The 56,580-nt window shown below is 66.3% G+C and carries 53 protein-coding genes and 1 pseudogene (2 of these 54 only partly in view); 30 read left to right on the forward strand and 24 right to left on the reverse strand.

Annotated features, from left to right (window positions below):
- The 9 genes from alr to AWC27_RS21960 form a co-directional block, all read left to right on the forward strand.
- Positions 1–26, forward strand: the 3' end of a protein-coding gene (alr, locus tag AWC27_RS21920) for an alanine racemase (RefSeq protein WP_085672480.1). 1,153 nt of this gene lie to the left of the window's left edge; the window shows 26 of its 1,179 coding nt (coding positions 1,154–1,179); the start codon falls outside the window, past its left edge; the stop codon is at positions 24–26.
- Complete coding sequence (locus tag AWC27_RS21925) at positions 23–1,126, forward strand: alpha/beta fold hydrolase (protein ID WP_085672416.1); 1,104 nt, start codon at positions 23–25, stop codon at positions 1,124–1,126. The genes alr and AWC27_RS21925 overlap by 4 nt, the downstream gene beginning before the upstream one ends.
- Positions 1,119–1,577: a tRNA (adenosine(37)-N6)-threonylcarbamoyltransferase complex ATPase subunit type 1 TsaE gene (tsaE, locus tag AWC27_RS21930; RefSeq protein WP_085672417.1), complete on the forward strand. Its 459-nt coding sequence runs from the start codon at positions 1,119–1,121 to the stop codon at positions 1,575–1,577. Before AWC27_RS21925 ends, tsaE begins: the two co-directional genes overlap by 8 nt.
- The gene (tsaB, locus tag AWC27_RS21935) at positions 1,574–2,191 is read left to right on the forward strand and encodes a tRNA (adenosine(37)-N6)-threonylcarbamoyltransferase complex dimerization subunit type 1 TsaB (RefSeq protein WP_085672418.1); all 618 of its coding nucleotides are present in this window, start codon (positions 1,574–1,576) and stop codon (positions 2,189–2,191) included. The genes tsaE and tsaB overlap by 4 nt, the downstream gene beginning before the upstream one ends.
- Complete coding sequence (gene rimI, locus AWC27_RS21940) at positions 2,188–2,655, forward strand: ribosomal protein S18-alanine N-acetyltransferase (RefSeq protein ID WP_085672419.1); 468 nt, start codon at positions 2,188–2,190, stop codon at positions 2,653–2,655. The genes tsaB and rimI overlap by 4 nt, the downstream gene beginning before the upstream one ends.
- A gap of 8 nt (positions 2,656–2,663) precedes the next feature.
- Entirely contained in the window at positions 2,664–3,722 is a 1,059-nt protein-coding gene (tsaD, locus tag AWC27_RS21945) for a tRNA (adenosine(37)-N6)-threonylcarbamoyltransferase complex transferase subunit TsaD (protein ID WP_211281692.1), read from the forward strand.
- A gap of 165 nt (positions 3,723–3,887) precedes the next feature.
- Positions 3,888–4,190: a co-chaperone GroES gene (groES, locus tag AWC27_RS21950; RefSeq protein ID WP_011739140.1), complete on the forward strand. Its 303-nt coding sequence runs from the start codon at positions 3,888–3,890 to the stop codon at positions 4,188–4,190.
- A gap of 77 nt (positions 4,191–4,267) precedes the next feature.
- Positions 4,268–5,905 carry a chaperonin GroEL gene (gene groL, locus AWC27_RS21955; protein WP_085672421.1) on the forward strand — a complete coding sequence of 546 codons (1,638 nt, stop codon included), beginning with the start codon at positions 4,268–4,270 and terminating at the stop codon, positions 5,903–5,905.
- Positions 5,906–6,090: 185 nt separating this feature from the next.
- Entirely contained in the window at positions 6,091–6,849 is a 759-nt protein-coding gene (locus AWC27_RS21960) for an alpha/beta hydrolase family protein (protein WP_085672422.1), read from the forward strand.
- 2 nt (positions 6,850–6,851) lie between these two features.
- On the opposite strand, the gene AWC27_RS21965 is transcribed toward AWC27_RS21960, so the two are convergent.
- Entirely contained in the window at positions 6,852–7,601 is a 750-nt protein-coding gene (locus AWC27_RS21965) for an IclR family transcriptional regulator (RefSeq protein WP_085672423.1), read from the reverse strand.
- Between the two features lie 176 nt (positions 7,602–7,777).
- On the opposite strand from AWC27_RS21965, the gene AWC27_RS21970 reads away from it, so the two are divergent.
- From AWC27_RS21970 to AWC27_RS33030, 3 genes are read left to right on the forward strand one after another with little or no spacing between them, the layout of a single operon-like run.
- Positions 7,778–8,956, forward strand: coding sequence for a CaiB/BaiF CoA transferase family protein (locus tag AWC27_RS21970; protein WP_085672424.1), 1,179 nt, complete (start codon positions 7,778–7,780; stop codon positions 8,954–8,956).
- A 15-nt stretch (positions 8,957–8,971) separates the two neighbouring features.
- Positions 8,972–9,763, forward strand: coding sequence for an enoyl-CoA hydratase/isomerase family protein (locus AWC27_RS21975; protein WP_085672425.1), 792 nt, complete (start codon positions 8,972–8,974; stop codon positions 9,761–9,763).
- 4 nt (positions 9,764–9,767) lie between these two features.
- Positions 9,768–11,888 (forward strand): acyl-CoA dehydrogenase family protein, encoded by a 2,121-nt coding sequence (locus tag AWC27_RS33030; RefSeq protein ID WP_139837144.1) that lies wholly within the window; start codon positions 9,768–9,770, stop codon positions 11,886–11,888.
- Positions 11,889–11,904: 16 nt separating this feature from the next.
- On the opposite strand, the gene AWC27_RS21985 is transcribed toward AWC27_RS33030, so the two are convergent.
- From AWC27_RS21985 to AWC27_RS22005, 5 genes are all read right to left on the reverse strand, one after another.
- A complete protein-coding gene (locus AWC27_RS21985; protein WP_169726835.1) occupies positions 11,905–13,449 on the reverse strand; it encodes an MFS transporter in 1,545 nt (514 codons plus the stop codon).
- A 37-nt stretch (positions 13,450–13,486) separates the two neighbouring features.
- Positions 13,487–14,599, reverse strand: a complete 1,113-nt coding sequence (locus tag AWC27_RS21990) for a PPE family protein (RefSeq protein ID WP_085672428.1) — start codon at positions 14,597–14,599, stop codon at positions 13,487–13,489.
- A gap of 14 nt (positions 14,600–14,613) precedes the next feature.
- Positions 14,614–14,913 carry a PE family protein gene (locus AWC27_RS21995; protein WP_085672429.1) on the reverse strand — a complete coding sequence of 100 codons (300 nt, stop codon included), beginning with the start codon at positions 14,911–14,913 and terminating at the stop codon, positions 14,614–14,616.
- Positions 14,914–15,248: 335 nt separating this feature from the next.
- Entirely contained in the window at positions 15,249–16,217 is a 969-nt protein-coding gene (locus AWC27_RS22000) for a glycosyltransferase family 2 protein (protein ID WP_169726836.1), read from the reverse strand.
- A 135-nt stretch (positions 16,218–16,352) separates the two neighbouring features.
- A complete protein-coding gene (locus tag AWC27_RS22005; protein ID WP_085672431.1) occupies positions 16,353–17,561 on the reverse strand; it encodes an aminotransferase class I/II-fold pyridoxal phosphate-dependent enzyme in 1,209 nt (402 codons plus the stop codon).
- Positions 17,562–17,733: 172 nt separating this feature from the next.
- Here AWC27_RS22005 and AWC27_RS22010 point away from each other — a divergent pair, with 172 nt between their 5' ends.
- Positions 17,734–18,945 carry an Rv1453 family transcriptional regulator gene (locus AWC27_RS22010; RefSeq protein ID WP_085672432.1) on the forward strand — a complete coding sequence of 404 codons (1,212 nt, stop codon included), beginning with the start codon at positions 17,734–17,736 and terminating at the stop codon, positions 18,943–18,945.
- Between the two features lie 55 nt (positions 18,946–19,000).
- Here the strand turns inward: AWC27_RS22010 and AWC27_RS22015 are convergent, their stop codons facing one another.
- The gene (locus AWC27_RS22015; RefSeq protein WP_085672433.1) at positions 19,001–20,776 is read right to left on the reverse strand and encodes an N-acyl-D-amino-acid deacylase family protein; all 1,776 of its coding nucleotides are present in this window, start codon (positions 20,774–20,776) and stop codon (positions 19,001–19,003) included.
- 245 nt (positions 20,777–21,021) lie between these two features.
- Between AWC27_RS22015 and AWC27_RS22020 the strand changes: the two genes are divergently transcribed.
- A complete protein-coding gene (locus AWC27_RS22020; RefSeq protein ID WP_085672434.1) occupies positions 21,022–22,677 on the forward strand; it encodes an amidohydrolase in 1,656 nt (551 codons plus the stop codon).
- 64 nt (positions 22,678–22,741) lie between these two features.
- Here the strand turns inward: AWC27_RS22020 and AWC27_RS22025 are convergent, their stop codons facing one another.
- The 4 genes from AWC27_RS22025 to AWC27_RS33305 all read right to left on the reverse strand — a co-directional run bounded on the left by AWC27_RS22025 (position 22,742) and on the right by AWC27_RS33305 (position 26,344).
- Positions 22,742–23,491, reverse strand: a complete 750-nt coding sequence (locus AWC27_RS22025; protein WP_085672435.1) for a superoxide dismutase family protein — start codon at positions 23,489–23,491, stop codon at positions 22,742–22,744.
- A 241-nt stretch (positions 23,492–23,732) separates the two neighbouring features.
- Positions 23,733–24,155 carry a hypothetical protein gene (locus AWC27_RS30410; protein WP_139837145.1) on the reverse strand — a complete coding sequence of 141 codons (423 nt, stop codon included), beginning with the start codon at positions 24,153–24,155 and terminating at the stop codon, positions 23,733–23,735.
- A gap of 159 nt (positions 24,156–24,314) precedes the next feature.
- Positions 24,315–24,623, reverse strand: coding sequence for a WhiB family transcriptional regulator (locus AWC27_RS22030; protein ID WP_083112967.1), 309 nt, complete (start codon positions 24,621–24,623; stop codon positions 24,315–24,317).
- Between the two features lie 482 nt (positions 24,624–25,105).
- Positions 25,106–26,344: a PPE family protein gene (locus tag AWC27_RS33305; protein WP_085672436.1), complete on the reverse strand. Its 1,239-nt coding sequence runs from the start codon at positions 26,342–26,344 to the stop codon at positions 25,106–25,108.
- A gap of 561 nt (positions 26,345–26,905) precedes the next feature.
- On the opposite strand from AWC27_RS33305, the gene AWC27_RS22040 reads away from it, so the two are divergent.
- The 3 genes from AWC27_RS22040 to AWC27_RS22050 all read left to right on the forward strand — a co-directional run bounded on the left by AWC27_RS22040 (position 26,906) and on the right by AWC27_RS22050 (position 29,227).
- Positions 26,906–27,709, forward strand: a complete 804-nt coding sequence (locus AWC27_RS22040; RefSeq protein ID WP_085672437.1) for a hypothetical protein — start codon at positions 26,906–26,908, stop codon at positions 27,707–27,709.
- An 80-nt stretch (positions 27,710–27,789) separates the two neighbouring features.
- A complete protein-coding gene (gene sigD, locus AWC27_RS22045; RefSeq protein ID WP_085672438.1) occupies positions 27,790–28,365 on the forward strand; it encodes an ECF RNA polymerase sigma factor SigD in 576 nt (191 codons plus the stop codon).
- Positions 28,358–29,227, forward strand: coding sequence for an anti-sigma-D factor RsdA (locus AWC27_RS22050; protein ID WP_085672439.1), 870 nt, complete (start codon positions 28,358–28,360; stop codon positions 29,225–29,227). The genes sigD and AWC27_RS22050 overlap by 8 nt, the downstream gene beginning before the upstream one ends.
- A gap of 8 nt (positions 29,228–29,235) precedes the next feature.
- Here the strand turns inward: AWC27_RS22050 and AWC27_RS22055 are convergent, their stop codons facing one another.
- Positions 29,236–29,649 carry a DUF5319 domain-containing protein gene (locus AWC27_RS22055; RefSeq protein WP_065142871.1) on the reverse strand — a complete coding sequence of 138 codons (414 nt, stop codon included), beginning with the start codon at positions 29,647–29,649 and terminating at the stop codon, positions 29,236–29,238.
- 131 nt (positions 29,650–29,780) lie between these two features.
- Here AWC27_RS22055 and guaB point away from each other — a divergent pair, with 131 nt between their 5' ends.
- The 3 genes from guaB to AWC27_RS22070 are packed head-to-tail and all read left to right on the forward strand — an operon-like array spanning position 29,781 to position 34,297.
- Positions 29,781–31,379 carry an IMP dehydrogenase gene (gene guaB, locus AWC27_RS22060; protein WP_085672440.1) on the forward strand — a complete coding sequence of 533 codons (1,599 nt, stop codon included), beginning with the start codon at positions 29,781–29,783 and terminating at the stop codon, positions 31,377–31,379.
- A 14-nt stretch (positions 31,380–31,393) separates the two neighbouring features.
- Entirely contained in the window at positions 31,394–32,521 is a 1,128-nt protein-coding gene (locus tag AWC27_RS22065; RefSeq protein ID WP_085672441.1) for a GuaB3 family IMP dehydrogenase-related protein, read from the forward strand.
- A 30-nt stretch (positions 32,522–32,551) separates the two neighbouring features.
- Positions 32,552–34,297 carry a GMC oxidoreductase gene (locus AWC27_RS22070; protein ID WP_085672442.1) on the forward strand — a complete coding sequence of 582 codons (1,746 nt, stop codon included), beginning with the start codon at positions 32,552–32,554 and terminating at the stop codon, positions 34,295–34,297.
- On the opposite strand, the gene AWC27_RS22075 is transcribed toward AWC27_RS22070, so the two are convergent.
- The gene (locus AWC27_RS22075; RefSeq protein WP_085672443.1) at positions 34,294–35,187 is read right to left on the reverse strand and encodes a TauD/TfdA dioxygenase family protein; all 894 of its coding nucleotides are present in this window, start codon (positions 35,185–35,187) and stop codon (positions 34,294–34,296) included. The two genes, AWC27_RS22070 and AWC27_RS22075, sit on opposite strands and share 4 nt — an antisense overlap.
- Before the next feature lie 62 nt (positions 35,188–35,249).
- Between AWC27_RS22075 and AWC27_RS22080 the strand changes: the two genes are divergently transcribed.
- A complete protein-coding gene (locus AWC27_RS22080) occupies positions 35,250–35,828 on the forward strand; it encodes a TetR/AcrR family transcriptional regulator (RefSeq protein ID WP_085672444.1) in 579 nt (192 codons plus the stop codon).
- Between the two features lie 106 nt (positions 35,829–35,934).
- Here the strand turns inward: AWC27_RS22080 and AWC27_RS22085 are convergent, their stop codons facing one another.
- The 3 genes and pseudogenes from AWC27_RS22085 to AWC27_RS22095 all read right to left on the reverse strand — a co-directional run bounded on the left by AWC27_RS22085 (position 35,935) and on the right by AWC27_RS22095 (position 39,510).
- Positions 35,935–38,304 carry a glycoside hydrolase family 65 protein gene (locus AWC27_RS22085; protein ID WP_085672445.1) on the reverse strand — a complete coding sequence of 790 codons (2,370 nt, stop codon included), beginning with the start codon at positions 38,302–38,304 and terminating at the stop codon, positions 35,935–35,937.
- Positions 38,301–39,097: pseudogene (locus AWC27_RS22090) on the reverse strand (beta-phosphoglucomutase family hydrolase). The gene AWC27_RS22085 and the pseudogene AWC27_RS22090 overlap by 4 nt, the downstream one beginning before the upstream one ends.
- A gap of 29 nt (positions 39,098–39,126) precedes the next feature.
- The gene (locus tag AWC27_RS22095) at positions 39,127–39,510 is read right to left on the reverse strand and encodes a nuclear transport factor 2 family protein (protein WP_085672446.1); all 384 of its coding nucleotides are present in this window, start codon (positions 39,508–39,510) and stop codon (positions 39,127–39,129) included.
- Positions 39,511–39,560: 50 nt separating this feature from the next.
- Between AWC27_RS22095 and AWC27_RS22100 the strand changes: the two genes are divergently transcribed.
- Positions 39,561–40,178 (forward strand): TetR/AcrR family transcriptional regulator, encoded by a 618-nt coding sequence (locus AWC27_RS22100; protein WP_085672447.1) that lies wholly within the window; start codon positions 39,561–39,563, stop codon positions 40,176–40,178.
- Here the strand turns inward: AWC27_RS22100 and AWC27_RS22105 are convergent.
- Positions 40,168–40,980 (reverse strand): class I SAM-dependent methyltransferase, encoded by an 813-nt coding sequence (locus AWC27_RS22105; protein ID WP_085672448.1) that lies wholly within the window; start codon positions 40,978–40,980, stop codon positions 40,168–40,170. The two genes, AWC27_RS22100 and AWC27_RS22105, sit on opposite strands and share 11 nt — an antisense overlap.
- A gap of 4 nt (positions 40,981–40,984) precedes the next feature.
- Positions 40,985–42,553: a DHA2 family efflux MFS transporter permease subunit gene (locus AWC27_RS22110; RefSeq protein ID WP_085672449.1), complete on the reverse strand. Its 1,569-nt coding sequence runs from the start codon at positions 42,551–42,553 to the stop codon at positions 40,985–40,987.
- Positions 42,554–42,632: 79 nt separating this feature from the next.
- Here AWC27_RS22110 and AWC27_RS22115 point away from each other — a divergent pair, with 79 nt between their 5' ends.
- Positions 42,633–43,271, forward strand: coding sequence for a winged helix-turn-helix transcriptional regulator (locus AWC27_RS22115; protein ID WP_085672450.1), 639 nt, complete (start codon positions 42,633–42,635; stop codon positions 43,269–43,271).
- A gap of 12 nt (positions 43,272–43,283) precedes the next feature.
- Here the strand turns inward: AWC27_RS22115 and AWC27_RS22120 are convergent, their stop codons facing one another.
- Positions 43,284–43,700: a cold-shock protein gene (locus AWC27_RS22120; RefSeq protein ID WP_211281689.1), complete on the reverse strand. Its 417-nt coding sequence runs from the start codon at positions 43,698–43,700 to the stop codon at positions 43,284–43,286.
- 49 nt (positions 43,701–43,749) lie between these two features.
- On the opposite strand from AWC27_RS22120, the gene guaA reads away from it, so the two are divergent.
- A complete protein-coding gene (gene guaA / locus AWC27_RS22125; RefSeq protein WP_085672452.1) occupies positions 43,750–45,330 on the forward strand; it encodes a glutamine-hydrolyzing GMP synthase in 1,581 nt (526 codons plus the stop codon).
- A 17-nt stretch (positions 45,331–45,347) separates the two neighbouring features.
- Here guaA and AWC27_RS22130 read toward each other — a convergent pair whose 3' ends face one another.
- Positions 45,348–45,695, reverse strand: a complete 348-nt coding sequence (locus AWC27_RS22130) for a hypothetical protein (protein WP_085672453.1) — start codon at positions 45,693–45,695, stop codon at positions 45,348–45,350.
- Positions 45,696–45,852: 157 nt separating this feature from the next.
- Here AWC27_RS22130 and AWC27_RS32870 point away from each other — a divergent pair, with 157 nt between their 5' ends.
- The 4 genes from AWC27_RS32870 to AWC27_RS22150 all read left to right on the forward strand — a co-directional run bounded on the left by AWC27_RS32870 (position 45,853) and on the right by AWC27_RS22150 (position 48,652).
- Positions 45,853–46,785, forward strand: a complete 933-nt coding sequence (locus AWC27_RS32870) for a PE family protein (RefSeq protein WP_211281690.1) — start codon at positions 45,853–45,855, stop codon at positions 46,783–46,785.
- 31 nt (positions 46,786–46,816) lie between these two features.
- The gene (locus AWC27_RS31305; RefSeq protein WP_169726837.1) at positions 46,817–47,965 is read left to right on the forward strand and encodes a PPE family protein; all 1,149 of its coding nucleotides are present in this window, start codon (positions 46,817–46,819) and stop codon (positions 47,963–47,965) included.
- Between the two features lie 71 nt (positions 47,966–48,036).
- Positions 48,037–48,333 carry a WXG100 family type VII secretion target gene (locus tag AWC27_RS22145; protein WP_085672455.1) on the forward strand — a complete coding sequence of 99 codons (297 nt, stop codon included), beginning with the start codon at positions 48,037–48,039 and terminating at the stop codon, positions 48,331–48,333.
- Positions 48,334–48,367: 34 nt separating this feature from the next.
- Positions 48,368–48,652, forward strand: coding sequence for a WXG100 family type VII secretion target (locus AWC27_RS22150; RefSeq protein WP_085672456.1), 285 nt, complete (start codon positions 48,368–48,370; stop codon positions 48,650–48,652).
- A gap of 4 nt (positions 48,653–48,656) precedes the next feature.
- On the opposite strand, the gene AWC27_RS22155 is transcribed toward AWC27_RS22150, so the two are convergent.
- Complete coding sequence (locus tag AWC27_RS22155; protein ID WP_085672482.1) at positions 48,657–51,818, reverse strand: Kelch repeat-containing protein; 3,162 nt, start codon at positions 51,816–51,818, stop codon at positions 48,657–48,659.
- Between the two features lie 383 nt (positions 51,819–52,201).
- Between AWC27_RS22155 and AWC27_RS22160 the strand changes: the two genes are divergently transcribed.
- Both AWC27_RS22160 and AWC27_RS22165 read left to right on the forward strand, forming a co-directional pair.
- Positions 52,202–52,846: a hypothetical protein gene (locus AWC27_RS22160; RefSeq protein ID WP_085672484.1), complete on the forward strand. Its 645-nt coding sequence runs from the start codon at positions 52,202–52,204 to the stop codon at positions 52,844–52,846.
- Positions 52,847–52,894: 48 nt separating this feature from the next.
- A complete protein-coding gene (locus AWC27_RS22165; RefSeq protein WP_085672483.1) occupies positions 52,895–54,439 on the forward strand; it encodes a DNA polymerase Y family protein in 1,545 nt (514 codons plus the stop codon).
- A 176-nt stretch (positions 54,440–54,615) separates the two neighbouring features.
- Here AWC27_RS22165 and AWC27_RS22170 read toward each other — a convergent pair whose 3' ends face one another.
- The 3 genes from AWC27_RS22170 to AWC27_RS22180 all read right to left on the reverse strand — a co-directional run.
- The gene (locus AWC27_RS22170) at positions 54,616–55,548 is read right to left on the reverse strand and encodes an esterase family protein (RefSeq protein WP_085672457.1); all 933 of its coding nucleotides are present in this window, start codon (positions 55,546–55,548) and stop codon (positions 54,616–54,618) included.
- A 9-nt stretch (positions 55,549–55,557) separates the two neighbouring features.
- Entirely contained in the window at positions 55,558–56,166 is a 609-nt protein-coding gene (locus tag AWC27_RS22175; protein WP_085672458.1) for a PhoU domain-containing protein, read from the reverse strand.
- A 102-nt stretch (positions 56,167–56,268) separates the two neighbouring features.
- Positions 56,269–56,580, reverse strand: the 3' portion of a protein-coding gene (locus AWC27_RS22180; RefSeq protein WP_085672459.1) for a cutinase family protein. It continues 411 nt past the right edge of the window; only the last 312 of its 723 coding nucleotides appear in the window; its start codon lies beyond the right edge, outside the window — the gene reads right to left on this strand; it ends in the stop codon at positions 56,269–56,271.

Genomic DNA, 56,580 nt, shown 5'->3' on the forward strand with positions numbered 1-56,580 from the left:
AGGCCGAAGGGCCCGAGCGACCTTGAGTGACAGCGAAACCCGTAAACGCCAGAAGGCCTGGCTTGCGGGCGGCGCCGGGCTGACCGCGGTCGCCACGCTGGTCGGAGCCTCAGCCCGCCGGTCGATGGCCGACCGCGCCCTGCTCGAAGATCCTTGGGCCGATGAGGATTTCGATCGTCTCGACAGCGATCGCAGCCACGAAGTGGTCACCACCGACGGCGTTACGCTGACGGTGCGCGAGGCCGGCCCGGTGGATGCGCCGCTGACCGTGGTCTTTGCCCACGGATTCTGTCTACGCATGGGCGCATTCCACTTTCAGCGGGTACGACTGGCCGAGCGGTGGGGCTCGGACGTGCGGATGGTCTTCTACGATCAGCGCGGGCACGGCCAATCCGGTGAAGGCGCCCCGGAGTCCTACACGCTGACCCAGCTCGGCCAGGATCTGGAAGCCGTCGTGCAGGCGGCCGCGCCGCGCGGGCTGATCGTGTTGGTCGGCCATTCGATGGGCGGCATGACGGTGCTCTCGCATGCCCGCCAATTCCCGGAGCAGTATGGCCAGCGGATCATCGGCGCGGCGCTGATTTCCTCGGCGGCCGAAGGGGTTACCCGCTCGCCGCTGGGCGAGTTCCTGAAGAACCCGGCCCTGGACGCCGTGCGCTTTGCGGCCAAGTCCGCACCGAAGCTGGTGCACCGCGGCCGCAACGTGTCCCGCTCGCTGATCGGGCCGATTCTGCGCGCGGCCTCCTACAGTGACCTGCAGGTCAGCCGCAGCCTGGACGCGTTCTCGCAGCGGATGATGAACGCCACCCCGATCGCCACCCTGATGGGCTTCTTGGGCGCTTTGGAAACTCACGACGAAACGGCCGGGCTGTGGACGCTGCTGCGAATCCCGACCCTGATCGCCTGCGGTGACCATGACCTGCTCACCCCGGACGAATACTCGCGAAAGATGGCCGCCTCGCTGCCCTTGGCCGAACTGGTAATCGTCGAAGGGGCCAGCCACCTGGCCCTGCTGGACAAGCCCGAGGCGATCAACGACGGGCTGATCCGGCTGGTCGAGCGGGCCGTTCCGAGCAAGATGACGTTGCGCTTGCGCCGGTTACGGGAACGGTTCCGGCGTGGATAGGCAGGGCACCGCCACGTGTGAGCGCGTGGAGGACACCGTGGCACTGGGATCCCGGCTGGGCGAACAGCTGCGCGCGGGCGACGTCGTCGTGCTGTCTGGGCCGCTCGGTGCCGGAAAGACCGTGCTGGCCAAGGGGATTGCCGCGGCGATGGATGTCGACGGTCCCGTCACCTCACCGACCTACGTCTTGGCGCGCGTGCACCCGCCGCGCCGGTCGGGGCACCCGGCGATGATCCACGTCGACGTCTACCGGCTGCTGGATCACCGGAGTGCCGACCTGCTGGGCGAACTGGATTCGCTGGACCTCGACACCGATCTGCAGGACGCTGTCGTCGTGGTGGAGTGGGGCGAGGGCCTGGCCGAACGCCTCTCGGAGCGTCACCTCGACGTTCGTCTCGAGCGAATAAGTCACTCCGACACCAGGATTGCCACGTGGGAGTGGGGATCATGATTCTGGCCCTCGACACTTCCACCCCAGCGGTGACAGCGGGCATTGTCCGGCTTGAGAATTTCGCCGTGCTGGCCCAGCGGGCAACCATCGACGCCCGCGCCCACGCCGAACGGCTGACGCCGAATGTGGTTGCCGCACTTGGCGATGCAGGGTTGACGATGGCCGACCTGAACGCCGTGGTGGTGGGCTGTGGTCCCGGCCCGTTCACCGGCCTGCGGGCCGGTATGGCCACCGCCGCCGCCTACGGCCATGCGCTGGATATCCCGGTGCACGGCGTGTGCAGCCTGGACGCCATCGGCGGGCAAACCAGCGGCGAGGTCCTGGTGGTCACCGACGCACGCCGGCGCGAGGTCTACTGGGCGCGTTACCGCGACGGAATTCGGACCGGCGGACCGGGAGTCAATGCCGCGGCCGACGTCGACCCCGGCCCGGCGCGGGCGGTAGCCGGCTCTCCGGAACACGCGGCGCTGTTCGACCTGCCCCATATCGAGCCGGTCTATCCGACGCCGGCCGGCCTCGTCGCCGCGGTATCTGATTGGTCCGCGCATCCGGCGCCACTGGTGGCCCTGTATCTGCGCCGGCCGGATGCCAAACCCTTGGCGGAGCGACAATGACCGCTCCCGTCGAGCCCGTCACCCTCGGCGCGCTGACCCGCGCGGACGCCGACCGCTGCGCCGAACTGGAAGCCCAGCTCTTCGACGGTGACGACCCATGGCCGACCGTCGCATTCGAACGCGAACTGGCCAGCGCCCGCAACCACTATGTGGGCGCCCGCAGCGCCGGCCTATTGGTCGGCTATGCCGGCATCTCGCGGCTGGGCCGCACCCCGCCCTTCGAGTACGAGGTGCACACCATCGGCGTCGACCCCGTTTATCAGGGGCAGGGCATCGGCCGTCGGCTACTGGACGAGCTGCTGGACTTCGCCGACGGCGGCGTCGTCTACCTGGAGGTCCGCACCGACAACGAGGCCGCGCTCGGCCTGTACCGCAGCGTGGGATTCGAGCAGATAGGTTTGCGCAAGCGCTACTACCGAGTCAGCGGCGCCGACGCCTACACCATGCGACGGGAGGTTCGCTGATGTCAGGGATGGTCATCCTGGCCATCGAAACCTCCTGTGACGAGACAGGTGTCGGGATTGCGCGCCTGGACCCCGACGGAGGCGTGACGCTGCTGGCCGACGAGGTGGCGTCCAGCGTCGACGAACACGTGCGGTTCGGCGGGGTGGTGCCCGAGATCGCCTCCCGCGCCCATTTGGAGGCATTGGGTCCGGCGATGCGTCGCGCGTTAGCGACGGCTGGCCTGAACAGGCCCGATGTCGTCGCCGCCACGATCGGCCCAGGGCTGGCCGGCGCGCTGCTCGTGGGGGTGGCTGCCGCCAAAGCGTATGCCGCCGCCTGGGGCGTGCCCTTCTACGCCGTCAACCACCTGGGCGGACACCTGGCCGCCGACGTCTACGAGCACGGGCCGCTACCCGAATGCGTGGCGCTGCTGGTGTCTGGGGGCCACACCCATCTCCTGCACGTGCGTTCGCTGGGTGAGCCGATCGTCGAACTCGGCAGTACGGTCGACGACGCCGCCGGCGAGGCCTACGACAAAGTGGCACGGCTGCTGGGGCTGGGCTATCCCGGCGGCAAGGTGCTCGACGAGCTGGCCCGGACCTGCGACGGGGAGGCCGCGGACATCCCCGTGTTCCCGCGCGGCATGACCGGCCCCAACGACGACCCGCACGCGTTCAGCTTCTCGGGCCTCAAGACCGCTGTGGCCCGCTACGTCGAGAGCCACCCGGACTTTCGCACCGCCGATGTCGCGGCCGGCTTCCAGGAGGCCGTCGCCGACGTGCTGACCAAGAAGGCGGTCCGGGCGGCGGTTGAGCTGGGCGTGTCCACGCTGCTGATCGCCGGGGGAGTGGCCGCCAATTCCCGGCTGCGCGAGCTGGCCAGCCAACGCTGCGCCGCGGCGGGGCTGACGTTGCGAATACCCAGACCCCGGTTGTGTACCGATAACGGGGCGATGATCGCGGCGTTCGCCGCGCAACTGGTTGCCGCCGCGGCGCCGCCGTCACCGCTGGATGTGCCCAGCGACCCCGGTTTGCCGGTGGTAACGGGACAGGTTGTAGGGAAGCAGCGGGCCCCCCTTGAGTGCTAGCACTCGCATGTATAGAGTGCTAGGTGGCAATCGGACAGCTCCTGCGCCGGCACCCGCGACGACGACGCGAGGGTTGAGAAGAATGCCAATCACCTGGTAATTCGGACGGTTCCGGGGCCTGCCCCCGGACCGACCGCCAACTCTAACTAGTGGAGGCTCCAAATCGTGGCGAAGGTGAACATCAAGCCACTCGAGGACAAGATTCTCGTGCAGGCCAACGAGGCCGAGACCACGACCGCGTCCGGTCTGGTCATCCCCGACACCGCCAAGGAGAAGCCCCAGGAGGGCACCGTCGTCGCAGTCGGCCCCGGCCGGTGGGACGAGGACGGCGAGAAGCGGATCCCGCTGGACGTTGCAGAGGGTGACACCGTCATCTACAGCAAGTACGGCGGCACCGAGATCAAGTACGGCGGCGAGGAATACCTGATCCTGTCGGCACGCGACGTGCTGGCTGTCGTTTCCAAGTAACCCGTGTTCCGCCCCGGCGATCCCCGTGTTGAACCGCGGGTGATTTCCGGGGCGGCTCGCGTTGAAGGGGATCCTTAATGAGCAAACTTATCGAGTACGACGAAACCGCGCGTCGTGCCATGGAGGCGGGCATGGACAAGCTCGCCGACACGGTGCGAGTGACGCTGGGGCCGCGCGGCCGGCACGTGGTGCTGGCCAAGTCCTTCGGCGGGCCGACGGTGACCAACGACGGCGTCACCGTGGCCCGCGAGATCGACCTGGAAGACCCGTTCGAGAACCTCGGCGCGCAGCTGGTGAAGTCGGTGGCCACCAAGACCAACGACGTCGCCGGCGACGGCACCACCACCGCGACCGTGCTGGCGCAAGCGCTGGTGAAGGGCGGGCTGCGGCTGGTGGCCGCCGGGGTCAACCCGATCGCGCTCGGCGCGGGGATCGCCAAAGCCGCCGACGCGGTTTCCGAGGCGCTGCTGGCCGCGGCCACGCCGGTGTCCGGCAAGGAAGCGATCGCCCAGGTGGCCACGGTCTCCTCGCGCGATGAGCAAATCGGTGAGCTGGTCGGTGAGGCGATGAGCAAGGTCGGCCACGACGGTGTGGTTAGCGTCGAAGAGTCGTCGACGCTGAGCACTGAGCTGGAGTTCACCGAGGGCGTCGGCTTCGACAAGGGTTTCCTGTCGGCGTACTTCGTCACCGACTTCGACTCGCAGGAAGCCGTGCTGGAAGACCCGCTGATTCTGCTGCACCAGGACAAGATCGGCTCGCTGCCCGACCTGCTGCCGCTGCTGGAGAAGGTCGCCGAGGCGGGCCGGCCGCTGCTGATCATCGCCGAGGACGTCGAGGGCGAGGCCCTGGCGACCCTGGTGGTCAACTCCATCCGCAAGACGCTGAAGGCGGTGGCGGTCAAGTCGCCGTACTTCGGCGACCGGCGCAAGGCGTTCCTGCAGGATCTGGCGGCGGTCACCGGCGCCGAGGTGGTCAATCCCGACGCCGGTCTGGTGCTGCGTGAGGTGGGCCTCGAGGTGATGGGCTCGGCGCGGCGCGTCGTGGTCACCAAGGACGACACCATCATCGTCGACGGTGGCGGCGCTCCGGAGGCGGTCACCGCGCGGGTCAACCTGCTGCGCACCGAGATCGACAACAGCGACTCGGAGTGGGATCGCGAGAAGCTGGGCGAGCGGCTGGCCAAGCTGGCCGGCGGGGTAGCCGTCATCAAGGTCGGTGCGGCCACCGAGACCGCGCTCAAGGAACGCAAGGAAAGCGTCGAAGATGCGGTTGCGGCCGCCAAGGCGGCCGTCGAAGAGGGCACCGTCGCCGGCGGCGGGTCCGCGCTCATCCAGGCTCGCCAGGTGCTGAAGTCGCTGCGTGGTGAGCTCTCCGGCGACGAGGCCCTCGGTGTCGACGTGTTCTCCGAGGCCCTTGCCGCACCGCTGTACTGGATCGCCGCCAATGCCGGGCTGGACGGCGCGGTGGTGGTCAGCAAGGTCAGCGAGCTGCCCGCCGGACACGGGCTGAACGCAAGCACCCTGAACTACGGCGACCTCGCGGCCGACGGCGTCGTCGACCCGGTCAAGGTGACCCGGTCCGCGGTGCTCAACGCCTCATCGGTAGCCCGCATGGTGCTGACCACCGAGACGGTAGTGGTCGACAAACCCGCCAACGCAGACGACCACGACCACGGCCATGGCCATGGCCACAGTCACGGTCATCACCACCACTAGGTTCCACAGAACGAAACACCCCCAGCCTGACGGCCGGGGGTGTTTCGCTTTCGGAGGCCACTCGTCGAGAAACGCGAGATATAAGCCACGCACACCGATCTCGGCGTGTGGTGTGCCTGGTTTATGTGTCGCGTTGGGCCGCAATCGAAAACCACCGAGCCATTCCCACGTGATAAACCTCCACCATGGCCGAACGCGTTACGTTCCAAAGCTCGACGGGTCCAGAATTGGCCGGGATCGTCGACGTGCCGTCCGGGGCGGTGCGCGGCTGGGGCGTGTTCGCGCACGGCTTCACCCTGGGTAAAGAGTCGCCGGCCGCGGCGCGAATCTGCAAACAGCTGGCCTCTGACGGCATCGGCATGCTGCGCTTCGACGCGTTGGGTCTGGGTGGATCAGCGGGAGACTGGGGTGACGGGTCGTTCACCGTCAAGGTCCACGACATCGTCAAGGCATGCGAATTCATGGCCGACCGCGGGACACCGGCCGACATCCTGGTTGGGCACTCGTGGGGCGGGGCCGCGGTGCTGGCCGCGGCGCGGCAATCGCCAGGTGTGCGGTCCGTCGTTACCGTGGCGGCGCCGATTGACGTCGGGCATGTCGAGAAGCATTACGACGCGGTGGTCGACCGCTGCCTATCCGAGGGCAGTGCCGAATGGATGGTCGGTGGTCGCACGCTGACCCTGAAGAAGGCATTCGTCGAGGATGTCCGCGCGGCCCACCTGCACGACAAAATCAAGACCTTGCGCCTGCCGCTGCTGATCCTGCATTCGCCCACCGACAACACGGTCGGCATCCAAAACGCGACCGACATCTTCCGCTTGGCCCGCCACCCGCGCAGCTTCGTTTCGCTCGAGGGCTCCGATCACCTGCTCACCGCGCGCGGCCAAGCTCATCGGGCAGGTCGCATCATCGGCGCCTGGGCTGACGCATACCTGGACGAGTGAACCTAGAAGTGGCTGGTAAGCCGCTTCGACACCTCCTCTGCCGCGGCTTTGACTGCCGCTGCGATCGTCGGCAGTAGGTCGCCGAGGCGGGTGGTGGGGCCGGCCACGCACAGCACCCCCACCACGCGGTCGTTGATCAGGACAGGTGCGCCGACCCCGGAAACATCGGGCAGCGTCTGGCCATGGTTCAGTGCCACGCCGTCGGCCCGTACCGCCTCGAGTTCGGTTCGGACCAGTGCGCGCTGCTCGCCGTCGTCGAAGCGGTCGGCAAGGAAAGCCTCCCGCTCCTGTTCGGAAGCAAAAGCCAGATAGCAGCTGCCCGCGCTGGTGGGGTAAAGCGGGCGGCGCGTATGTAGCGGTGCGGAATACCGGATGGACTGGGTTGACTCCACAGCGTCGGTATAGACGACCGAGTCCCCCACGCGCGCGGCGAGCATGACGGTCTCGTCGAAGCGACGGTGTAGGGCCTCCATCGCCGGTCGGGCTACCGGGTCGATGCTGGGCGGTGCGGTCATGAGCAACGCCCCGATTGCGGGACCGATCGAGTAGCTTCCCGCCTTTTCCTGCAGGTATCCCGTGGCAACGAGGCCCTTCACCAGGTCGTGCACCGAGGAACGCGGTGCGTCGAGCGCGGCGGTGAGTTCACTGAGACGGACGCCGTTACGGCCGGCCGCCACCCGCTCAAGGATCGTCGTGACGCGCGAAACCGTGCGATGTTCTTTCGCGGGTACCGCTCCTGCGGGCTCTGACATCAGTCCCCTTGTCCGGATATACGTCGCACCGCCTGACGCTTGACGATACCGCCTATCCGGCCTATATGGCCCTAAATTCCGGAGTATGTTACCCGGTCCATCTTGACCGATGTCCGGATATGCGGAACTATATGTTCGCATATCCAATCTAGTGTCCGTATATACGAACAGGAGCCATGGTGCGAACGCAAGAACGAGACGAGCCGGCGGCCGGCCCACTGGCCGGAGTGCGGGTGATCGAGCTGGCCGGCGTGGTGATGGGTCCGCTGGCCGGTCAATTACTCGGTGACCTCGGCGCTGACGTCATCAAGATCGAGACCGCCACGGGCGACGTCACCCGCCAGTACCAGCCGTGGCGTCACAAGGACATGGGCTGGATGGGATTGAACCTCAACCGCAACAAGCGCAGCGTCGTACTCGACCTGAAATCGGCACGTGGGCGCGACGCGCTCGAGCAGATGCTGGCCGCTGCCGATGTGTTCCTGACGAATCTGCGCCCTGCCTCGTTGGCCCGGCTCGGATTGTCTGCTGACCAGGTGACCGCCGAACATCCGAGGCTCGTCTACGCCAGCGCACACGGCTTCCGCAGCGGCACCGCCGAGCAGAACCGCGCGGCCTACGACGACGTCGTGCAGGCGGCATCGGGGATGGTGTGGCTGAACCAGCAGAGCGCCGGTACGCCCTACCTACCGCCGGCGATCCTGGCCGACAAGGTGTGCGGCTTGGTGCTGACGCAGTCCATCCTGGCCGCGCTGTACTACCGCGCGAAATTTGGGCGCGGCCAGCACGTCGAAGTGCCGATGCTCGACACCATGCTGACGTTCAACCTCGTCGAACATATCGGCGGCGCGGCCTATGAACCACCGGCCGCCGAATTCGGCTATCAGCGCGCAATGAGTCCATATCACAAGGCTTTTCGGGTCCGCGACGGCTGGATGTGCGTGCTCCCCTACGGGGACCGCAACTGGTCGGACTTCTTTGCTGTCCTTGGACGTCCCGAGTTGGCGCACGATTGCCGGTTCCAGGACCGGGCGGCGCGGGCGGAGCACGTCGACGAGCTCTACGCCCTGGTCGAGGAACTCACCGCGGTCTACTCGATGGACGAGTTGCAGGCGGCTTGTGATACCCGCGGCGTCGCCGCGGCCCCGGTCAGGACCTTGGCCGAGGCGACGGACAGCGATTACGCGCGCGACGGCGAGCTGTTCGAGATCGCCGAACACCCCAGCGAGGGCGCATACCGCGTAATCGGTTCGCCGGTGCGGTATTCGGCGACGCCGCCCACCCTGCGACGGCATTGCCCACACATCGGCGAGCACACCGCCGAAATCCTCGCCGAGTTCGGCATCACTGAGTAACGGAAGGCAACTGCCATGGCTACCGAAGAACTTGTGCGCGTCGACCGCCATACCGACGGCGTCGTAGTGCTCACTCTGAACGATCCCGACAGGTGCAACCCGATGTCGAACTCTATGACCGCTCAATGGCGTGCGGTGGTGCAGGAGTTGCAAGCCGACCTTGACCTGCGTGCGGTGGTGGTCACCGGCGCGGGCCACGCATTCTGTGCCGGTGCAGACCTGGCCGAACTGGACGAGCTTCGTACCGCCGGTCTGCTGGAAAGCCGCCGCCGACTCACCCGGCTCTACCGCGATTGGTTATCCGTGCGTGAGCTGCCGGTGCCGACGATCGCCGCGATCAACGGCCACGCCATCGGCGGCGGGCTGGCTTTGGCCCTGGCCTGCGAATTGCGTTATTGCGCAATAGAAGCCAAGCTCGGCTCCCCGTTCGTCAAGCTGGGGTTGCACTCGGGCATGGCGACCATGGCCGAGCTGGTGGCGGCCGTCGGTACCCAACGCGCCAGCGAGCTGCTGTACACCGGCCGGCTCGTGCACGGTGCCGAGGCCGCCGACATCGGCCTCGTGTTAGCGGCGTCGCCGGCGGAATACGTGCTGGATCAAGCGTTGTCGACCGCACACGCGATTGCCGAGGCTGCCCCCGCCGCGGTGCGGCTCACCCGCAGCGGACTGCTCAACGGCCCGTTCACCGTCGAGGCGTCGCTGGCATGGGAATCGGTGGCCCAGCCGCTGACCGCGACGACCGAGGACTTCGCCGAAGGTATTGCCGCGGCCAGGCAACACCGCACACCTGTGTTCTCCGGCCGGTGACCCGATGACGCTTTTCGTCTTCGATCCGCCCGAGGCCAAACTGCCGCGCGGGGCCGCCGAATTGCGCCGGCAGGTAAGGGAATTCATCGACGAGGAAGGCGCCGCGGGCGCGGTCCTGGGTCGCCCCGCCGCGTGGCTGCACGCCCGCGACGCCGAGTTCAGCCGCCGGCTGGCCCAACGCGGGTGGATCGGTATGTGGCTGCCTCCCGAGTACGGCGGCAATGGCGACGGCTGGCTCAAGCGGTACGTGGTGCTCGAAGAGCTCGTCGTGGCCGGAGCCCCGGTGGCCGCGCATTGGCTGGCCGACCGGCAGTCCGGCCCCTCAATTCTCAAGCACGGCAACGAAGAACAGCGCCGGCGCTATCTACCGGCCATTGCCGAGGGGCGGTGCTTCTTCTCCATCGGCATGAGCGAAAAGGACGCCGGTTCCGACCTGGCCGCCGTGCAGACCAGGGCCGTACGCACCGGGGACGGTTGGCGGATCACGGGAACGAAGATGTGGACCGGCGGTGCGCACGTCAACGACTACGCGATCGTGCTGGCCCGCACCGACCCGGACGCCGAGGACCGCCACCACGGGCTCAGCCAGTTCATCGTGGACCTGAAAGCGCCGGGCGTGCACACCAAGCCGATTCGCTTTCTCACCGGGGAACACCGGTTCAACGAGTTTCACATGGATGGGGTCCGAGGCGGACCGGACATGCTGCTCGGCGAAGAGGGCAGCGGCTGGCAACAGGTGACCGCCGAGCTGGCCTTCGAGCGCAGCGGGCCCGAACGCGTGCTCGCGACCACCCCGTTGCTGGTCGCGCTGGTGGGGGAGCTCTCGGCGCATCCGGTCAGCGCTGAGCAGCAGCGCCGGCTCGGCCAGCTCGTGGCTCGGCTTGTCGCGTTGCGCCACATGTCATTGGGCGTTGCCGCCACGCTGGAATCCGGTGGTTCCACCGAAATGCAGGCCGCGCTGGTCAAAGATCTCGGTACCCGGTTTCAACGTGAGCTGGTCAATACCGCCAGGGAAATATTGCCGGTGATGCCGCGTGCCGATGCCACCATCGGCTCCTTCGCCGAGGTACTCAGCTATGCCATCCGTTACAGCCCCACTTACACGCTGGGCGGCGGCGCCAACGAGATCCTGCGCGGCGTGGTGATCAAAGGCCTGGAGAACGCGCGGGCCGGCGGTGGCCGTGCGCCGTGGGACACCGATCTGCTGCCGGGAGTGGCCGATGTCGCCACGCGCGCCGCGCTGGTCCGCGACGCCGGATACCACGGCGCGCCGGGACCCTTCGCGGAGACATTGCTGGTGGCTCAACCGCTGCTGGCCGAAATCGGACTGGCAGTCCCGGCCGGCCCGGTAGCGGTCGCGCTAGACACCGCTGCGCGGCTCAAGGTTCGCTTCGCGAACCCGGGCGCGGCCAGCGTGGTCGTCAGCGGCAGTTTGCCCGATGTGGGCTGGGCCCGCGCGGTCCAGCAGATCCTGGTCGTCGCCCGCGGCCCGCGCGGTCCGGTCGCGCTGTTGGTCGACCGCGCGCAGTGCGTGCTGCACGAGGGGACGAACCTAGCCGGAGAACCGCGCGACGGCCTGGTACTGCTCGATGTCGAAGTGTCGGTGGAGCGTATTCGCCCGCTGACCGAGCGGATGGTCGAGCAAGCCCGGGCCGGTAGTGCCCTCGCCAAGGCATGCCTCATTGCGGGTGCCGTACAGCGGTGCGTCGAGCTCACCGTCGACCACACCGCCACCCGGCACCAGTTCGGCCGGCCGTTGAGCCGGTTCCAGGCGGTCCGCCAGGAGGAAGCCCAGTTGATCGGCGAGGCCGCGGTGGTCTGCTCGGCCGTCGCCTGCGCGGTCAACGCGATGGCAGCCGGGCGGGACGCCGACTTCGTCATCGCCTGTGCCAAGGCGCAAGCCAGCGCATCGGTCGGTGAGATCACCCGCATCGCGCATCAGCTACACGGTGCCGTCGGCTTCACCGAACGCAGCCCCTTGCACCAGAGCACGCTGCGGCTGTGGGCGTGGCGGGAAGAGGACGGCGCCGAGCACGAGTGGGCACGCGCGGTCGGCCGCAGGGTGCTGGCCGCGGGCGCACGGAATTTCTGGCAGTTGATCACCGCCACCACCGAAGACGGCTGATCGGGTCCTGCAGGCCCTAGGTCCTGCTCGCACTGCGCGGCAGGAGCAGCCAGACGGCGACCGCGGCGGCCAGCGGTACCAGTGCCATAGCCAGGCTGGTGGTGCGCAATGCCGAGGCAATGATCTCCTGGGTCTCTGCCAAGACGCGATGCGCCAGGTCCGGGTTGAGTGTGGCGAGGCTGCCGAGATGGCCCCCGCCGTTCGAGCGCGATGCCTCCAAGGCGTTGGCTGCTTGAGCGGGAGAGATACCAACGTCGGCGAGCCGCTCCCGCGCTCGTGCGGTGTAGAAAGTGGTGGCCAGCAGGGAAACCACGGTGGGGCCAAGAGAGTAGGCGGACTGGCCGGCGCCGGGTTTGACCGCCGATACCGAGCCTTCCAGCCCTGGCGGGGCGTAGCTCATCATGATGCTTGCTTGCGGGGGCTCAACCATGGCAACGCCGACGCTCAGCGTTACAACCCCCAAGCTGATCACCGGTAGCGATGTGCTTACCCCGAAGGTGGCAAACATGCCACTGGCCAGGGTGAGCAGCCCGAGACCACACAAGATGGTGGTACGCGCCGAAGTCCGCATCATCATGCGACCGCCCATGACCGCTGCGGGTGCTTGCACGGCGGTGGCCAGCACCAGCAGTAGGCCCAGCACCGTTGGTGAAAACCCGCGGACCACGGTGGTGTAGTAGCCCAGCAGCAGCACGCGTCCGGCCAGCAGGAAGTTGAAAGCCAGTCCGGTGATGACCGCGGCGTTGAATGGGCCGGCGCGAAAAACCCGCAGGTCCAGCGCCGGCTGGTCGGTGTGTTGCTCCCACCATACGAAGAAGGCTCCGGCGACCAGCCCGATCAGCAGCGGCGGCACGGCCGCGGCAGGGCCATGACCGAGGCGGGACAGTCCGTAGACGAGGCTGACCAGCATGAGGCCGGCTGCGCCGATACCGGGGTAGTCGATCCGGCGGCCCTGGATGCGGAATATCTCGGGCACGAACTTCAGCGTGAGGGGGATGGTGATAAATGCCGCGACCGGGGCGACGACCAAGGCCCAGCGCCACCCCAGAGACTCAACCAGGATGTCGCCGATCAATGGTAGCGGCGCGCCGGCCAAGAATGCCGTCGCGAGAAAAAGGCTGATGGCCTTGCCTCGCTGCGCAGGTGGGAAAACGACGTTGATGATCGCCAGGGAAAGTCCCAGCAGAAAGGCGAAGCAGATACCGGTCAATGCACGGGTGATCATCAGCATCGTCGCGTTGGGCGAGGCTGCGGCGAGCAGGCCGCTCACGATCACGCCGACCAGGCCCAGGAGATACATCCGGCGTTTGCCGTAGATGTCACCCAGCGTGCCGGCGGCCAGGATGGTTGCGGCCAGGGTCAGCGTGGCCAGACTCGCGGTGAATCCGCCGGCAGCGGTGCTCAGGTGAAGGCCCTCGCGCACCGCCACCAGGCTGCTGGAGAAAATGGCTGGGTCGGCGCCGGTGATGGCGAAGCCCAGACCCATGGCAAGCACGATCATCCACTGGGTGAACGTCAGCTTGTTTTCGGCCGACTGGGTTGGTGTGTCGAGCACGGCCATGAGGGTGTTCCTCCGTCGTAACATGTGCAGGGTCCTGTTATCCGGCGGCGGGCGAGCCGACCACGATGCGACGCGAAACGCGGTATCGGGCCCCGCTGGCGCTGCTTTGACCGGCATCGCCGGCTGCGCTCAACGGCGGTAGACCGCCCAGCATGGGGCCGGCCACATCCGGAGCGGCCATTGGTGCGGATGCCAGCCCGGTGTTCGGCAGCGCCGCGGCCGCGTGGCTGGCGCTCGGGGCTACGGCGCCCCAACTATGTGGTACCGACAACGCCCCGATCGAACCGGCTCGACCCAGACTCGCCGACGCGATCGCGCCTCTGCCCAAACCCGGCATCTTGAGGCCGAAGTTGGTCGTCGCTGCCGCCAACGGCGCGACAGCCTCGGCGGCGGTCTGCCCTACCGACGTGAACGACCTCAGGACCGACGTTATGGACATCGTCGCCGACGTACTACCCGCGCCGACCTCCATGGGCGTCATCAGCCCTTCTTCCACTGTGACCATGCCCGTGACTATCGGACGGGTGCTGACCAACTTCAGCAAACCCGGCACGGTGATAATCAGCTGTGACAACCTCACCGCGGTGCTGCTGGCCGCCGCGGTGCCGGCCAATTGAGCGGCCGCGCGCGCGACCTGCGTCGGCGCGGTGAATGGGGTCAATCGGGTTGCGGCGGCCGCGGTGCCGGCGTAGCCATACATCACGGCGGCGTCTTGGGCCCACATCTCGGCGTAGTGGGCCTCGGTCGCCGCGATCGCCGGAGTGTTCTGGCCCAAGAAGTTGGTCGCTACCAATGCCATCAACAGGGTGCGGTTGGCCGCGATCTCTGGTGGCGGCACCGTCATCGCAAACGCCGCTTGGTAGGCCGCCGCGGCGGCCCTGGCCTGGCTGGCGGTCTCCTCGGCCTGCCCGGCCGTGACGTTCAACCACGCCAGGTAGGGAGCGGCTGCGGTCGCCATCGCCACCGATGCCGCACCCTGCCACGGCCCGCCGACCAGCTCCGAGACAGCCGACCAGCACTGAGCTGCGGTGGAGTACAAGTCGGCGGATAGCCCATCCCAGGCCGCCGCCGCGCCGAGCAGTGGCCCGGCACCGGCCCCGGCATACATGCGCGCGGAGTTGATCTCCGGCGGCAACATTCCGTAGTCCACCGTTGTCCTCCCGCTCAGCCGACCGCAGCGGCGTTGGCGGCCTCGGCGGCCGCATACGAGGCGGAGCTGGTGCCCAGCGTGGTAACCAACTCGTCGTGGATGGCCGCGGCGTAGGCGCTGACCTCCTGGTACAGGGCGGCGTGCGCCGCGAACTGAGCCGCGATGAGCGAGGACACCTCGTCGGCGGCGGGTGGCACGATTGCGGTGGTGGTGGCTGTCGCGGCCGCGTTGTGCGCGGTCATCGCCGAGCCGATACCCAGCAAATCTGCCGCCGCTGCCACCAGCGCCCGCGGCTGGGTGGTCACGAAAGACATGGGTTACCTCCCTCTGAGTTGACTTGTGAGCTGGACACTGAATTGGCTTGTGCTGGCCAACTGCTCTTTATGATCGAGACCACAGCACCGCCGCCCAAGGGCGAAAATCGCTCAATCCAACCCGATAGTGGTGCAAAAGTGTGCACTCGCCGCGCGGCTGGCGACCTTGCCTGCGGGTGGCGGCCAACCTCGTTGCCACGCTCGACCGCGGCCTATGTGGCCGCGGTTGTCAAACCAGTTGCACGGCAACGCAATTCGTGACGGCTACAACATCTGCCGTGCGGATTTGGGGTGATCTCCGGTTCAGCCGGCAAATTTCTGTCCCTAGCAAGGTTTCACGGCAAAGTTCCCGTTGATGTGCTCGGCTTGATCGGCAGCACCTGCGTGCCGGTTCTGATAGTGCTAGCGATGTGCTGCACCACGGCGTGACTCGCGGTCAACGCATCCCCGCGCCCGGATGGCGACGTGGTGGTTGTCTGCCGAAGCTTGGCGCGCAGCTTCGACAACGTGAATCGATTGTTGTCGACGTCGTAGAAGAACCGCACCGGCCGAAACGTCAGATACACCAGCGCCAGGATGACCATCGCCAGCATCGCCGTCCAGCTCTTGACGCCATGCGCCTCGGTTGTCCTGGTATACCGCGTGATGTACCGGTAGAAGTCGCGCACCGAGGAGTCCAACCGCCGGCCCGAGATGCCAGCAATCATCGTCGCCTCGTAGGCAATCTCGAAACCGGTCTTGAACAGCGTCAGGGCAAGGTCGATATCCTCGTGCAGCTGATCTTCGGGATCCAGCTGGGCCAGGTGACGGATCGTCCGCCACGCCGATTTCCGGATTGCCATGTTGGCGCCCAGGAGAAATCGCTGATCTTTTGAGTGGCGCTGCAAGTAGCTGCGAATGCGGTGGTCTCCCCAGAAACCCACCCTTCGCAGGGGCATGTCGTAGTAAAGAACCGGGCCGGTTGCCGCGTCGACGGCAGGGTCGGCAAATCGGCTGCGAATCGTCTCCACCCAGTCACTGGCGATACGGGTATCGGCGTCGATGCGGCCGATGACATCGCTGCGGGTGTGGTCGAATCCATGGTTGCGCGTCGGGATGAGCCCTTGATGCTCATTCTGCTCGAGCAGGCGAATGTTTAGCTGAGGGTTTAATTCTTGGTACCGCCGCACTACCGCCACGGTATCGTCGGTCGATTTGTTGTTCACGATTATTATCTCGTCAGGCATGGACGTCTGAGTGACGCATGATTCCAGACATCTGCCAATAAAACGCTCCTCATTATAAGCTGGGATAACAATTGCCACGCTCGGTCTCCGTGATATCGCGGCGGGCCGAATCTTCCAGATGTACGGACGTCGCAATGCGGGCAACAGTGCGCCATGGTAGTGAACCTGCCCTCGGATTGATGTCAACTTTGTAGCGTTCAAGACATTTCCTAACTAGACGATGATTTTGCGGCGACAGATCAAACTGCTGGTGGTTTCCAAGAATTGGTCATTTTCATGAGGCAATCCAGCTGAAACCTGTAGGTAGTGCGGTAAACCGATGTCGCCTAACAAGATCCCCGCACTTGCATAGGTCTCCCAGACTGCGCGTGTGTCTTCGAACTGTCCGATAAGGAAGAAGTTCGTGTCGCTGTGCGGAATGTCGAATCCTTCGAACCGAAGATAGGTGACCATCCGGTCACGCTCCAGTAGAAGTTCGGGGACTCTTACCAGGATCTCGTCGGCGCGAGCAATGATCACAGCTGCTGCTGCTTGTGTTATGGATGGCACGAAATAGGGAAGTCTCGTTGCAAGCAGCGCATTAATAACGTTCGGTGCAGCGATCATGTAACACAATCTGCCGCCCGCGAAAGTAAGCGCCGTGCTCAACGTGCGGCAGATCGCAACCCTCTCTGGGTGGCGGCGTATGAGCTGTAACGCACTGTCTACCGTCGACATTTCGATGAATGCCTCGTCGATGACGAGTATGCCCGACCGCATGCGGCACAGCATTTCCTCGAAAATGTCCAGGCTAATACTGTCGCCGGTGGGATTGTTCGGGCTTTGGATAACCACGACATCCGGTTGTTGCTTTTCTATCTCGGTAATGGCCGAGTCTATGTCACGATGCGGAAAGGCGTGCGACGGCACACTCATCCATTGTGTGCCGGTCGCTTCGGCAATTACCCGAAAATATGTGTACGATGGTTCTAGCCCGAGTGCGGTTCCACCTGGGCCGGCGAATGTCCGAAAGATCTGTTGAAGCATTTCGTTGCATCCGTTGGCTACCCAGATATTTTCAGGCGTCACGGCGATACGCTCGTGATTGCAGATGTATTCGGCCAATTTCCGTCGTAATGCTGTCGCGTCAATGTCGGGGTAGGTGTTAATGGTCGCGATTTGTGCTCTGACCGCTTCGATAACCGCGTTCTGGATGTGCGGTGCTAACGGATACGGGTTAACCGGGCAATGCAGTTCGATCCCGCCATATTCGAGTGCGGCCCCCGGCAAGGGGAGGGTGAGTGATTGAGGCCGGTTCGGCGGTTTCGCGGAACCGCCCGACCGGTGCGGTGGAAGTGATGTGGTATTCATTTTTCCCCATTGGAATGCTCGGCGGCGGCCGGAATAAGTTCGGTTGCCCGCGGCCGCTATCACAATGCGCATGCGGCGTCGTGGCCATTCCCGGCAAGTTGCTCATCACCGCAGCAGACGGCTATGGCTGCCGACGATCTGCCATCCATGATCGTTATCGCACCGATGCTGTCCAAGGGATTAAACCCACCAATCGGGCCGACAAATGGTGCAAAAGCGTGCACTGCCGGTCTAGGGTGAGTGCGTGGTATGGCAAAGACCGTCGCCGCAGGTGTGTGAGCTGATCCGGCAAGGAGCGCGGATCGTCCTCAACACTCCTCAGGAGTGGCTTGACGAATACGACCGGGACACGATGGCGGCCAACCCGTCCATCGCCGAGGATCCCGTTTTGGCAGCGGCCACCCGTCGCAGTATCCAGTCCAGCCTGATGCACTGGGCCGCGGCGAATGTCAGTAACCCCGGGGCTCCGGTGCCGGCCAATCTGGGGCCCGAGCCGCTCAGCATCGCCCGCGACATGGCGCGCCGCGGCCTGGCGCCGTTCACTTTCCGTCCGGCCCAGACCGTGGGCTGGCGGCTCTGGATGGATACCGCATTTGATCTGACGTCTGACCCCGATGAACTGCGCGAACTGCTCGACGTGTCGTTCCGGTCCATCAGCGACTTCATCGATGCAACGGCGGCCGGTATCGCAGCCCAGATGGAGCGGGAACGCGACGAATTGGTCCGCGGTACGCACGCCGAACGTCGCGAAGTCACTGCTCTGATCCTCGAAGGCGCCCCGATCAGTCGGCAGCGCGCCGAAGCGCGATTGGGCTACGCCCTCAACCGCAACCACACAGCCGCCGTTGTCTGGAGTCCCGAGCCCGACGGCGACGTGAGCCAGCTCGACCAGCTCGCCGAATCGTTTGGTCACGCCGCTGGGTTTGCCAGGCCACTGACCGTGGTCGCCAGTGCCGCCACCCGCTGGGTATGGGTGGCCGACGCCACCCTCGACGTCGAGCGGATTCACCGGGCGGTCAAAGACGCTCCCGGGGCACGGATCGCCATCGGAACCCCGGCCAAAGGAATTGAAGGCTTCCGGCGCAGCCACCTCGAGGCCCTCACCGCGCAGCGCATGGTGGCCGCGTTGCGGTCTGTTCAGCAGGTGGCGTTTTTCGCCGACGTTCAGCTAATCGCTCTGATCACCCAAAACCCGGAAGCCGCAGACGATTTCATCAAGAACACATTAGGGCGGTTTGAGTCGGCCAGCCCGGAGCTGCACAACACCGTGCTGACGTTCGTCAACCAACAATGCAGCATCGGGCGCACCACCAAACTGCTCTATACACACCGCAACACCCTGCTGCGCCGGCTCGACCGCGCTCAGCAGCTCCTCCCTCGGCCGCTCGCGCACAGCAGCGTGCATGTCGCCGTCGCGCTCGAGGCGTTGCAATGGCGGGGCAAGCCAACCCCCTAGGGATGTCTAGAGTGAACCGGCTCCGGGTTCATCTCGGACCCACTTCTTGCCGCTATCAGCTGTGGTGGATGGCCGGCAGAAAGCTTCCGAACCCCTTTGATTGCCCGAGATCTGTTGCGTATCCAGATGTTTGGGTGTAAGCGACACGGCCGTTGATGAGTACGGCGTCCACGGCGTTGTCGTTGCGGTTGACCACACGGTCGACGCCGAAGGCGTCGGGGGCGGGCGCCTCGGTGGTCTCGAATACCTGGTCGGTGAGGCCGTCGGGATCGATCACCACTAGGTCGGCGCGGCTACCGACGCGGATGTGGCCGGCCTCGACACCCCACCAGTCAGCCAGATCGGAGGTCAGCTTCCGCACCATCTCGCCGACGGTGATCTTCGGACGGGCGGACTGTTCGGCTCGCTTGGCGAGCGTCAGCGCGCGCAGCCCGAAGTTGTAGTTGGCCAGGCTGCGCAGGTGCGCCCCGGAGTCGGCGAATCCGACCTGGGTGCCGGGGCTGGCCAGCAGTTTCACCACGATGTCGGGGCGGTGATTGCCCACCACGGTGTACCAGCGCAACTTGTCCCGCCAGGTGGCGGCCAGATCGAGGAAAACTTCGGCGGGGTGTTGGCCGCGTTCGCGGCTGAGGTCTTCGAAGGTGCGACCCACCACCGACGCATCGGGGCAATCGATGATCACGGCATCGTCGAAACGCCGGTTCCACAGGCCGTTCATCATGAATCCGCCCATGTCCTTGATGAATTGGGCGCGGAATTTCGGGTCTCTCAGCAGCGCGTACTGGTCGTCGGCGGTGCGCAGGTTGCGCAGCGTGACGCCGCTGCTGAACTCCTCGAACGCCGCGAAGTCCACCCCGTCGCAGAAAATCGTCATCGGGCCCGGCAACGCCTGAAATCGTAAGTCGCCCTTCAGTACTCGGTTGGTGAGAAATGCCAGCAGCGGTGACACCCGGTGTAGCCAGGGGTTGGACTTGAAGTCCAGCGCGGTCAGCAGGCTGGTGCGCAGCGGCCGACGGCCGATGCCGGCAGCGGTGAGCGCGAACGCGAGCACGTTGACCTGGGTCTCGGCGTTGGGGGCGCTCTGCAGGATCCGGCCTCGCCGGCGCAGCCGCTTGTGCAACCGCCGGTACTCGCGCCACCGTGCGAACGTGGATGGCAAGGGCTCAGCCCACGCGCGGTCGCCGGCCAGCTTGTCCCGACGGGTGGTCATGGTCGACAACCCGAGGAAACCTTCGTCGAGCGCGTCGTCGAGGATACGTTCCATCGTCGCTATCTGGGAGTCGCTGGGCCGAAAACGCTTGTCGGTCGCGGTCTTTAAGCCCAGCACACCGACGCGCAGATCGCTGTGGCCCAACATGACCGCGACGTTGGGGCCCAGCGGCTGCTGCTGCAGCCATTGACGGTATTCGCTGGGGCTGCTCCAGGTCTTGTCCTGCTGCAAGATTGTTTTGATGCCTGAATGCGGGATCGCCTCCACTCGGGCGAACAGGTCCGCCGAATCGTCGGCGTCCACGGTGACCATGCTCAGCGAGCAGTTGCCGATCACCACGGTCGTCACCCCATGACGCACCGATTCGGGCAGCTCAGGGGCGGTGACGATTTCGGCGTCGTAGTGCGAGTGGATCTCCAAAAAGCCAGGCGTGACCCACTTTCCGTCGGCGTCGATTACCTCGTCGTAGTCGGCGGGATCCAGCGGCCGCGCGGACACCGCGCTGATCGCCCCGTCGGCAATCGCGACGTCACCGATCGCGCCTGGCGACCCGCTCCCGTCGAAGACCAGCCCACGCCGGATCAACACTCGTGGACCGGGCTTGCTCGCGGTGCTGCTCATTGGCGGGCTCCTTTCGGCCGGGGTCCCCGGCGATCGCGCGGACGACCAAGTGCGACAAATGATCCAAGCCGCGGCACCGCAGCCCAAGGGCCGAAACATCCCATTAGGCGAAGCAAATGGTGCAAAAGTGTGCAGCGGCGGCCACCGGCGGATGGGTAAGCTGACCGCAAACGCACCCAGCTTCTCAGCCGGATCTGGCTGGGTAATCGCTTGTGTGCCAAGATAACCCGATGTAGGAGGCCCTGATGACCGGCGACGCCGACGCTATCTATCTCAACGGTGACATCGTCACCATCGACGACGAGCGACCAACGGCCGAGGCCGTGGCGATCAAGAATGGCCGCATTGTCGCCGTCGGGACTCGCGCCGAGGTGGTGGCCCGGTACCAGGGGCCAGTGACGCGCCAAGTAGACCTGGATGGCAAGACCATGCTGCCCGGCTTCATCGACCCGCACAGCCACTACGTCAACGCGCTCACGGTGGCCAACCAGGTCAATGTGTTCGCGCCGCCGGCCGGCCCCGGCGCAGATGTCGACGCCATCGTCGCCGAGCTGAAGAACTTCCGCGACACGCGCAACATCGGCGCGGGCGAGCTCATCATCGGCTACGGCTACGACGAAACGGTCATGCCCGGTGGGCGCACGCTGCATCGAGAGGACCTCGATCGGGACTTCCCGGACAATCCGGTATTGGTCGGGCATGTGTCGCTGCACGGGGCGGTGCTCAATTCGGCAGCGCTGGACAAGTTCGGCATCTCGGCGGACACCGTGACACCGCCGGGCGGTGTGATCGTGCGCAAGGAAGGGTCGAACGAACCCGACGGGCTGGTCATGGAAACCGCGTTCCTGCCGATCTTCGGCGCGCTGCCCAAGCCCACCCCGGACCAAGAGGTCGAGTGGAGTATCGCCGGTCAACGGCTGTACGCCGCGGCCGGCATCACCACCGCCCACGAAGGGCTGACCCATGCGGCCGACATTGCCCTGCTGCAGCGAGCGGCCGCCGGAGGCGCCGATCTGATCGACGTCGTCGCGTACCCGTTCATCCTCGACCTCGACGAAGTCCTTCGGGAAAACCCGCCTGAGACCTTCGGGACCTACCGCAACGGCGTCAAGCTCGGTGGCGTGAAGATCACCCTGGACGGATCGCCGCAGGGCCGCACGGCGTACTTCACCACCCCGTACCTCGTCGACGGACCCGACGGCGAGCGCAACTGGACGGGGGAACTCGGCTTCCCGCAAGAAACCGTCAACTCCTGGTTCAAGCGTGTCTACGATCTAGGCCTGCCGCTGAACGTCCACGCCAACGGTGATGCCGCCATTGACGTGCTGCTGGCTGCACACGAATTCGCCGCGGCCGGCGATCTGACCAAAGACCGCCACACCACGGTTATTCATTCCCAATTCGTACGGCGCGACCAGCTTGCCAAATACGTCGAGTACAAGCTGATTCCCTCGCTGTTCACCGAGCACGCCTTCTACTTCGCCGACACGCATATCCGTCTGCGAGGCAAGGAGCAGGCCCATTTCCTTAGCCCGATGCGGGCCGCCATCGACAGCGGCCTGCGCCCGACCAATCACACTGACTTCAACGTCTCACCGCTGGACCAGATGTTCGTAGTGTGGACGGCGGTCAATCGCGTCTCGCGAAGCGGCGAGGTCATCGGCCCCGATCAGCGCGTCACCGCGCTGGAAGCGCTTGAGGCGATCACGATCAATGCCGCATATCAGTACGGCGAGGAGCTGTCCAAGGGCTCGATCACGGTGGGCAAACTCGCCGACCTGGTCATCCTGGACGCCAATCCGATGACCGTGGACCCGATGCGGATCAAAGACATCGCGGTGGTCGAGACGATCAAACAGGGCCGCACGATTTATCGCAGACCGGTCGCGCTACCGGTTTGATACTCGGTGGTGCGGCCATGAGCAGCGCCTTGATCACGGCCGCCGTCGAGATGGCTAACCGGGGTCAGCCGCCGGGCGGGAGGCTGGGCGGGGTCGTCACGGCTTTGGACGGCGTCGTGGTCGCCGTGGACGTGACGGCGGGAACGCTGGTGACCGTGACGGTGCTCGTGCTCGTGCTGATCGATGGCGGCGGCACGGTGATCGTGGTGACGGTCGTTGGCATCGTGGTGGATGAGGTCGTCGTCGCGGCGCCCGCGGCAATCACCCCGCAGGCCAGGCGCTTGCTCGACTCACCGGCCGGGCTGGTGCCCAGGTAGTCCGCGTTCTCGTGGATGACCAGTGCGGTGCCCGAGCTGTCTCGCAGGTCCGCTGCGGTGAACAAGTTGCTGGTGGTGATGAGTTTCGCCGAGCCGTCATTGCGCACCTGCAATGCGGTGAGCTCGCCGCTGGCGGGGTAACCGGTGTGACCGGGCGCCTGGTAGACGCCTCCGGCGGAGTCGAAATCGTCGGTATCGCACTTGCCCACCGAGTGGATCTGCAGGCCGTGGAAACCCGGCCGCAGGACCGGGTTCGGACCGGCCTCCACGGTCACCGTCGCGTAGCCGTTGGTGAAATCGATTGTGGCGCTGGCGATCACAATCCCGTCGGAACTTTTCAACTGCGTGGTCATCCGGTCCGCGCCAGCTGTCGCACTGTTGTTCGGTGACGTGTTCGGCTGGCTCTCCTGCTGGCTCGTGCAGGCGGCCAGCGGTGCGATGGCCGCGGTGAGCGTCGCGCCCGCGAAGGCGGCTCCCCATTTCACGCCCTTCTTCATGGCCTCAACGTACCCGAATTGGCATTTGTCAATCGCTCCGGAGTTCGCGGGGTCAGGCCGCTGACCTGAGGGTGAGCCGATGGCGTGGCTAAGCCGGCCGGCGCATGTGAAACCGCAGACGATTTAATCAAGAATCCCCTAGTAGATCCTGATGCCCTCGGTCGCGGGAGCGCAGCGGTGTACAGGGGGCCGTGGTGCTCGAAGCGCTGCAGTGGCGCGGCAGGCCGGCCACTAGAGACGACTAGAGCCTTCCGCCGCCGCCCATGTGCGGACCACCGAATCCACCGGGTCCACCGACGCCACCGATCTGGCCCGGTGAACCGATGCCGCCAGGGGTTCCGGGAGCGCCGGATTGAGGTCCATACGGCCCATAGGGTTCACCGGGCGCCGGAGGTCCGCCCGGTCCACCGGGCCCACCCCAGCCGCCGGGTCCGTACAGGCCGCCCGGGGTACCGGGTGGGGGCGGGCCAATGGGTGTCGGAGGTGCGGCCGGACCGGGCACGCATTGCTGTAGCTGGTCGTTCCAGACCTGGTCAGGCGGACAGAGTGGGTCGGCCCGGCTGATCGCCGGTGCGCCGACTCCGACCACTCCGACCAGGGGCGTTACCCCTAACGCAACGGTGAACGCAGCGACGGCACCGCAGCGCGGCAGGAAATTCCTCATTTCGGCCTCTTTCGGTTCGTGGTCTGTCGTTGCGGTGGTGATCCCCGCGCTGACCAGGTGCTGCTAATGATCCGGGCCGCAGGAACGCAGCCCAAGGGTCAAAACAGACCACTACAACCGAAGAATGGTGCAAAAGCGTGCGGCAGTCGCCGCGCTGAACTAGGCCGAACGAGGGATACCGCGAGTGCGCGCAAGGCTGCCCTTGAGCAGTAGGTCGCGCTCGGATTCCGATAGGCCGCCCCAAACGCCGTAGGGCTCGGCGACGTCCAGCGCGTGGGACCGGCACTCCTGCATCACCGGGCAGCGGCGGCACATCTCCTTGGCGCGCTGTTCGCGTTGCATGCGGGCACGGCCACGCTCGCCGTCGGGATGGAAGAACATCGATGAGTCGAGCCCGCGACACAGGCCCTGCAATTGCCAGTTCCAGACGTCGGCGTTGGGCCCAGGTAGCTGCTCTGGCTGTGGCATTGCTGATTCCCTCTCTACACGGCACACCTAAGTGAAGGTCAGGTTCGCGAACGCGCGAGTTGTGCAACTGAAATGGAGTGGTGTCACCGATGACTACCCGTTAACGGTAGACGCTAGGGGTGCCGCCGAATTTCCGTCAATAGGCGCTTCTTCCGGCAAAATACGGGGCCGTTGTTTGAGAATTAACTTTGCGTTCATCTGTCGCCCATTCGCCGAAGGCTAGTTGTGCTAACCGCGCGTCTTCGTAAGCGGGTTTTCCCAGGTCAAACCAGTACTGTGAACCAGCTGTAATTAGCCGACAGAAGGCTGTGAGTAATATTCCGGTAACCCAGAAAGCACAAACTTTTTACCACTGCGGGGGCAGCTATCACCGTGATTGAAACTCGTCACACTTCGGTACCGCAGCCCAGTACGGAACCGTGCCGAGCCACGTGACTGGGGCCTCGGCTGTCGTGAGCCGGAGTCGGGAAACTAGCCCCTAGCTACGCCGCCGGGGCGATCCCCAGCTGGTTCCCCAACTGCGTTGCCAGACCCAGCAACTGGGCAGCCAATGCCGGATTGCTGGCCTGTATCTGGTTAAACGTCGCGATGATCTGGGCGGTCAGTGCCGGGTTGTTCTGCACCTGCGCCAACAGACTGGTCACCAACTGCGGATTGCTGGCCAAGAAGCCATACACGCTGGACAGCAAAGCCGGGTTGCTCGTCAGCAACGGCACGAAGTTGGACAACAGCGCTGGATTGCCCGCCACCAGAGCAATCTGCTGGGTCAACGCCGTGGTCTCAAGCGCGGTTAGGGCGCCGGTTGCGGCGGTGGTCACCTGGCCGACCGTCGCGGTCGCGGCGTCGGCCACTCCATTCACCGCTGCTGCGACCTGAGCGGCCACAGGTGCGATGGCCGCGGTTGCGGCGGCCACTATCGGTGTGTCCGCGATGGCCTTGGCCACCGGCGCAAGGGCCGCGACAGCCGGCGCAGCGGCGTCGGTGATGCCGGCAATAGCCGCCCGGACCGCAGGGGTAAAGACCGCGGCCGTGCGGGCAGCCGTCAGTTCGACATTTCCGATGGCAGCGACCAGAGGCGTCCCGAGGAGACCCGCGATCAGCCCGTACTCGAACACTGTGGCCGCTGGGTTTGCCGCAGCCGCGGCCGGCGCCAACGCGGCCGGACTGGCCCCCACGGCGGCGGCAACCCGGCCGGGAAGGGCTTTGAGCGCCTGCCCTAACGGCGCCAGCTGCTCGGCCACCGCCGAAGCTCCGCTGTGATAGCCGATCATCGCGGTCACATCTTGCACCCACATCGCCTCGTATTCAGCGTCTTTGAAGGCGATCGCCGGGGCGTTGAATCCGAACAGATTCGAGACCACCAGCGACATCATCTGGTTGCGATTGGTCGCAATCGCGACTGGATGCACCACGGCAGCTCGCGCCTGTTCGAAGACGGTTGCCACCGTCGTGGCGCCAACGGCCGCGCCTCCTGCGTGGGTCGCGGCCGCGTCAAGCCAGTGCGCGTACGGTCCGGCGACGGCCGCCATGGCGGCTGACGCCGGACCCTGCCACGCCGCACCCACCAGGTCGGAAATCATCGATGAAAAGGAACTCGCCGCGATACCCAGCTCGTCGGCCAACCCGCTCCAAGCGGCCGCGGCGGTCAACATCGGCGCCGAGCCCGCACCGCTGTACATCTGCGCCGAGCTAACCTCCGGCGCTGCCATCAAGAAACTCATCACAACCGCCTTCCTGCCGGCCTTCCCGGCCTGACCGCCATCGTGCTGACGGCGTCGAGGATTTACCTACCGAACCCCCGTTCACGCCGATTCACCGCACCCACCTCTAGCCGCTCTCGCGGTGCCACCACTACCAACACCACGCACCACGCCCTTTCATCGAAGCGCTCGGCGATCGACCGGTCACTCAGGAACTGTGACGAGGGAGAATTTTATGCCGATTCGCAGCCGAATGTCTGGTCTTTTTCACTTCATTGAAAACACATACATTCCGATCCGCCGACCGTCTGCCGCCACGGCAATCCCGACGACGGTGTGCGCCCGCTGGCCCATCTTCCCAGCACGATCGTGCTGACGCCGGCGTTGCACCAGGCCGTTTGCGTGGGTGGTGCGATCGCGTGGGTCAGCCGCCGGCGTGCCATAATCGCGACTAAGTGGGACCACTTTCGCAAAAATTGACCAAACATCAGCAACTCGGGTAATTCCGTGGTACAAGGGCTCTGCTGTTACTAAGTTTCGTTAATTAAACAAGTGGAATCGGGCAGAAACGCGGCTATCTCTGTGAGTGAAACTCCAAATACCGGCACTCTTGTCGATGTCGCTTTTGGCAGCAGGCCGGGTTCCTGGCCGCTGCCCGCGGCCACGTCGTCGCAGCAGCTGTGGCTGCGTGCCGTCGCCGCCGGCGGGCAGGGGCGGTACGGCAGCGCGTACAGCGATTTGGAGCTGCTGCGGCGCCGCGTCGAACCGGGTCCGCTGGCCTCGCTTGCCTACAGCACCCACGCATCGTTTCTGCGCCAGCTGGGCTGGCACCGGCTGGCCCGCGGCTGGGATGGTCGTGCCCTGGCCCTGGCCGGACAAGATCCCGAGCCAACCGCCGATGCCCTGATCGGATTGGCGGCCGACGCCCTGGGCGTCGGCCGCCTTGCTGCGGCCGCGACCCTGTTGGCTCGCGCGGACGGGCTACCCGTTTCGGAGCGGCTGGCCGTGCGGCGGCGCTGGGTGGCCGCGGAGCTGGCGATGGCCGGCGGCGACGGGACAGCCGCGGTCGGCCATGCCGAGGCGGCGGCCGAGCTTGCGGCGGCCATGACCACCGCGTCGGTGCGCCACCAGGTCAAAAGTGAAGTCGTACTCGCGGCGGCGCTGTGCAGCGCCGGCGCCGTCGAACGGTCCCGTGCGGTGGCCAACGAAGCGCTGCCGGCCACCGGCCGTCATGGGCTGATACCGCTGCGCTGGGCGCTGGCTTGCTTGCTGATCGATACCGGAAGCGTCACGGTTGCGCCACAACAGGTGCGCAAACTCACCGAAATTCGGGATATTTGCGCAGGCCAGGTGCGGCGCGCCGGTGGAACCTGGCGTACCGCTTGAAACGCCGTACGGCCGTTATTGTCTAGCTGTGTCTTAGCCCGGGATGTGTCCGGACCGTAACGTTGGAGAGACCGCCGTCAATGACAATTGAAGGGGAACGTCTCGACGCTGTGGTTGCGGAAGCCGTGGCTGGAGACCGGAATGCGCTTCGGGAGGTGCTGGAGACCATCCGCCCGATCGTCGTGCGGTATTGCCGCGCACGAGTCGGCACCGTCGAGCGGAGTGGCCTGTCAGCAGATGACGTGGCTCAGGAGGTGTGCTTGGCCACCATAACGGCACTGCCGCGCTACCGGGACCGAGGACGCCCCTTCCTAGCTTTCTTGTATGGCATCGCGGCGCATAAGGTTGCCGACGCGCACCGGGCCGCCGGCCGTGATCTGGCCTATCCCGCCGAAGAGGTTCCCGAACGCCGATCGGCCGACGCGGGGCCGGAACAGATTGCCATCGAGGCCGATTCGGTCACCCGGATGAACGAATTGCTCGAAATCCTGCCGGCCAAGCAACGCGAAATCCTGATCCTGCGGGTAGTCGTTGGGCTGTCCGCGGAGGAGACCGCCGCCGCGGTCGGCAGCACCACCGGGGCCGTTCGGGTGGCCCAGCATCGCGCGCTACAGCGACTGAAAGACGAAATCGTTGCGGCAGGTGACTATGCGTGAATTTGGTTATGCCCTAGGCGATCAGCCCGGCCTGGACGAGGTTGCCCGCACTGATCTGCTGCTCGACGCACTCGCCGAACGCGCCGGCGTCCGTCTCGGTGATCCCGACGACGACGCACTGGCGGCTCTGCTGGGCGATTGGCGGGACGACCTGCGCTGGCCGCCGGCCAGCGCACTGGTCTCCCAGGACGAGGCCACCGAGGCGCTGATCGCGGGGATGACCGAGCGCCGCCGTGCGCGCCGCGGCCTGGCCGCGGTCGGGTCGGTGGCCGCGACGTTGTTGGCGCTCAGCGGGTTCGGAGCGGTCGTGGCCGACGCGCGCCCGGGGGATGCGCTGTATGGCCTGCACAAGATGATGTTCGACGAACCGCGTGTCAACGACGATCAGATTGTGTTGTCCGCCAAGGCCGATCTGGCCAAGGTCGAGCAGATGATCGCCCAGGGCCAGTGGAGCCAGGCGCAGACGCAGCTCGCCGAGGTCAGCAGCACCCTGCAGGCTGTCAACGACGGCAGCCGCCGCCAGGACCTGCTGGCCGAGGTGAATCAGCTCAACACCAAGGTGGAAAAACGCGACCCGAACGCCGAAGCCCCCGCGCCGGCCAGCGAGGTCACGTCGCCGGCGCCCACACCCGCGTCGACGTCGCCAAGGGCCGCCACACCCAGCACCACGAGTCCGGCATCGACCACGAGCCCGAGTGCGGCTATGACTACGAGCCCGACTACGAGCCCGACCACGACTACCACCCGGACCAAGAAGCCGAAGTCGAGCGCGTCGTCAACCGCGCCTAAGGTCACGCCTACTTCGCCTACTCCACCGACTTCAGCCGTCGCGCCGCCGGCGACGACAACGCCGCCCGCTTAGCGGGTTTCTCAGAGGTGGCGGCGGAATCCATCCGCGTCAGACGTCGCCTCGTTGAGCGAGGCATCGGCGTATCCGCGGCAGTAGTCCCACGTGACGTAGGCATCCGGCTCGGGGTCGTAAGCCGGCTCGTGCGGGCGCACCGTGCCGTCGATCAGCAATTGCAGCAGGTTGGCGCGCAACATGTCCCAGTCGTGATAGTGGTCCTGTTGGCACTCGTCGCAGCACACCACCAAACCGCGAATTCCCTTGTGCGCCAATAAAGCTTCGTACACGGCCAAGTCGGCCAGGTCAGCTTCGACGGCCATCCGCTCCTGTTGATCCAGCGGCTGGCCCGGCTCGACGGCCTCCAGCGCCGCCGACGGGTCACAGGGGTCGTCGGCAAAGGGGTCGGGTGGCAAACCCGGGGGGAGGTGGTCGCGCACCCCTCTACAGTACGCAAGCCGACAGCGATAATGCCAGAAATTGAGATCGCCGCACGCTGCGCGTCGGGCACCGCCGGTTGAGCCGATAGGATGGGTACCTCACTGACGCATGCGTATGGAGGGCTTCACCGATGTCCCGTGGCATGTCCGGCCTAGAAGACAGCTCCGACCTGGTCGGTAGCCCATACGTGCGTGTGGGCGGCCTGACCGATGACCCGGTGCCGACCGGAGGCGACGACCCGCACAAGATCGCGATGCTGGGCCTGACGTTCGACGACGTCCTGCTGTTGCCCGCGGCTTCCGACGTGGTGCCCGCCACTGCCGACACGTCCAGTCAGCTGACCAAGAAGATCCGGCTCAAGGTGCCGCTGGTCAGCTCGGCGATGGACACCGTCACCGAGTCCCGGATGGCCATTGCGATGGCCCGCGCCGGCGGCATGGGGGTGCTGCACCGCAACCTGCCCGTTGCCGAACAAGCGGGCCAGGTGGAAATGGTGAAGCGCTCCGAGGCCGGCATGGTCACCGACCCGGTCACCTGCCGCCCGGACAACACCCTGGCCCAGGTCGACGCGCTGTGTGCCCGGTTCCGCATCTCCGGGTTGCCGGTGGTCGACGACGACGGCGCCCTGGTCGGCATCATCACCAACCGGGACATGCGCTTCGAGGTCGACCAGACCAAGCAGGTCGCCGAGGTGATGACCAAGTCGCCGCTGATCACCGCCCAGGAGGGGGTCAGCGCGTCAGCGGCGCTGGGGCTGTTGCGGCGCAACAAGATCGAGAAACTGCCCATCGTCGACGGCCGGGGCAAGTTGACCGGGCTGATCACCGTCAAGGACTTCGTGAAGACCGAGCAGCACCCGCTGGCCACCAAGGACAAGGACGGCCGGCTACTGGTGGGTGCGGCCGTCGGCGTCGGCGGCGACGCCTGGGTTCGCGCCATGATGCTGGTCGATGCCGGGGTCGACGTGCTCGTCGTCGACACCGCCCACGCCCACAACCGGCTGGTGCTCGACATGGTGAGCAAACTCAAACTCGAGGTGGGCGACCGGGTCGAGGTGGTCGGCGGCAACGTCGCCACCAGGTCAGCGGCCGCGGCCCTGGTCGATGCCGGCGCCGACGCGGTGAAGGTCGGTGTTGGTCCGGGCTCCATCTGCACCACCCGGGTGGTGGCCGGGGTGGGTGCGCCCCAGATCACGGCGATCCTGGAAGCTGTAGCGGTGTGCGGGCCCGCCGGAGTGCCGGTGATCGCCGATGGCGGGCTGCAGTACTCCGGCGATATCGCCAAGGCCCTGGCCGCCGGCGCCTCGACGGCGATGCTGGGCTCGCTGCTGGCCGGCACCGCCGAAGCGCCCGGCGAACTGATCTTCGTCAACGGCAAGCAGTACAAGAGCTACCGCGGCATGGGGTCGCTGGGCGCCATGGCGGGCAGGGGCTCTGGCGGGCAAACGAAGTCCTACTCCAAGGACCGCTACTTCGCCGACGACGCGCTTTCCGAGGACAAACTCGTACCCGAAGGGATCGAGGGCCGGGTGCCGTTCCGTGGCCCGCTGGCGACGGTGATCCACCAGCTGACCGGCGGCCTCTGCGCGGCGATGGGCTACACCGGCTCGCCCACCATCGAGGTGCTGCAGCAGGCGCAGTTCGTCCGGATCACGGCCGCGGGTCTCAAGGAGAGTCACCCGCACGATGTCGCGATGACTGTCGAAGCGCCCAACTACTACGCACGCTGACAGGCGGACCTGACATGGTCGAAATCGGCATGGGCCGCACCGCGCGGCGCACCTATGAATTGAGCGAAGTCAACATCGTGCCGTCGCGGCGCACCCGCTCGTCACAAGACGTGTCCACGGCATGGCAACTGGACGCCTACCGGTTCGAGATCCCGGTGCTGGCCCACCCCACGGATGCGCTGGTATCCCCGGAGTTCGCGATCGAGCTGGGCCGGCTGGGCGGACTGGCCGTGCTCAACGGCGAAGGGTTGATCGGCCGGCACGCCGACGTGCAGGCCAGGATCGCCCAGCTCGTCGAGGCGGCCAGCAAAGAGCCCGAACCGTCGGCGGCGATCCGGCTGCTGCAGGAGCTGCACGCCGCGCCGCTGAACCCCGATCTGTTGGGCGCTGCAGTGGCGCGCATCCGTGAGGCCGGCGTCACCACCGCGGTCCGGGTTAGCCCGCAGAATGCCCAGGCGCTGACGCCGGTGCTGCTGCAGGCCGGGATCGACCTGCTGGTTATCCACGGCACCATCGTCTCCGCGGAAAGAGTGGCCAGCGATGGTGAGCCGCTCAACCTCAAGACGTTCATCGCCGAACTGGACGTGCCTGTGGTCGCCGGTGGTGTGCAGGATCACCGCACGGCGCTGCATCTGATGCGCACCGGCGCCGCCGGCGTCATCGTCGGCTACGGCTCCACCCGGGGGGTCACCACCACCGATGAGGTGCTGGGCATCAGCGTGCCGATGGCCACCGCGATCGCCGATGCCGCCGCCGCCCGGCGCGAATACCTGGATGAGACCGGCGGCCGCTACGTGCACGTGCTGGCCGACGGCGACATCCACACCTCTGGGGAGCTGGCCAAGGCCATCGCCTGCGGCGCCGACGCGGTGGTGCTGGGCACGCCGCTGGCCGAGGCCGCCGAGGCGCTCGGCGAAGGGTGGTTCTGGCCGGCCGCGGCCGCGCATCCGTCGTTGCCGCGCGGGGCGCTGCTGCAGATCGCCGTCGGCGAACGACCGTCGCTGGAGCGGGTTCTCAACGGCCCGTCCGACGATCCGTTCGGAACCCTGAATCTGGTCGGTGGCCTGCGCCGGTCGATGGCCAAGGCCGGCTACTGCGATCTCAAGGAGTTCCAGAAGGTCGGCCTGACGGTAGCAACCTGAGCTACCTGTCAATACCCATATACTGCAGCGATGAAGCCGGATTACGACGTCCTGATTATCGGTTCGGGTTTCGGGGGCAGTGTCAGCGCGCTGCGGCTGACCGAAAAGGGCTACCGGGTAGGCGTGCTGGAGGCCGGCCGACGGTACGCCGACGAGGAATTCGCCAAGACCTCCTGGGACCTGCGCAAGTTCCTGTGGGCGCCCAAGCTGGGCTGCTACGGCATCCAGCGGATTCACCCGCTGAAGAACGTGATGATCCTGGCCGGTGCCGGAGTCGGCGGCGGATCCCTGAACTACGCCAACACCCTGTATATACCGCCGGAACCGTTCTTCAACGACCAGCAGTGGCGGCACATCACCGACTGGCGCGCCGAACTGATGCCGCATTACGAGCAGGCGCAACGGATGCTGGGCGTCGTCTACAACCCGACCTTCACCGACGCGGACCGCATCGTCAAAGAGGTCGCCGACGAGATGGGCTGCGGCGACACGTTCGTGCCCACTCCGGTCGGGGTGTTCTTCGGACCCGACGGCACCAAGACGCCGGGCAAGACCGTGCCCGACCCCTTCTTCGGCGGTGCCGGGCCGGCGCGCACCGGCTGCCTGGAATGCGGTTGCTGTATGACGGGCTGTCGCTACGGCGCCAAGAACACACTGCTGAAGAACTACCTAGGTCTCGCGGAATCCGCAGGCGCACAAGTGATTCCGATGACCACCGTGAAGGGATTCGAACAGCGCCCGGATGGTCTGTGGGAGGTGCGCACGGTGCGTACCGGCAGCTGGCTGCGCAGGGACCGGCGCACGTTCACCGCCGAGCACCTGATCCTGGCCGCCGGAACCTGGGGAACCCAGCACCTGCTGTTCAACCAGCGCGATAAGGGACGGCTGCCCCGCCTTTCCAAGCGACTGGGCGTGTTGACGCGGACCAACTCCGAGTCGATCGTCGGCGCCGCGCGGCTGGAGGTCTCCCCGGACCTCGACCTCACCCACGGGGTCGCGATCACCTCGTCGATTCACCCGACGTCGGACACCCACATCGAACCCGTCCGGTACGGCAAGGGCTCCAACGCGATGGGGCTGCTGCAGACCTTGATGACCGACGGCTCAGGACCCGGCGGCACCGACGTGCCGCGGTGGAAGCAGTTGGTGCGGCAAGGGCGTCAGGACCCATCGCACATTCTGCGACTACTCAACCCACGGCAGTGGAGTGAACGCACGATGATCGCCCTGGTGATGCAGCACCTGGACAACTCGATCACCACCTTTACCAAGCGGGGGAAGCTCGGTATCCGCTGGTACTCCAGCAAGCAGGGCCACGGCGAACCCAACCCGACCTGGATCCCGGTGGGCAACGAGGTCACCCGCCGCATCGCCGAGAAGATCGACGGCGTGGCCGGCGGCACCTGGGGCGAGCTGTTCAACATCCCACTGACCGCGCACTTCCTCGGCGGCGCGGTGATCGGCGACAGCCCGGAGCACGGTGTCATCGATCCCTATCACCGGGCCTACGGCTATCCGACGTTGTATGTGGTCGACGGCGCGGCGATTTCGGCCAACCTGGGCGTCAACCCCTCGCTGTCCATCGCCGCCCAGGCCGAGCGGGCCGCGTCGCTATGGCCGAACAAGGGCGAGAACGACCAGCGGCCGCTGCAAGGAGACGCCTACCGGCGGATGGACCCGATCGCGCCGGAGCATCCGGTGGTGCCCGCCGACGCACCGGGTGCGTTGCGGTGGCTGCCGATCGATCCGGTCAGCCCCAGGGCCGACGTCGGCTAACTGGCCAGGGTCAGCGGAGCTCCGCTGACCACCTGGCTGCGCTGTCCGCGCACGTTGACGGGCACGTCGCCCATCAGAGTTACCCGCTGCATGAGCCGGTACTGGTCGTCGTAGTCGTCGACGGCCCGGTGCTGGGTGGCCCGGTTGTCCCACATGGCGACGTCGCCTGGTTCCCAGTTCCAGCGAATGGTGTTCTCGGGCACGGTAATTCGCAGCTGCAACATCTCGAACAGCGCATTTGACTCGTGCCTGTCCAGGCCGACGAAATTGCGCACGAAGTCGCCTGCGAGCAGAGTGCGCTCGCCGGTCTCCGGGTGTACCTGCACCACGGGGTGGACGGTCCGGAAATCGGGGTGCTCGAACACCTTGCGGAAGGCGCGTTGCGCGTCGGTCTGCCCCCCGGACTCGGCCTTCACGTAGTCGTAGCGGTTGCTGTGCAATGCCCACAGGTTCTCGGCGAGGCACTTGAGCGGCTCGGGCAGGTCCGCGTACGCGGTCGCGGTGTTGGCCCACAGCGTCGACCCGCCATAGTCGGGCAGATTGACCGCCCGCAGCACCGAGGCCGCCGGGTAGTTCGCGGCGAACGTGACGTCGGTGTGCCAGCGATTCGCCTTGCCGAAGTCGGAGTTGATGGGCGTGAGGATGGGTGCGTTGGGCGCTGCGGCAGTCACCGATGGGTGGCCGACCGGAGTGCCCAGGAGGGCGGCGAAGGCAAGCTGTTCGGCGTCGTCGAGGTGATGCTGGCCGCGGAAGAAGATCACCTTGTGGGCCAGCAGCGCAGCGCGGATCTCGGCGACTGCGGCCACGTCTAGGTCGCCACCGAGCCGCACCCCGCTTACCTGGGCGCCGATCCGGCTGCCGAGCTTCTTAACCGAGATGACTTGGGACATGTGGGGTCCTTCAGGGAGAAAATTCGGTGTAGTCAGCTGACTACATGGGCTAGTGTAGTCATGTGACTACGCGCGCGTCAACGGCACACCGGACGACACACCGGACGACACCCACCGGGCGGGAAGAAGTGGCGGCGGCGGTCTTGGAGGCCGCCACCGATCTATTCGCCGAGCGGGGCCCGGCCGCGACGTCGATTCGCGACATCGCCGCCCGATCCAGGGTCAACCACGGGCTGGTGTTCCGGCATTTCGGCACCAAGGAACAACTGGTCGGATCGGTACTGGATCACCTGGGCGAAAAGCTCGCGGGCCTGCTGCATGCCGGAGCGGCGGCCGACGTCGTCGATCGGGCGCTGGACCGGCACATGCGGGTCTTGGCCCGGTCGCTGCTGGACGGCTATCCGGCCGGCCAGCTGCAAAAGCAATTCCCCAACGTCGCCTCGTTGATCGAGGAGGTGCGCCCACGCCACGAGTCGGAATCCGAAGCGCGGATGGCGGTCGCCAATGCCCTTGCGCTGCAATTCGGTTGGCGACTGTTTGCGCCGATGCTGCGCACCGCGACCGGTCTGGATGACATGACCGACGAGGAATTGCGACAGGCGATTCTGGCCGAAGTGGCCTGGATCGTCGAGCCGCACTGAACCCAGGGCTTAACCCCGGGCTTCGAGTGCGCGGGGGGCGGGCTTCGGCCGGCTGACGCACCCAGGACTCACTCTCAACGCCCCGGTTGCACACTCGGCCTCGGCGTTACACCGTCTGGCGGGTCAACGCCCGCCGGTGCAACGGCTCGCGGCCGGGCGGCTGCGGCGGCGCCGGCAGTAGCGCCTCGCGTTCGCGCACCGCGATGGTTTTCGGCGCGTCGGTACTCAGCGTCAGCTCCTTGCCGGCATGCCGGATGGTCAACTTGCTGCCCGGCCCGTCGCGCAGGGTGTAGGTGACGTCGGAGTGGTTGACGTCGACGGTGAGCCGGCATCCCTGCCAGCGCAACCGGAACCGTAGGCATGAAATGCCGTCGGGCAGTTGGGGATCCAGCGTCAGAATGCCTTCGTCGTCCCGCAATCCGCCGAAGCCGGCGACCAGCGCCATCCACGCCCCGGCCAGTGAGGCCATGTGCAATCCGTCGCGGGTGTTCTTGTGCAGGTCGCGTAGGTCGATCAGCGCGGCTTCGTAGGCGTAGTCATGGGCCAGCTCCAGGTGACCCACCTCAGCGCACATCACCGCCTGCGTGCAGGCCGACAGCGAGGAGTCGCGCACCATGCGCCGCTCGTAGTAGTCGACGTTGCGAGCCTTCTGCTCAGGGGTGAATGCGTGGCTCTGCCATTGCATCGCCAGCACCAGATCGGCCTGTTTGATCACCTGCGCGGGGTAGAGCTTGACGTAGGGCTCGTGCAGCAACAGCGGATAGGTGGTATTGGTTTCGAAGTCCCACTCGGCGAAGGTGGTGAAGCCTTCACATTGCTGGTGGACACCCAGTTCCTCGTCGTAGGGGATGTGGACGGCATTGGCCGCGTCGCGCCAGGCGGCCATTTCCTCGGTGGTGACGCCCTGTTCGCCCGCCTTGTCGGGGTGCCGGGCGCAGGAAGCGGCGGCGGTGAGCAGGTTGTGCGCCGCCATCAGATTGGTGAAGACGTTGTCGCGCACGATCGCGGTGTACTCGTCGGGGCCGGTGACTCCGTCCAGATGCCAGACGCCGTGGCGGTCGTGGTGGCCCAGTGACATCCACAGCCGAGCGGTCTCGATGAGCACGGTAAGACCGCACTCGGATTCCAGCGAGTGATCGCCGGTGACGGTGCGGTAGCGCTCGAAGGCCATCGCGATGTCGGCGTTGATGTGCCAGGCTGCGGTCCCGGCCGGCCAGTAGGCCGAGCATTCCTGGCCGCGGATGGTTCGCCAGGGAAAGGCCGCCCCGTCCAGGCCGAGTTCGGCGGCCCGCTCCTTGGCCAGATCCAGTGTCGACGCCCGCCAGCGCAGGGCATCGGCGACGGCGTGCGGCAGCGTGTAGGTCAGCACCGGGAGCACGAAACCCTCGGTGTCCCAAAAGGCGTGGCCGTCGTAGCCGGTGCCGGTGAGCCCCTTGCTGGGGATCGCGCGCCGTTCGGCCCGGGCGCTGGCCTGGACCAGGTGGAACAGCCCGAAGCGCACCGCCTGCTGAGATTCCGGGTCGCCCTCGACCTCGACGTCGGCGGAGTCCCAGAACTCGTCGAGGTATTTCCGCTGAGCGTCCATCAGGCCCTGCCATCCGCTGTAGCGGGCGCTGTGCAGCGCGGCGGCGGCCTGATCGCGCAGTGCCGGGCGCGAGCGCAGGCTGGACCACCCGTAGGCCAGGTATTTGACGATGCGCAGCTTTTGTCCGGCGCGCAGCCCGCAGATCACCGTGGTACGGGCCAGGTCGGCGCGCGCGTCGGTGGACACCTCGACCCGGCCCGGTACGTCCACCTCGTGGTCCATCGCGGCGGCCATCATCAGGGCACTGGACCGGGTGCGGTGCATGAGAATTGCTTTGCTGCCGGTACTTTCGTGATCGACGGCTTCCAGTGGGTTTTCCAGAATTGCCGACACCCTCGGGTCGTCGGAGGTCTCCGGCTGGTCTTCGTTGGTGACCAGTTCGGACTGCACGGTTACCCGGACGAAGTCTTCGACGGCTTCCACGACGTACTCGATGGCCGCGACGCCGCGCTGGACCAGCGACACCAGCCGGGTGGACACCACTTTGACCTGCTTGCCGGTGGGGGAGCTCCAGTGCGCCTTGCGGCACAGCGTGCCGGCACGCAGGTCGAGAATGCGCTCATGGTCGATCAATTCGCCGTAGCGGACGTCGAACGGCTCATCGTCGACCATCAGCCGGATGATCTTGCCGTTGGTGACGTCGACGACGGTCTGGCCCGCCTCGGGATAGCCGTATCCAGCTTCGGCGTAGGGCAGCGGCCGGATCTCGTAGAACGAGTTCAAATAGGTGCCCGGCAACCCGTACGGCTCTCCCTCGTCGAGGTTGCCGCGAAATCCGATGTGTCCGTTGGACAACGCGAACAGCGACTCCGACTGGGCCAGCAGGTTCAGATTGAGCCGGGTCTCGCGCACCTGCCACGGCTCTACCGGAAAGGCTTCCTCAGAGATCATGACTGCAGCAGCTCGGCGAGATCGGTAATGACCACGTCGGCGCCGTCACGGCGCAATTCCTCGGCCTGGCCCACTCTGTCGACGCCTACCACGAAGCCGAAATTACCGGCCCGCCCCGCCGCCACGCCAGAAAGGGCATCTTCGAACACCGCCGCGCCGTTGGGCTCGACGCCCAGCAGCTGCGCCCCGCGCAGGTATGAGTCGGGGGCCGGCTTGCCGGCGATGTGCTCCTCGCGCAGCGTCACGCCATCGACGCGCTGCTGGACGAACCGGTCCAGACCGGTGATCTCGAGCACGTCGCGAGTATTGGCACTGGACGACACCACGGCGACACCCAGACCAGCTTCGGTCACCGCTTCCAGATAGCGCCGAGACCCGTCGAACACCTCGACGCCGTCTTTCTTCAGGACCTTCTGGAACATGTCGTTTTTGCGGTTGCCGAGGCCATAAATCGTTTCGGCTTCGCCAGGATCGTCGGGATTGCCTTGGGGAAGTTCGATTTTCCGGCTCTCCAAGAAGGACCGGACACCGTCCTCACGCTTCTTTCCGTCGACGTATTGCCGGTAGTCGGCGGCGGGGTCGAACGGCACGAACGGTTCGCCGGTGCGTTCGGCCCGATCGGACAGGTAGGCGTCGAACATGGCCTTCCAGGCCTTTGTGTGGACGCTGGCGGTATCGGTGAGCACACCGTCCAGGTCGAAGAGACAGGCGCGCACGTTGTCCGGCAGACCCAGCGCAGAGGACACTCAGAAACCTCACTTTCGGGCGGTGGTGGGCCATACCAGTTCACCATGCCCGGGCGTGTGGCGCGACGGGTCCGCCCTAGGCCAACCGCCCCAGCGCCGCGCGATCGAAGTAGACGTCGTTGCGGCACAGCCGATCACCCTGCACCAAAGCCAGGTCCATGCCGTCGATTTCGACCTCTTCGCGGTGGCCTTTGGGACGAAATCTGGCCCGCCAGAGCACGGCGGCGCCCTGTTCGTCGCGCAGCGGGTAGGCCTCGCGCAACGTCCAGTGCATCTGCCAGTGGTCGAAGAGCTTGGTCAGGTACCGCTGCATCGCGTCCGCACCCTCCACGAAGCCGCGGGTGTTCGGGTCGCGGTAGCGGACGTCGTCGGTGTAGCAGTCGACGACGCGCTTTACCTCTTGGCTGTTCCATGCTTCGAGCAGGCGTTCGGCCAGTTCGATGGCGCGTTCTCGGTCCATTGCCGCCTCCAGAGTAATGCTCTAGCTGTCTAGAGTGATACTCTAGCAGTGTGGCCGCGACCCGTACAGCCGCTCGCCAGGGCAGCGACCGCCGTGCGGCGATCATCGATGCGGCGCTTAACCGGTTCCTCGCCCAGGGGCTGAGCGCAACTTCGCTGCGTCAAATCCAGCGCGACGCACACGTCAGCAATGGCAGCCTCTTTCACCATTTCCCAAGCAAGGAGGCGCTGGCGGGTGCGGTCTACGTCGATTGCGTGACGCGTTACCAGCAGGCGTTCCTCGCCGAACTCGGGCGGCATGAGGATGCGCAGCAGGCGGTGCGGGCGATCGTCGGCATGCACCTGCGCTGGTGCGTGGATCACCCGGAGATGGCGCGGTTCCTCATCACGATGACCGAGCCGGCGGTGCTCGGCGCAGCCGCGGCTGAGCTGATGTCGCTGAACGAACGCTTTGCCGTTGCCCTGCACGAGTGGTGGCGCCCTCACGCGCACTACGGGACGCTGCGCTCGCTGAGTCCGGCGCACAGTCAGGCGCTGTGGTTGGGTCCCGCCCAGGAGCTGGTGCGCGCCTGGTTGCTCGGAGTGATCTCGGATCCCCCGGGACGCGGCGATGCGCAGGTCCTCGCCGATGCCGCGTGGCTGTCCCTGCGCGCGGGTCTTACGACTTAGCTCGCGCGACGCCCTGGACGGCGTGCAAGCGTCCGTCGGCCAGTGCGCGAGTGAGGTTGTCGGCCTTTCGGACAAAGCCGGTGACGAAGGTGTGCAGGCCCAGCGGGTTGGGCGGCTGGGACAGCAACGCGTGCATGACCGCGACCGCCTGGTCGGTCAGGTCGTTCCAGTGTTCGACGGCGAACCCGGCGGCCTCCACAGCCGCGCGCAGTTGGCCGGAGGTGACCAGATGGCTGCGCGCGGGTTCATCGGCCCACGGCAGCGGATAGTCCAGTTGGCCGCCTGCTCCTGCGGTGATGTCCCACAGGCCAAGGCGGCCTCCACTGACCAGCACCCGGCGCGCTTCGGAGTACATGCCTGCTTTGTCGGCCACGTTCATCTGGACATGCTGGCTGATGGCGAACTGAAAGGTGGCGTCGGCGAAGGGAAGTTGGGTGACGTCAGCCTGGCGAACCGATATCCGGTGGTCCAGGCCGACGACTTCGTTGAGCCAGCGGTTGGTTTCGCAATACTCCTCGGTCAGGTCCACCGCGCTGACCCGGCAGCCGCGCTGGTCGGCCAGAAAGCGCGCGGTGCCGCCGATCCCGCTGCCGGCGTCGAGCACGTGATCGTCGCTGCCGACGTCCAACAGAGCGAGCAATTGGGCGGTGGCGTAACGGCCCATGGTGTGGAAGTCCTCCAGCGGCGCGAGGTCGGCGGGTGTGAGGAGGGCAGGGTCGCGGCCGGTTTCGATGAGCGCTTGTTCGATGTTGTGCCGGGCCAGGCCGGATGTGTATTGTGCGCGAATCATGTTGATTCCCATGGTGTTAAGCCTGCACCAGCGCCGGGGCCAAGGTCGGGGAGGCCGGTTGTGTGCTGCGCGGCGGCAGTAGCCACGCGACGACGATCGCCGCGGCCAGCGCGATGCCGGCGCAGACCAGCGTGCCGACCTGCAGACCGTCCAGGAACGCACGATTGACGGCGTCGCGCACGAGCGCGGCCTGTCCTACAGGCAGCTGCTCGATCACCTTGTGCGCCATTGCCATTGAGCGTCCCATCGCCGAGCGCAGGTCGGCGGGCAGTCCGGCTAGCGCGGTCGCCGCGGCGATTCGGTCGGAGTAGACCGAGGCGAAGACGCTGCCGACGATGGCGACGCCGAGGGTGCCGCCGAGTTCACGTGTGGTGTCGTTGACGGCCGAGCCCACGCCGGCCTTGTCCGCCGACAGCGATCCCATGATCGCCTCGGTAGCCGGTGCGGTCGTCAGCCCCAGGCCGCCGCCGAGCAACAGCATCTGCAGCGCGATCTCCGTGTAGGAAGTGGACGCCTGCGCCGTGGCCGCCCACGCCAACCCGGCCGCGAACACGGTGAGGCCGGTGGCGACGACGGCAGTGGTGCCGATGCGTTCGACCAGCCGCGGGCCGAGGATGCTGGCCAGCGCGATCGAGCCGGCCACCGGCAACAACCGCACGCCGGTCTCGAATGCGCTGTATTCCTTGATGAATTGGAAGTATTGGGTGATGACGAAGATGAATCCGAACAACGTCAGAAAACCCGCGGTTACCGCCAGGCTGCCGCCGGAGAATCGGCGGTTGCCGAATACCGACACGTCCAGCATCGGATGGCTGGTGCGCCGCTCCCACAGCGCGAAACCGGCGAGAACGATTGCCGCAGCGGCGAATCCGATTGCGGTCCGGATATTCGTCCAGCCCCAGGTTGGTGCCTCGATCACCGTGTAGACCAGCGCGGTGATCCCGACTGCGGACAGGACCAGGCCGCCGATGTCGACGCGTGGCGCCGCCGGGTCGCGAGAGGTCGGGACGAACAGCACACCGCCGACGATGGCCAGCACCGCGACCGGAATGTTGACCAGGAAGATCGAGCCCCAGGAGAAGTGCTCGAGCAGCCAGCCACCGCTGATCGGTCCGACGGCCACCCCGACACCGACCATGGCTGCCCACAAGCCGATGGCCTTGGCGCGGGGTACCGGGTCGGTGAAGATGTTGGTGATCAGCCCCAGGGTGGTGGGGAAGATGACCGCCGCGCCCACACCCATGGCGGCGCGCGCGCCGATCAGTGCGTCGGCCGAATGTACTTGTGCGGCAACCGCGGACGTGATCGCGAACAGGGCGAGGCCGGAGCTGAGCCAGCCCCGTCTGCCGTAGCGATCGGACAGGCTGCCGGCCGACAGCAGCAGCCCGGACATGACCAGGGTGTAGGCGTCGACAATCCACTGCAGCTGGGCAGTGTCGGCGGTTAGTTCACGCGACAGGGTAGGCAGTGCGACGTTGACGATGGTGGCGTCGACGCTGATGACGAACACCGACAGGCAGATGACTGCCAGCGCGGGAATCGGGTGGTTCCGGAAAACGGGTGACAAAGCCGGTGAGGTACGCATAGACAAGACGCTAAAGTCACTAGACAAGAAAATCAAGCACTAGTTTGAAAAAGATGTCTATCGCGGGTAGCGTGGCGGCGTGTCCGCCCGCAACTACAACCAGAACTGCCCCGTCGCGCGCGGGCTGGACGTCCTGGGTGAGCGATGGACGTTGCTGATCCTGCGCGAGCTGGTCGGGGGAGCCCGCCGCTACGGCGATCTGCGCGCCGAGTTGCCCGGAATTGCGACCAACCTGCTCGCCGAGCGACTCAAGGAGCTACAAGACGCCGGGCTCGTCGACCGGACGGATCTGCCGCCGCCAATCGGGCGCACCGTCTACACCCTCAGCGACGTCGGCTGGCAGCGGGTGCTGCCGGTCCTGCAGAGCATCGCGTGGTTCGGCTTGGACCGGCTGGACCCGGTCGAGGACGGCCCGGTATCGCCGCTCAACGGATTCCTGGCCGGCATCCTGCTGGGCTTCAACTCGGGCAATGCCGCGGGTCTGGCGGCAACCTACCGCGTCGAAATCGACGGCCGCCGTTTCGAATTCGCCGTCACGCAAGGCCGTTTGGCCGCCGCGCACGGCGAACCGGCGGTGACGATCACCGCCGCCGCGGCGGATTTGGTCGCGGCCCGCCTCGGGGCGAATGAAGCCAAGCGCAAGGCGGCCCTGCGCCGCATCAGTTTCCACGGCGACGCGGACGCCGTCTGCGCGCTGCGTCAGGCGTTCGCGCTGTAGGACGGTGTAGGGCTATGAATCGATCAAACCCTGTTGCCGGGCCAGCTGTTCGAAGCTGCTGCGCACCGCGAGAATCTGCTGGGCAGTCAGCGGCGGGGTGATGAGCAATAGCTTCTCGGTGACCAGATGCAGGAACTCTTCGGAGGACAGCACGTCGAAGTAGTCGTCATTGGTCCCGTTCGGATCGTCGATATCGCCGATCGGTGGGCGAGACGGTGCCCCGTCGGCCGATATCCGGACCTGAGTGGCGAACTTTCCGCGATCACCCTCCTCGATTTCGAAGGAGACCCGGGCGCCGCGTACCGCCTGCCGTTTCTCCATTTCGAGGTCGTTGGCGTGCAGAAAGACATCGTCTCCGCCCGCATCGGGAGTAATGAACCCATAACCGCGCACGTCGTCGAAACGAACGATTTTCCCTGAAACCCGCACCCTAGAACCCCTCATCAGCCCAGCACCAACAAGTGGCGATCGTACCCGTATGCCCCAGCCACTACACTCACTCCCCGTGGATTCAGCGACGCCGCGGCCGGTGTTAGTGGTCGATTTCGGTGCCCAATATGCGCAGTTGATCGCCCGGCGGGTCCGGGAGTCGCACGTTTTTTCGGAGGTCATCCCGCACACCGCCTCGATCGAAGAGATCAGGGCCCGCGATCCGCTGGCACTGGTGCTGTCCGGGGGGCCGGCCAGTGTCTACGCCGACGGCGCTCCGCAACTGGATCCGGCACTGTTCGAGCTGGGGCTGCCGGTGTTCGGCATCTGCTACGGGTTTCAGGCCATGGCGCAGGCACTCGGTGGTACCGTCGCCCACACCGGAACCAGCGAATACGGCCGCACCGAGCTGAAAGTCCTTGGCGGCGAACTGCATTCGGATCTACCCGGCGTTCAGCCGGTGTGGATGAGCCACGGTGACGCGGTCACCGCCGCGCCGGATGGGTTCGACGTGGTGGCCAGCAGCCCTGGCGCGCCGGTGGCCGCCTTCGAGGCCCGGAGCCGGCGCCTGGCCGGGGTGCAGTATCACCCCGAGGTGATGCACACTCCGCACGGCCAGCAGGTGCTCAGCCGGTTTCTGCACGACTTCGCCGGGCTGGGTGCGGATTGGACGCCCGCCAACATCGCCAATGCGCTCGTCGATCAGGTGCGCGAGCAGATCGGCGACGGCCACGCGATCTGCGGACTGTCCGGCGGGGTGGACTCCGCGGTGGCCGCCGCGTTGGTGCAGCGTGCCATCGGCGACCGTTTGACCTGTGTTTTCGTCGACCACGGGTTGTTGCGGGCCGGCGAACGCGAGCAAGTGCAGCGCGATTTCGTGTCTGCCACCGGGGCCAATCTGGTCACCGTCGACGCGGCGCAGACCTTCCTCGCAGCGCTGTCCGGAGTGAGCAACCCCGAGGGTAAACGCAAGATAATAGGCCGCCAGTTCATCCGGGCGTTCGAAGGTGCGGTGCGAGATGTGTTGGGGGACAATTCGGTTGAATTCCTGGTGCAGGGCACGCTGTATCCCGACGTAGTGGAATCCGGCGGTGGCAGCGGCACGGCCAACATCAAGAGCCACCACAACGTCGGTGGTCTGCCCGACGACTTGAAGTTCACCCTCGTCGAGCCCCTTCGGTTGCTGTTCAAAGACGAGGTGCGCGCGGTGGGACGGGAGTTAGGTCTGCCGGAGGAAATCGTTGCGCGCCAGCCGTTTCCGGGACCAGGCCTGGGTATCCGGATCGTCGGCGAGGTCACCGCGGCCCGGCTGGAGACCTTGCGGCGCGCGGACTCGATCGCCCGTGAGGAGTTGACGGCAGCCGGTCTGGACAAGCAGATCTGGCAGTGTCCGGTGGTGCTGCTGGCCGACGTCCGTTCGGTTGGCGTGCAGGGCGACGGCCGCACCTACGGCCACCCGATCGTGTTGCGTCCGGTGTCCAGTGAGGATGCCATGACCGCCGACTGGACGCGGGTGCCCTACGAGGTGCTGGAGCGCATTTCGACGCGGATCACCAACGAGGTGGTCGAGGTCAACCGGGTGGTGCTGGATGTGACCAGCAAGCCGCCCGGGACCATCGAGTGGGAATAGCCGCGGTTAAGAGAGCCCTATTCGGGCGGTTGCGCGACGGGCGGATTGAGCAGCACTCGCTGCCGAGTCGTGACTCGGAATGGGTCTAGCTCGTTCGCCTCGTCCAACGCCTCCCGCACGTCTTCGGGAGTGATGAGGCCGAGTTCGACTTGTAGCCACGTGGCACTGAGTCCGAACGCGTGGGCCGCGCGCCTGGCCTCTTCGGCGTCCGGGAAGTCGTCCGCGTTGGCGCGCCCGACCCCGCCATACCACCGGCCTTTGGTAACGCCACACGCGTCGCGCAATTGCTCCACGGTGATGTCGCGGTTCAGCGTCGCCTCAAGCAGGCGCTTCAATCCCCACCCGGCAGCGTTGGTTCGTGGCATCTGCCAAGCGTAACTGGATGCCAGATGGCGGTCAAAACACCCTGAAAGGCGATTTAGCAGACCAAATCATGATTTTTCGGCCCAGTTGTTGACAATGATTCATAAAATATGAAACTGTGTACTCACAACGGACAGGGACGCTCAAGGGGAGAACCGCATGTCGTACGTAATAGCACTACCGGACTTACTCGCAGCGGCTGCTGCAAAGCTGGAAGGGATCGGCTCGGCTGTTGGTGCTGCCAATGTGACTGCGGCGCTGCCGATCACTGGCGTGATCCCAGCTGCGGCCGACGCGGTATCGGAGATGACGGCGCAGGGCTTCTCCGCCTACGGCCAGCTGTATCAATCGATCAGCGCCGAGGCCAACCTGATCCACGAGCGTTTCGTCCAGGCACTGGGTCTGAGCGCCAAGGCTTACCAGAGCTCCGAGGCGGGCAACATGCAGAGCATCGGTGGATCCGGCGGCGTGGCGCCCGCGTCTTCCGGCCCGGCGTCGGCATTGCCGGGCAAGGTCAGCGCACCGGCGAAGACGGCTCCTGCGGTGCCGGCGCCCAAGACTGGGCCCGCCAAGACCGCCCCCGCCACGCCTAAGCCGGTCACGCCTAAGCCCGTCACGACTGGCCCGGTTACGACTGGGCCCGCTACGACCACGTCCGGGCCGGTTACGACCGGGCCCGTTACGACTGGGCCCGCCACGACCACGACTGGACCCGTCACGACCACGTCCGGGCCGGTTACGACTGGGCCCGCCACGACCACGACTGGACCCCTCACGACTGGGCCCACGACGACCGCGCCCCTGCCGAGCTCGCCTGACAGCGTCCCACCCGTCACACAATCTGTGCCAAGCGGCGGCATGGGCGGCAACGCCCGCGACCTGCTCGGGAACACCTTTGGCGGCGACCAAGGCACCCTCAGCACAGGCAATCCCACCATCAGCACCGGCAATCCCGACGTCACCTTGGGCACGCCTGTCGGCCCCGTCGAGCCGGTAACGCCTTACGTGCCTCCGCCACCGCCACCGCCTCCGCCGGCCCCGCCCGTGCTGCATGTCCCGGCCCACCGTGGCATCCCGGCCCCTCGTACCTAGCAAGAGCTACTCGACAGAAAAGGATCTGACCATGGACTTCGGTGCCTTACCGCCAGAAATCAACTCCGGACTGATGTATGCCGGCCCTGGATCAGGGCCCATGCTGGCCGCCGCGACGGCCTGGGAGGGCCTTGCGGCTGAGCTGCGCACGGCCGCGACCGGCTACGGGGAGGCGGTTGCCGAGCTCGCCGACGCCGGGTGGCAAGGCCCGTCGGCCACCGCGATGGCCACCGCCGCCGCACCCTATGTGGACTGGATGCACAGCACCGCCGCGCAGGCTGAGCAGGCGGGAATGCAGGCCAGCGCGGCGGCGGCCGCACACGAGGCGGCCTTTGCCGCTACCGTCCCGCCCGCGGTGATTGCCGCCAACCGGAGCTTGCTGGCCTCGCTGGCCGCGTCGAACGTCATGGGCATCAACACGCCGGCGATCATGACCACCGAGGCGCACTACGCCGAAATGTGGGCCCAAGACGCTGCAGCGATGTACGCCTATGCCGGCTCCTCGGCCGCCGCGAGCGCGCTGAGCCCGATGGCGATCGCGCCGGTGACGACCAATGCGGCCGGGCTAGTGGGCTCCGCCGTTGCCGGCCTCCAAGGCGCCGTGCAGAATGCGGCCGCCCAAGCGGTCAGCGCGGTTTCCGCGCTGCCCTCGGCACTCAACTCGTCGGCGTCCACACTGTTCGGCAGCGTCCAAAGTGGTCTGAGCAACTTTGCAGGCTTACTCGGCATGCCGTTGAGCCAGGGCGCCGGGATGGCCACCTCCGGGATGGGCGGAACCCAAGCGCCCGGCGTGGTGACTCCGATGCGTGCGCCGATGGAGACCCCGCGGCCGGCGACGCCGGCTCCTGCTCCGCGTACCCTGCCCGCGACTCCGGTACGGCCGGAGATGCACCCCCGCACCATCCCGGCGGTGGAACCCCGCCAGGCGCCGGTGAGGGCGGGGATGGGCCAGGCCACCCCGGTCGGTGGATTGTCGGCCCCGAGCAGTTGGGGCACTGCCGCCACGGCAGGCCCGGCGGCTGCGGACTCGGGCGCTTTATCAAGCGCGGCGGCCCCGGCGGCCGCCTCCACGATGGCCCGGGGCATCCCCGCGGGCCAGGTATCGGGTATGGAGGTCCGCGCATACAGCGCTCCCGAACTGCCTCGCATGACCGTGCTGCAGCGCAGCGTGGCCGGTTAAGGGAGAGGGGGAGGCATTCGAATACGTTGTGCAGCAATCGATTTCGACCGAATAGTAAAGGAGACATTCACATGACTACACGTTTCATGACCGACCCGCACGCAATGCGGGACATGGCGGGCCGCTTCGCGATGCACGCCCGGACCGTCGAGGACGAGGCCCGCAAGATGTGGGCGTCCTCGCAGAACATCTCGGGTGCTGGCTGGAGCGGGGCGGCCGAGGCCACCTCGCTGGACACCATGGGTCAGATGACTCAGGCGTTTCGCAACATCGTGGCCATGCTGGACACGGTGCGCGACGGGCTGGTTCGCGACGCCGGCAACTACGAGCAGCAAGAGCAGGCCTCTCAACAGGTCTTGAGCAGCTAACCAACCAACCGATCAATCAAAAGAGGGTTCAAAAATGACGATCAATTACCAGTTCGGCGATGTCGATGCCCACGGCGCACTGATCCGCGCGCAGGCCGCGAGCCTGGAGGCCGAGCACCAGGCCATCGTTCGCGATGTGCTGGCCGCCGGCGACTTCTGGGGCGGCGCGGGTTCGGTGGCTTGCCAGGAGTTCATCACCCAGTTGGGCCGCAACTTTCAGGTCATCTACGAGCAGGCCAATGCCCACGGCCAACAAGTGCAGGCGGCCGGCAGCAACATGGCGCAGACCGACAGCGCGGTCGGCTCCAGCTGGGCCTAACGCCTTACATGAAGTCCAGGGCCTCTACCGTCGCGATAGCACCTTCATGAGTGGGCCGGTTGGCACCGCCGATGCAGTACACGGTGTTGCCGACGGTAGCGACCACCGCCGCGTGACGAGGGGTCGCGAGGGCGGGAAGTGGGCTCCACTTTGCATTGGCGATGTCGTACATCTCGACCACTCCGAGCACCTGCGTTGGTTCTTCCCCACCAACCACCACGATTCGGCCGTCGATGAATGTGGCACCGTAGCTTCCGCGCGGCGTCGGCATCCCGACCAGAGTGGTCCACTTCCCGCTTTGCGGGTCGAACCGGTCGAACGCTGCGGAGTTCTTGTCGGCGGACAGGAAGCGCCCGCCAATCGCATACACATAGGTGCCGTCCGATACTGCCGCGAGATGTTCTCGAGGTGTCGGCAGGTCGGGCGCATCTTTCCACGAATTGCCGTCGAAAACCTCGGTCTGCGGGACGATCTGCTTGGCGTTCTGCCCACCGACGATGACGAGTTTGTCACCGACCGCCGCCGCTGCCGCCGCCGCCCGGGCGTGGGTGAGGGCGGGCAATTCCACCCAGCTGTTGCCACGCAGGGCGAAAACCTTGTTGGAGGCGTCGGCGAGGTTATCGCTGGCGCCACCGAGCACCACCACTTCGCCGCGGTAGGTGGTTGCCGTCGCGTGGTGCAACGGCATGGGTAGTGACGGCCCGGGCTGCCAGGCACCGGTGTGCGGGTCGTAGCTCTCGACTGTTTGCAGCGCCATTCCGTCCCGGATGCCGCCCATGATCCAGATCTTGTCGTTGAGGACGGCCCACGCCGTCATCAACCGGGCAGTCGGTGCATCCGGCAAGGTACGCCACTGCGCTGCCGGCTGGATCCGGCGCATCGGGAGCTTCAGCACTTCAGCCGACGAGGTTGCCTGGTCGTCGCCGACGCCTGTCGACCCGCCGATCGCATATACCGATTTCTCGACCGCGTCGACGGCCATGCCGCGCCGCGGGGTCGCCATATCCGGCAATCCGGCCCACGTTCTGGTCATCAGATCCAGCACTGCGACGCTCTTGAGGACCTGCCCGCCCGACATGCCCCCGACCGCCACCATTCGTCCGTCGGCGATTGCCACGCCGAGGTCGCTGCGAGGTTGGGAGAGGTCAGCCAAGGGTGTCCAGGCCTTGGCGGCGGGGTCGTACGCCTCGACCGTGGGCAGGTCCGAGTTCGCATTGCGGCCGCCAACGGCATACACCAGCTTTCCGTCCGAGGCCGCGGCCAACAGCTGCCGGGGCGTCGGTAGCGGAGCGCCAAGTGTCCACGAATTGCCGTCGAAAACCTCAGTCGTGTTCAGCAGCGCGCCGTTGGCGTCCACACCGCCGGTGACGATGATGCGGTCGCCCACCACTGCTGCTGCCGCCGCCGCTCTGGGCTGCAACAGATGCGGCAGCTCGACCCAGCGACTGTTGATCACTCGCCAAACCTGGTCGGTCGCAACCTTTTTGGTGCCGTCGCTGCGTGTACCGCCCAGCACGATGGGATTTCCCTGCCAGGTGACCGCCATCGCATGCTCAACCGGAACCGGAAGGTCGTCGCCGCCTTTCCAGCTGTCAATGATGGGGTCATATCCTTCGTGCAGTCCGGTGATATTGCCGTCGGCCCGCACCCCGCCGAAAATCCAGATCGTGCCGTCCGCCTGCGTCGTCGTCGCCGCAACGCGAGCAACCCGCGCGTTGGTGATCGGCTTCCACTGAACCGGCGCCTGGGTGGTCGGTTGACTCGAAGCGGTTTGGTGAGCGGCGTTGTCGCGGGTTGCAAAGTAAACACCGCCGCACACCAGCAGCACCACCACGACGGCCGCCACCGCGCTGAGTGCAATGCGGTTTCGCTTCTTACCGGGTTCGGCGAACCATGCCGCAACCCGCCCGCGCGGTGGCTGCCAGACAAGTGGCGGGCCGGGCGCAGCCGGAGCAGGTGCGGTTTCCGTCCCCGGGTCGCTCGTGGGTTTGACCGGGGTGGTGACGTCTGCGTGGTGCGAGTGCTGGGGCGCCGGCTCGGCAGCGTCTGGAGTCGCCACATGCGCCTGCGTTGCGCTGCGTTGCCCCGGTTGGATGACACTGTCGGGTTCGGCTGAATCCTGTTGATCGGCGGGTGGGGACGTGATCGCGGCGATCTTGCTTGTCGGGGGCTCCGGCTGATTCTGCTTTCCCACGCTTGCTAGCGCGGGTGATGCGGGGGGCACTTCGACGACATCGGCAGTGGCGTCCGCTGTGCTCGGTCGCATATTGGTGATCGCCATGGAAGCGGGTTTTAGGCCGTTGCGGCGTAGTGCGGCCTGCAACTCGCGGCCGAACTCGGCAGCTGAGGCCGGCCGTTGTTCCGGGTCGATCGACATCGCTTTCTCGATTGCCGCGCACACCGCATCCGGAATTCCGTCCGGACGCATATCCGGGACGCCCGTTGAACTGATTCGCAGATATTGTGCGACGAGGTCTTCGCCCTTTTTGCGCTCGTGTGCCGCATTGCCCGCAATCAGGGCATAAAGCGTGGCACCCAGGGAGTAAACGTCAGCGACCACGGTCGCGTGGTTACCGGTCATCACCTCGGGTGAGGTGTAATCGATTGTGCCGGAGAAGAATCCGACCGCCGTTTCGAAACCGCCCTCAATGTGGGCGATCCCGAAGTCGGTCAATTGCGGATCGCCATAATCGTTGATAAGGATGTTGGCGGGCTTGATATCACGGTGCAAAGTTCCGGCCTGATGCGCGGTCTCCAGTGCTCCGCACAATTTCACGCCGATCTGCAAGGCCTCGGGCCAGGGGATCGGCCCTTCGCGGCGCAACCGTACCGCCAGGGAATCGGCGGCGTAGTAGGGCATCACGATATATGGCCGGCCGCTTTCGGTTATTCCGACTCGCAAGATGTTGACGATGTTCGGATGCCCCGAGAGTCCACCCATCGCGTAGCCCTCGCGCAGAAAACGTTCCCTGCTGTCGTCGTCGAAATGCGAGGGCAGCACTTTGACTGCAACGTTTCGTCCCAGCACGGTCTCGCGGCAGCAATAGACCACACCTGCACCGCCGCGGGCCACTTGGCGTGCGTTTTCGAATCCCTCGGCGGCCAACTCCGCAGCGGCTCCGCTGGGTACGGACGTTGAGCCGGCAGCCCCCGGTTCTTCAGCCATTTCTTGGCGCTCTACCTCCATGTAAGAATCGCGAGTTTAGCGTAGCGAACATGCAGTTAGCGGTGTATAGCTCAGCCGTGATCGTTGCAGAACGGTAGTGTGCGGCTGTGTCACACCAGCCACAGTGGCACCTGTCTGCGGTGGCACTAGGTTTGCCCGCCTCTGAGCGACAAGCGTTGGGCGGCAATCGAGTTCGGCGTTCGCGTCGGGCAGCTAGCCGAAGGCCGGCACCGGCGTTTTGGCTCAGTTGGCAGACATCGAATACATCATCAGCCACACCAGCATCGAACGCATAAAGCAGCCCCTTGCGTTGCTTGACGCTTGTCGGACCGCCGGTGTTTACTCGAACATATATTCGAATGAATCCCGGCAGGAGGCTCGTCATGACCGCGGCTTTAGCCTCTGACCAGCTCGAATCGTTGCGCAAGCGGATGGCTGAAATGGCTGGGATGGCTGGGATGGCTGGGATGGCTGGGATGGCTGGGGGGCACCTTCACTCGGCCGACATGCTGGAGGCTGGGCCGGCGCGGTTGCCCCGGGGAACGGTGGCGGTGCTCTCGGGGGCCAAGTCGCTGCTGCTCAGTGTGGTGGCCAAAGTGACGGCGGGCGGGGGCAACGCCGCAATCGTCGGGCAACCCGATATCGGGTTGTTGGCCGCGGTGGAGATGGGCGCGGATCTGAGCCGGCTTGCGGTGATACCGGATCCCGGGACGGATCCGGTGGAGGTGGCCGCGGTGCTCATCGACGGAATGGATCTGGTGGTCCTCGGGCTGGGCGGGCGTCGGGTGACTCGGACTCGGGCCCGGGCCGTGGTGGCCCGGGCCCGCCATAAAGGCTGCACGCTGCTGGTCACCGACGGCGACTGGGAAGGCGCGCAGACGCGGCTGGAGGCCCGGGTGTGTGGCTATGAGATCACCGCGGGGGGCTGGGACAGACCGGCGCCCGGCTTCGGGCGAATCAGTAGGGTGCGGCTGCAGGTCAGCGGGATTTGTGCGGGACGAACGATCGCCCGGGCGCGAACTGGGTGAGGCGAAGTGAATTCACGAGCATCTTCGCGCGTGCTGGCGATCTGGTGCATGGACTGGCCCGCGGTTGCGGCGGCCGCGGCCGCGGGCCAGTCCGCGATGGCTCCGGTCGCGGTCACTTTGGCCAATCGGGTGATCGCCTGCTCGGCGGCCGCACGTGCGGCCGGAGTACGGCGCGGGAATCGGCGCCGGGAGGCGGCGGCGCGTTGTCCGCAACTGCACATCGCGGCCGCCGATGCCGACCGCGACGCCCGTTTCTTCGAAGGGGTGATCGCGGCGGTGGACGATGTGGTGCCGCGCGCCGAGGTACTGCGGCCCGGGCTCCTAGTCTTGCCGGTGCGGGGGGCGACCCGGTATTTCGGGTCCGAGCAGCAAGCGGCCGAACGGCTGATCGACGCCGTGGCTATGAGTTCAGTCGCCGGTGCCGAGTGTCAGGTCGGGATCGCCGACCAGTTGTCCACCGCGGTTTTCGCGGCGCGGGCGGGCCGGGTGGTGGAGCCGGGAGAGGACGCGCGGTTTCTGTCGTTGCTGTCGATCCGCCAGCTCGCCACCGAGCCGAGTCTGTCCGGGCCGGGCCGGGATGAACTGGCGGACCTGTTGTGGCGGTTGGGGATTCGCACCATCGGGCAGTTCGCCGCGCTGTCGCGTACCGATGTGGCTTCCCGATTCGGCGCCGACGGAGTTGCCGCGCACCGGTTCGCCCGCGGCGAACCGGAACGCGGACCGTCCGGGCGTGAGCTGCCGTCGGAACTCGATGCCGTGCTGAACTGCGATCCACCGATCGAGAGGGTCGATGCCGCGGCATTCGCCGGGCGCTCGCTGGCCGCCACGCTGCATCAGGCGCTGATGGGCGCCGGAGTGGGATGCACCCGGCTGGCCATCCATGCCGTCACGGCCAAAGGCGAAGAGCTGCAACGAGTCTGGCGGTGTGCCGAACCGTTGACCGAGGACGCGACCGCCGACCGGGTGCGCTGGCAGCTGGACGGCTGGCTGAGCAGCAGAACAACCCAGCACCGCCAGCGGCCCACCGCACCCGTGACGCTGTTGCGGCTGCAGGCCATCGAGGTGGTGTCCGCCGGGGCGCTGCAGTTGCCGCTATGGGGTGGTCTGGGGGAGGAGGACAGGCTTCGGGCCCGTCGCGCGCTGGTGCGGGTGCAGGGCTTGCTGGGTCCGGAGGCGGTGCAGGTCCCGACGCTGTCCGGCGGTCGCGGGCCGGCCGAGCGCATCACGCTGACCCCGCTGGGTGACGAGCCGGCACCCGGGCCCGACCCTGGGCAGCCCTGGCCCGGCCAACTGCCCGATCCGTCGCCCGCGGTGCTGCTCGACGATCCGGTGGAATTGCTTGACGCGCAAGGCAATCCGATCCGGGTGACCGGCCGGGGCCTGTTCTCCGCCGAACCGGCACGGCTGACCCTGCGCGGCCGCGACGATCGGCTGAGCTGGTGGGCCGGACCATGGCCGGTCGATGAGCGGTGGTGGGACCCCGAACGCACCGGGGGTCGCACGGCTCGTGCCCAGGTGCTGCTGGAGAGCGAACGGGCGTTGTTGCTGTGCTACCGCCAGCGGCGCTGGTATCTGGAGGGAGCCTATGAGTAACCCGTAACGCGCTGCAGCGCCACGGGCGTCAAGTTCCATCAGCGAGGGATAACCGTCGACGGCCATGATCAGGTGGCTTCTGCCAGCAGCGGCAGGCTGGTCTGCGATCGCAGCCACTCCAGGGCGCCCGGCTTGTCCTTGTTCGTAAAGCTCGTTCTGATAGTCCGCGAACGCCATCAGGCGCCACCCTCGCTGGCGCCAAGCGTGGCCTGCATGTCCGGCTTCATCGCCACCAGCTGGGCATTCCAATAGCCCCAGCTGTGCACGCCGTTGCTGTCGAGATTGAAGGTGGCGTTGTGGCCGCCGGCGGCGGTGTAGGCGTCTTTGAAAGTGGTGTTGCTTTGCAGGACGACCTGCTCGATCACCTGGCCGGGCAGGCTGCCCTGACCGATTTCCGACGGCGTCCCATTGCCGCTGTACACCCACAGCCGGGTGTTGTTGCCCGCCAGCCGTCCGGCCTGAACCGTCGGATCGTGGCGTTGCCAGCCCGCACCGCCGGAGGGACCCCACATGTCCTCGGGATTGAAGCCGCCCTCGTCGTTCATCGCGAGCTTGATCAGCAGGGGTCCGTTGCCGCTGGATGGCGTCATATAAGCCGACAGCGAAGCGGCATAGGAGAACTGCTGTGGGTGATTGGCCGCCAGAATCATCGCCGAGGATCCCGACATCGAGGCGCCCACCACGGCATTGTGGGTCGACCGCACCCCCCGGCTCGACAGGAAGGCCGGCAGTTCACTGGTCAAGAACGTTTCCCACTTATAGGTCTGGCCGTTGGCCGAGCCGTACCAATCGGAGTAGAAGCTGGACCTGCCGCCCACTGGCGCCACCACCGAGATCCCCGAACCGCGGTACTCGTCGAAGGCCGGGGTTTCGATGTCCCAGCCGCTGCGGTCGTCGCGGGCACGCAAACCGTCGAGCAGGTAGACCGCCGGGGCGCCACCGCTCTGAAACTCCACGGTTATGTTGTGGCCCATCGACGCCGATGGCACTTGCAGAAATTCGGGTGCGGCCGCCCGCGCGGGTGCGGTGCCGGCGAACATACCGATCAGCCCCGGCAGGCTGGCCGCCGCGATTCCGCTGACGATGAGACGACGCGTCCAGTTGACCATTGTTTTCCTTCACTTTGTTGTTGCGAGCAGCGGCCGGTGGCCGTTGGTTTGGAAGACGAACCGCCCGGCGATATGCCGCGCGTGATCGGCGAAACCCTGGTAGCACTGCACGATCCGGGTTGCGTCGTCGTCGGGTGGGCTGTTATTGCTGCCGTTGCTACCGCTGCAGCGACGCGCTGCCAATCCCGGCTCCCGCGACACCAGTACTTCCTGGATGGTGCGGCCCAATCCGATTGCCGTGGAACTTAATTCGGCCACGTATCCGCTCAGTTCGGCGGGCACCGCGTGCTGAGGATGGCGGCGGCGGGCGATCTCGGCTACCCGCACCGCCAGTTCGCTCATCCGTTCGGCATCGCCGGCGATGCGGATTGCATTGACAATTTGGCGGAGATTGGCCGCCGACGGCGGTTGCAGGGCCAGCAATAAGAAGGTCGTTTCGTCGGCGCTGGCCCGCATCGCGACGGTGTGCTCGTGTAGCGCTGTCACGGCTTTGGCCGCCTCGATATCGGCCCCCAGCAGTGCCCGGGTGGCATGTTCCATCGCCTGACTGGCCATAGCGGACATCTCGGCGAGCTGGAAGGTCAGCGCCGCGAGCCCGTCTCCGATTGCGCTCGTCATGTCCGCGAATCGGCCGAGCCGGCCGGGTTAAACCTGCCGCCGCCAATCGTTATCGAATTGCGACGGACTGCTTCGTTTGGCGGACATTCGTTCGCACGCAGTTCAGACTCCGAACCCGCCGCTAAGGCGGGCGGCGGCAAATGCTGCGCCCTGGCCGATCATGTCCCCGTCATCGGCATAGGAATTGTGGGCGGCGAAATTCATTCCCTGCGAGCACACCGGGTCGTCGGTAGCACATACTTTGATGGTCTTCTGCTGGTAGAGGGGGCCTATTGCAACCGGTGGCTCGCCGAGGAATTCCATCGCCCGGATATTCGGCATTCCGAACAGGACCACCGAAGAAACGTGGTCTGCCACCTCCGGCGCCAGCGGTTTGGGCACGGTGGCGGGGTCGATGCCGTCGGGAACAGTAGT

The sequence above is a fragment of the Mycobacterium szulgai genome (assembly GCF_002116635.1).
In the GTDB taxonomy this organism is placed as follows: domain Bacteria; phylum Actinomycetota; class Actinomycetes; order Mycobacteriales; family Mycobacteriaceae; genus Mycobacterium; species Mycobacterium szulgai.

Bases quoted from the DNA above. Each gene is read 5' to 3' on its own strand.
- AWC27_RS22015 (WP_085672433.1), bottom strand. From the start codon at position 20,776: ATGAGCAGCACCGCGAGCAAGCCCGGTCCACGAGTGTTGATCCGGCGT.
- AWC27_RS22170 (WP_085672457.1), bottom strand. From the start codon at position 55,548: ATGGTCAACTGGACGCGTCGTCTCATCGTCAGCGGAATCGCGGCGGCC.
- AWC27_RS22075 (WP_085672443.1), bottom strand. From the start codon at position 35,187: ATGTCCCAAGTCATCTCGGTTAAGAAGCTCGGCAGCCGGATCGGCGCC.
- AWC27_RS22050 (WP_085672439.1), top strand. From the start codon at position 28,358: ATGCGTGAATTTGGTTATGCCCTAGGCGATCAGCCCGGCCTGGACGAG.
- AWC27_RS22175 (WP_085672458.1), bottom strand. From the start codon at position 56,166: ATGACGAGCGCAATCGGAGACGGGCTCGCGGCGCTGACCTTCCAGCTC.
- rimI (WP_085672419.1), top strand. From the start codon at position 2,188: ATGACCGCTCCCGTCGAGCCCGTCACCCTCGGCGCGCTGACCCGCGCG.
- tsaD (WP_211281692.1), top strand. From the start codon at position 2,664: ATGGTCATCCTGGCCATCGAAACCTCCTGTGACGAGACAGGTGTCGGG.
- AWC27_RS22105 (WP_085672448.1), bottom strand. From the start codon at position 40,980: ATGGGAATCAACATGATTCGCGCACAATACACATCCGGCCTGGCCCGG.
- AWC27_RS22165 (WP_085672483.1), top strand. From the start codon at position 52,895: ATGGACTGGCCCGCGGTTGCGGCGGCCGCGGCCGCGGGCCAGTCCGCG.
- AWC27_RS22155 (WP_085672482.1), bottom strand. From the start codon at position 51,818: ATGGCTGAAGAACCGGGGGCTGCCGGCTCAACGTCCGTACCCAGCGGA.
- AWC27_RS31305 (WP_169726837.1), top strand. From the start codon at position 46,817: ATGGACTTCGGTGCCTTACCGCCAGAAATCAACTCCGGACTGATGTAT.
- sigD (WP_085672438.1), top strand. From the start codon at position 27,790: ATGACAATTGAAGGGGAACGTCTCGACGCTGTGGTTGCGGAAGCCGTG.
- AWC27_RS22085 (WP_085672445.1), bottom strand. From the start codon at position 38,304: ATGATCTCTGAGGAAGCCTTTCCGGTAGAGCCGTGGCAGGTGCGCGAG.
- AWC27_RS33030 (WP_139837144.1), top strand. From the start codon at position 9,768: ATGACGCTTTTCGTCTTCGATCCGCCCGAGGCCAAACTGCCGCGCGGG.
- AWC27_RS22095 (WP_085672446.1), bottom strand. From the start codon at position 39,510: ATGGACCGAGAACGCGCCATCGAACTGGCCGAACGCCTGCTCGAAGCA.
- groL (WP_085672421.1), top strand. From the start codon at position 4,268: ATGAGCAAACTTATCGAGTACGACGAAACCGCGCGTCGTGCCATGGAG.
- AWC27_RS22030 (WP_083112967.1), bottom strand. From the start codon at position 24,623: ATGCCACAGCCAGAGCAGCTACCTGGGCCCAACGCCGACGTCTGGAAC.
- AWC27_RS22070 (WP_085672442.1), top strand. From the start codon at position 32,552: ATGAAGCCGGATTACGACGTCCTGATTATCGGTTCGGGTTTCGGGGGC.
- guaB (WP_085672440.1), top strand. From the start codon at position 29,781: ATGTCCCGTGGCATGTCCGGCCTAGAAGACAGCTCCGACCTGGTCGGT.
- AWC27_RS22110 (WP_085672449.1), bottom strand. From the start codon at position 42,553: ATGCGTACCTCACCGGCTTTGTCACCCGTTTTCCGGAACCACCCGATT.
- AWC27_RS30410 (WP_139837145.1), bottom strand. From the start codon at position 24,155: ATGAGGAATTTCCTGCCGCGCTGCGGTGCCGTCGCTGCGTTCACCGTT.
- AWC27_RS21960 (WP_085672422.1), top strand. From the start codon at position 6,091: ATGGCCGAACGCGTTACGTTCCAAAGCTCGACGGGTCCAGAATTGGCC.
- AWC27_RS21975 (WP_085672425.1), top strand. From the start codon at position 8,972: ATGGCTACCGAAGAACTTGTGCGCGTCGACCGCCATACCGACGGCGTC.
- AWC27_RS21965 (WP_085672423.1), bottom strand. From the start codon at position 7,601: ATGTCAGAGCCCGCAGGAGCGGTACCCGCGAAAGAACATCGCACGGTT.
- AWC27_RS22005 (WP_085672431.1), bottom strand. From the start codon at position 17,561: ATGCGCATTGTGATAGCGGCCGCGGGCAACCGAACTTATTCCGGCCGC.
- AWC27_RS22160 (WP_085672484.1), top strand. From the start codon at position 52,202: ATGACCGCGGCTTTAGCCTCTGACCAGCTCGAATCGTTGCGCAAGCGG.
- AWC27_RS22145 (WP_085672455.1), top strand. From the start codon at position 48,037: ATGACTACACGTTTCATGACCGACCCGCACGCAATGCGGGACATGGCG.
- guaA (WP_085672452.1), top strand. From the start codon at position 43,750: ATGCCCCAGCCACTACACTCACTCCCCGTGGATTCAGCGACGCCGCGG.
- AWC27_RS22025 (WP_085672435.1), bottom strand. From the start codon at position 23,491: ATGAAGAAGGGCGTGAAATGGGGAGCCGCCTTCGCGGGCGCGACGCTC.
- AWC27_RS33305 (WP_085672436.1), bottom strand. From the start codon at position 26,344: ATGAGTTTCTTGATGGCAGCGCCGGAGGTTAGCTCGGCGCAGATGTAC.
- AWC27_RS21995 (WP_085672429.1), bottom strand. From the start codon at position 14,913: ATGTCTTTCGTGACCACCCAGCCGCGGGCGCTGGTGGCAGCGGCGGCA.
- AWC27_RS32870 (WP_211281690.1), top strand. From the start codon at position 45,853: ATGTCGTACGTAATAGCACTACCGGACTTACTCGCAGCGGCTGCTGCA.
- AWC27_RS21985 (WP_169726835.1), bottom strand. From the start codon at position 13,449: ATGGCCGTGCTCGACACACCAACCCAGTCGGCCGAAAACAAGCTGACG.
- tsaB (WP_085672418.1), top strand. From the start codon at position 1,574: ATGATTCTGGCCCTCGACACTTCCACCCCAGCGGTGACAGCGGGCATT.
- AWC27_RS22065 (WP_085672441.1), top strand. From the start codon at position 31,394: ATGGTCGAAATCGGCATGGGCCGCACCGCGCGGCGCACCTATGAATTG.
- AWC27_RS22150 (WP_085672456.1), top strand. From the start codon at position 48,368: ATGACGATCAATTACCAGTTCGGCGATGTCGATGCCCACGGCGCACTG.
- AWC27_RS22020 (WP_085672434.1), top strand. From the start codon at position 21,022: ATGACCGGCGACGCCGACGCTATCTATCTCAACGGTGACATCGTCACC.
- AWC27_RS21970 (WP_085672424.1), top strand. From the start codon at position 7,778: ATGGTGCGAACGCAAGAACGAGACGAGCCGGCGGCCGGCCCACTGGCC.
- AWC27_RS22130 (WP_085672453.1), bottom strand. From the start codon at position 45,695: ATGCCACGAACCAACGCTGCCGGGTGGGGATTGAAGCGCCTGCTTGAG.